Source organism: Luteibacter jiangsuensis, from assembly GCF_011742555.1.
GTDB classification, from domain to species: domain Bacteria; phylum Pseudomonadota; class Gammaproteobacteria; order Xanthomonadales; family Rhodanobacteraceae; genus Luteibacter; species Luteibacter jiangsuensis.
Genome location: NZ_JAAQQR010000004.1, coordinates 285,952 through 342,446, shown reverse-complemented (window position 1 = coordinate 342,446; position 56,495 = coordinate 285,952). Strand labels below are relative to the sequence as shown.

Sequence of the window (56,495 nt, the reverse complement as noted above, 5' to 3'; positions counted from 1 at the left end):
TGTGTAGGAGCCGCTATAGCGGCGAGAAGCCGACAGCGCCCTTGAAGCGGCGAGGCATGTTCCCCTCGCCGCCATGGCGGCTCCTACGGGTGCAGGCCCTCAGAGCAGTTCCGGCAGGGTCGCCACGCCTGCCTCTATCGCCGCCTTGTGCACGTGGATGCGCGGGAGGATGCGGGCGAAGTAAAAGGCGGCGGTGTCCCGCTTGGCCTGGCGGCGTTCGGCGGAGAGGCGGGCGCCTTCGGCGGCCAGCACGCTCCGGGCCCAGAAGTATGCGAGCGTGACGTAGCCGGAAAAGTAGAGGTAATCCACGGCGGCCGCACCGAGTTCTTCCGGATTCGCCTGGGCCGATTGCGCAATGGCCTGGGTAAGGTCGCCCCATGTCTTCGCGGCCACGGCCAGGGGGCCTACGAACGCCTTGACGGCATCGTTCGCCTGGTTCGCCTGGCAGAAGGCGGATATCTCGCCCAGGAAATGCTTCAGGCCGGCGCCCTGCAACTGCATGATCTTGCGTCCGAGCAGATCGAGCGCCTGGATCTGCGTGGTGCCCTCGTACAGCGTGATGATGCGGGCGTCGCGCACGAACTGTTCCATGCCGTGCTCGGCGATGTAACCGTGCCCGCCGAAAATCTGCAGGGCTTCCTTCGTGCATTCCTGCGCCGCCTCGGTCAGCAGGCCCTTGGCGATGGGAATGAGGAAGGAGAGCAGTTCACCGGCCGCCTTGCGCTCCTGCGCGTCCGCCGCGCGGGCCTCGATGTCGCCCTGCAGGGCCGCGTAGGCGGCCAGCACGCGGCCGCCTTCCACGAACGCGCGCTGGGTCAGGAGCATGCGGCGCACATCCGGATGGACCGTGAGCGGATCGGCCGGTTTGTCGGGGAGCTTCGGTCCGGAGAGCGCGCGCATCTGCAAGCGCTCGCGGGCGTAATGCAGGCTGTTCTGCAGTGCACGCTCCGACACCGCGAGCCCCTGGATGCCGACGGCAAGGCGTGCCGCGTTCATCATCGTGAACATCGCCATCAGGCCCTTGTGCGGCGGACCGATGAGCCAGCCTTCGGCCTCGTCGAAGTTCATGACGCACGTGGCCGAGCCCTTGATACCCATCTTGTGTTCGATGGCGCCCGCGGCGACGGCGTTGCGCTCGCCCATGGCGCCGTCCTTGTCCACCTTGAACTTGGGCACCACCAGCATGGAAATGCCGCGGCTGCCGGCGGGTGCGTCAGGGAGGCGGGCCAGCACGAGGTGCACGATGTTATCGGCGAAATCGTGTTCGCCCGCGCTGATGAAGATCTTGGTGCCGGTGACGCGGTAGCTGCCGTCGCCGTTCGGTTCCGCGCGTGTCTTCAACAGGCCCAGGTCGGAACCGGCCTGCGGTTCGGTAAGGCACATGGTGCCGGTCCAGCGGCCTTCCACCAGCGGCTTCAGGAAGACCTCCTTCTGCCAGTCGTCGCCGTGGTGTTCGAGCGCATCGGTGGCCCCGTGCGAGAGCAGGGGATAGATGCCCCAGGCCAGATTGGCCGAATCGATCATTTCCTTCGTGAGCGCCCCGACGACGGCGGGAAGGGCCTGCCCGCCGAACACCTCGCGCGCGGTGAGGCCCGCCCAGCCGCCTTCCGCGTACTGACGGTACGCCTCCTTGAAGCCCGCGGGCGTGGTCACCGTGGCGCTGCCCTTGTCGTAATGGCAACCCTCGGCGTCACCCGAGGCGTTCAATGGGGCCAGCACCTGCTCGTTGAAGCGGGCGGCTTCGTCGAGCACGGCGTCGATGAGGTCGCGCGTGTGTGCCTCGCCGCCCTCGAGGCGGCCGAGTACGGCTTCGGCGCCGAGCACGTCGTAAAGCGCGAAACGCATGTCATCGAGCGGAGCTTTGTAAAGCGTCATGGGGAATCCTGTACGGCGGTCGGTGGCGGGTCAGGGCGAACGGTAGGTGTCGGGGATGCCGGGCACCGGGGAGAGCCAGCTCTTGCCGCGCACGGGATAGGAATGCGATTCCTTCTCTTTCTCCGGCGTGGCGGTGATGCGCCCGTCGATGCTGTAGGGGAGGGCACCCGAGCTGCCCTTCCCGGCGAGCTCGGCAAGCGCCTTGGACATTTCCGGCGTCGGCAGCAGGTCGATCGTGGCGACGTCGGCGGCGAACGAGGGGATGTCCTGGTCGATCTTCGCGTCCAGCAGCACGCCGCCGAGATCGCCCACGCGCAGCGTGCCCTGGAACGTATCGAAGGACATGCCGCCATAGCTGTTGTTGCGGATGCGGAGGGTCACGTGCCACGGGCCGCCGGGCTTGGCGGCCACTTCCTGCAGGGTGACCGCGGGCGGAAACACGCTTTTCCTGGCGGGACCGCAAGCGGCAAGGAGAGCGACGGCCGCGAGCAGCGCGGCACGGAGGAACGGTTGGCGTACGATCGGAGTCATTCCCATGGCTTCCGGTTGAAGTGCCCTTGGAGGTCGAACGGTCGTTCGATGGTAGCGCCCGGCGAGGCGTGCGCGCGAGCCGGGCGTTTCAAACGCGGTTCCCAAGCGGCGAGCGAGCAGGCATCATCCGGGATTATTCCTCCGTATCGATTTCACAATGACCCGACGCATCGCCGCACGACGTTCGCCCATCCATGGAAATGGCGTTTTTGCCACCGCACCGATCAAGGCCGGTGAAGAGATCATCGAATACAAGGGCGATCGCATCACCCATGCGCAGGCGGACAAGCGCTACGGCGACGGTGGTGAGACCGGACACACGTTCCTCTTCACGCTCAACGAACGCTACATCGTCGACGGCAACAGCCACGGCAACGTGGCCCGCTGGATCAACCACGGGTGCGATCCCAATTGCCAGGCCCTGATCGAGGAAGCCGTGGAAGGAAAGCCGTCCAAGCACGATCGCGTGCTGATCGAGGCCATCCGCGACATCGCCCCCGGCGAGGAACTGGTCTACGACTACGGCATCACGCTCGACATGCCGCACACGGCCCGTCTCAAGAAGATCTGGGCCTGCCGCTGCGGCTCGCCGAAGTGCATCGGCACCATGTTGAAGCCGAAGCGCAAGAAGGCGGACTGATCCCGCCTTCACCTTTGCCCACGGGATGCCGACGACACCGCGACATCCTCCTGATGGGCCGTTCGCCACACTGCGCGGAACATTCCCCGAAGGAGTTCCCCATGGCGAACAAACGACTCGATGGCCGCCGCGTGGCGGTCGTCGCCACCGACGGATTCGAACAGTCCGAACTTACCGAGCCGAAGCGGCTTCTCGAGGAAGCCGGCGCCACGGTAGACGTGATAGCGCCCGGCGACGCCTCCAGCATCAAGGGCTGGGACAAGAAGGACTGGGGCAAGGACGTCGCGGTCGACGTGCAGCTCGAGAAGGCCGACGCCGGCCGTTACGACGCCGTCGTGTTGCCCGGTGGCGTCATCAATCCCGACAAGCTGCGCACTGACGAAAAGGTACTGGGCCTTGTGAAGCAGTTTGCCGAGGCCGGCAAGCCGGTGGCGGCGATCTGCCATGGGCCCTGGACTCTGATCAACGCGGGTCTGGTGAAGGACCGCAAGGTCACCTCGTGGCCGTCGGTGCGGAAGGACCTCGAGAACGCCGGTGCGAAGTGGGAGGACAGCGAGGTGGTGAAGGACGCGAACTTCATCACGAGCCGCAAACCCGACGACATCCCCGCTTTCGCGAACGCGGTGATCGAGGCCCTGGCGGCCGCCTGATCGCACCGCATCCTGTAGGAGCCGCCATGGCGGCGAGGCACGTTACCGACCGCTGGTACTTGCCCTCGCCGCCATGGCGGCTCCCACAGTCAGTCCTCCTCGGCCTTTGGCTTCCACGCCTCCGCCAATCGCTTCTGCACGCCAGGCGGCACCGGATCGTAGTGGCTGAACGCCATGGCATAGCGGCCCAGGCCGCCCGTCATCGCCTTGAGCTGCGTGGGGTAGTCGACGAGTTCGGCCAGCGGAACGCGGGCCTTGATCAGCGTTTCCCCGCCACGTAAAGAATCCGTACCCATGATCTGGGCGCGTCTCGACGCCAGGCCACCGGTGACGTCGCCCACGTAGTGATCGGGAATCGACACCTCCAGGTCCACCACCGGTTCCAGTACTTGCGGCCGTGCGCGCGACACGGCGTCGAGGAAGGCCTTGCGCCCGGCACTGATGAAAGCCACTTCCTTGGAATCCACCGGATGGTGCTTGCCGTCGTAGACGATCACGCGCACGTCCTGGATGGGATACCCCGCGATCGCACCCGCGTCGAGCGCCTGCCTCACGCCTTTCTCGATGGCCGGCATGAACTGTCCGGGGATCACGCCTCCTTTCGTTTCGTCGTCGAAGACGAAGCCGCTTCCACGGTCCAGCGGCTCGACGCGAAGGAACACTTCGCCAAACTGGCCCGCGCCGCCCGTCTGCTTCTTGTGCCGGTGATGGCCTTCCGCGCCCGCGGCGATCGTCTCGCGATAGGCGATGCGCGGAGGGCGCGTGACGACATCGACGTCGTAGCGCGACTTCATGCGCTCGAGCATCAGCTTCAGGTGCAGGTCCGACAGGCCGCGCACCACGGTCTCGTTCAACTCCTTGTGGTGCTCGACGCGGAAGCAGGGGTCTTCCTCCGCCAGCTTCGCCAGGGCCTGTGACAGCTTCTGTTCCTGACCCTTGTGTGCCGGTTCCACGGCGAGGCCATACATCGGTGTCGGAAAGGAAGCGGACTCCAGGCGGATGTGGCCTTCGTCCGCCGCATCGTGCAGCACGGCGTCGAAATGGATGTCCTCGATCTTCGCCACGGCGGCGATGTCACCCGGCAGCGCTTCGTCCACTTCCACATGGTCGCGTCCCTTCAGGCGAAACAGGTGCGCAACCTTGAACGGCTTGCGTCCGTCGTCGACCAGCAGTTGCGAGTCCTTGCGCACGGTGCCCTGCCATACGCGGAACACGCCGAGCTTGCCGACGAAAGGGTCGTTGACGATCTTGAAGACGTCCGCGACCACATGCTTTTCCGGGTCGGCCGTCACCGCGAACGGTGCGTCGTCGGCATCGCGGAACGGGGGCGGATTCGTTTCGCTCGGGCAGGGGAGGATGCGTTCCACGAGGTCGAGCAATTCGGCCACGCCGACGCCTTCGCGCGCACTGGCGAACACGATGGGCACCAGGTGGCCGTCGCGCAGGGAATGTTCGAGGGCGTCGCGCATTTCGGCAGCGGTAAGAGAGGACTCCCCCGCTTCCAGGTAGTGCTCCATCACCTCGTCGTCGATCTCCACGACCTGGTCGACGATGCGCTGGTGGGCTTCGCCAGGTGAGGAGAAGTCGGTGTCCCCGGCCGTCTGGAAGAAGGCGTCGCGAATCGAACGGCCTTTCGACGCGGGCAGGTTGAGCGGCATGCATTCGTTGCCGAATTCCTCGCGAAGCGCGTCCACGAGTGCCGGCAGGTCCACGCCATCGGCGTCGATGCGGTTGACGATGACGATGCGCGCGAGGCCCCGCTCCTTGGCGTGCGCCATCATGCTGCGGGTGCCGTGTTCGATACCGTTGGCGGCGTTGACCACGATGGCCACCGTATCCGCGGCATCCATCGCGGCGAGGGCGGGGCCGCGAAAATCGGCATAGCCGGGTGTGTCGATGAGGTGGATGCGGAAGCCGTTGCGCTCGATGGATGCCACCGACGCGTCGATGGAGTGGCCTCGGGCCTTTTCCATGGGATCGGTATCTGAAACGGTGGTGCCTCGCTCGATGCTGCCCATGCCGGTGAGTGCGCCGCCGGCGTGGAGCATGGCTTCGAACAACGTGGTCTTGCCTGCGCCGGCGTGGCCGGCGAGAGCCAGGCTGCGGATACATTCCGTGGATGGCGACACGATGCGACCCTCCTCTTGTGGAAGGGGTGGCGCGGGGGAACGCGGCGTCATGATCGGCGTCGCCTTCTCGCACACCCCCCGGGCGTGACGATGGCGGGCCGTCACGGTCGTCCGGAGGTCGGACGGTCATGGCGGTGGTTGGGCGTGGACCCGGGCCCAAGCGTTCTCCTTCCTGCCTCGGGAATCAAGTGGGCCGGGAATCTTCTGTGGCTGCCATGGTCTGAGCCCGAGGGCTTACGCTGGGTTTAGCGGACCGCCGCTATGCTGTTCGACTTTTCCAGTGCGGCTACAGGATCACCGCAGCGTGCAATATCCCGGCAAGGCGCCACCGCCGTTCGTCGAGCCCCACCGGCTGCAGCCGGGGGATTCGCCGCGCGCGCCCGGTCTTGCGCCGATCGACGCCGCCACGCTTGCCGCGCTGCACGACATCGGTCGCCGTCCGCCCCCGCGCGAGCGCGTGCTGCGGATCCTCGCGATGGTGGCCGCCATCGTCCTGCACATCGGTCTCGTGCTGCTGGTTCGCTACGAGATGGAGCCGAGGCTCCTGATCGGTTATGCGCCGGTGGCCGATCGCGAAGACGTGCTGGAAGTGCGTTTCATCGAACCGGCTCCCCGTCCTGCGCCCGCCGTGGAAACGCCGCCTCCGCCTCCGGAACCGCCGCCGAAGGTTCGTTCGCCGGAGGCGACCCGCCCCGAACCGCCGCGCCCGCGCCCCTCGACCCAGGCCACGCCGCAGCCCCCGGCGCCGGACGCCACGCCGGCACCCGACGCGCAGGCCAGGCGCCCCGTGTTGTTCGGGGCCGACGGAAGCATCGTCATGCCGAAGAAGGGCGCGGAAGGGACGACCCAGGCCGATTTCGTCGCGCGCAAGCCTACGGACGACAGCGGCATCATGTCCCACAAGACCACGGTGACCTACACGCAGACACGGTTCGAGAAGGATTGGGCGCCGCGGGACGAAAACGCGCTCAACAAGGGGCTTCGCCGTGCGATGGAAACCACGACGGTGAAGAAGACGATCGACCTCGGGCACGGCGTGCGCGTGAAGTGCGCCACGGTCTTCTTCGTGCTGCCCGTGGGCTGTGGCGGCGAAGACCCCTCGAAGGCTGCCGCGAAGGACGGAGACGTCCGCCTCAACATGGCGCCGGCGAACCCGCCGGTGAAAGACCTGCCCGGTCAGCCGGCGCCCCCCACGGAGGCGGAGTGCATCGCGGCCTTCCGGGCCGACAAGCCGTTGCCGCAGGGTTGTGCCTCCGACACTCCGCTGAAGGCGATGGACCAGGAGAACGCGGAACGCGAGCGGCGCACGGGCAAGTAGCGTCGCGACCCGCACAGCGATTGTGCGCACCGGCCGCAGCGTGGACACTAGCCGCCCATGCCCAAGACTTACCAACCGGACAGCGACCGCCCGATCGCCGAGAATTCGCTGCCGGTGTCGCCGCGCGAAGCTGCGATGCGTGCGCTGGTATATCGCCGTCGCTTGCGCGAGAGGCCGCGCGACCGCCTGCTGGGCGTGTTCGGCTGGGTGGGCACCATCGTCGTCCACCTGCTCTTCCTGTTCGGAATGATCCTGGGCCCCGCGTACGACGTGTTGCCGCCGCCCCCGGAGCAGCCGGACGAAAACGCATTGCTGGTGCGCCTCATCGACAAGCCGCCGCCGCCCGTGCCGCCGGTACGCGGCACGCCGTCGAGGGCGCCGGTCGCGAAGACGCGCTGGAATACCGCGCATTCGAAGGCCAGCCGCGCATCGAGCGGGTCCCGGGCTGCCGCCGTGGCTTCCGCCGCCAAGCCCCTTCCCGCCATCGCCGTGCCCGCCGCGCAACCTCCGCAGGTGAAGCCGGACGTGAAGCTGAGCGCGCCGCCGCCGAGCGTCGTTGCCGTCGCGGAGCGGCCGTTGAGCCAGCCGAAGGCGCCGCCGCCCCAACCGGAACTCGAGAAGGTGCCGGTGCCGACGCCTGCGCCGCCCGATCTGGCCGTGGACACGCCAAAGCCGACGGTAGTGCCGCCCCGCTTCCAGCCCGAGCCGGTGCGTCGGGCGCAGGCCGAAGGCACGGCGCCCATGCCGCCGCCCGCTTCGCTGGCGCTGCCCGAGACGCCCGCCGCGCAGATGGCCGTTACGCCCACGCCGCCGACGATCACGGCCGAGCGCACTGCGCCGGTGCCGACCACCGCGATGACGCTCGCGACGGTGCCGCGCCCCGAGGCGGAAACATCGTCCGCTCCCCCGACGCCGCAGGACGCCCCTTTGCCGGCGATCGCGTCCGAGCCCACGGCGCCGAAGCCCGACCTCGCCATCGATGCCCGGCCGGTGCCTCCGAAGGTGTCGGTCGAGCCCATCCACGCACCGGCCGTCGAGGCCACCGTGGACCTCGAAGCGGTGCCCCTTCCCGACGCCACGGCGAAACCCACGGTGTCCGCGCCTTTTGCGGACGACGTGCGCCCCGCCGTCCAGGCGCCGGCCGTGACGCCTGGCGACATGCAACGGCCGGTGGCCGGCGTCGACACCGCGCCGCAACCGCCGGGGCAGGCGCCCGGCGATGTGGCCGCGGGCGAATCCACGGCGCAGACCGCGGCGGAGCAGGGCAAGGCGGATGCGGCACGTGCCGCTGGCGAAGCCAAGGGGCCGCCGGCCCAGCCCCTCGTTCCGGGGCAGACCACGGCCGAAGCCTCGGGTTCGAACACGCCGGGCGCCACTGCCGCCACCGGCACGCCGGGCGCGGCCAACGGCGTGGAAGATAGTCAGCGCCTGACGGGCGCGAACGGCACTTCGCAGCGCGACGATGGCGTCGCGGGCGGGCAGGGCGACAAGACCGGCCAGGTGGCCGGCGCCTATGTAGAGCTGAAACCGCGCGGCAACCTCGTACCGCAGTCCGGCTCGCGCGTGCACATCGACTACAAGGCCACGCGCTTCGAGGGCGCCTGGACGCCCAAGGGCGAATCGTCCGTCGACACGGCCATTCGCCATGGCGTGGAAGCGGCCACGGTGCGCAAGACGATCTCGCTGCCTCGCGGCGTGAGGCTCAATTGCACGGCCGGTCCGGGCAATGCGGGCGGGGCGATGAAGGAAGCCATTTCCCTCCTGACTTTCGGTTGCTCGGAAGACGTGCAGGCGAAACCCGCCAGCCAGGAAGCGCTTGCGAAGGTGCAGACCATGGCGCCTGCCAAGCCGTTGGCCGACAACCTTCCGCCTGCCAACAGTGCGACGGTCGCCACCGCTCCGGTCGCGCTGGACAACACGGCGCTGTGCGCAACGGCGCGCGTCACCGGCGGCCCGCTGCCACCGGGGTGCGAGGCGTCGATCAAGATCAACGTGCCGGTGCCCTCCGCGAACTCCGGCTCATGGGTTCCAGCGAGCGACCAGTTCTCGCACTAGCTTCAGGGCAGGTGGCGGATCTCGGTACCGGCCGCCATGTCGTGGAGTCCGCGGCGGCGGCGGTCGATAAACGCCGGAAGGAGCAGCACGGCCCAGCCCACGACAGGCGCCCAGAGCGCGATCTTCAGCGACACGAGCGGGTAGAGCGTCAGCAGCCCGAGCGGCAGCGCCCCGGCCGCGAGGCGGACGGCGCCGCGCGCCCACGTCACCGGCATGCCGTCGGCATCCGTCACCCTGATCCGCCAAGGGCGCATGCCGAGCGTCTGTCCGCCGCGCACCCAGGAAACGAGGAAGTAGGTGCCCACGACCGCACCTTGCAGCGGCTGGTACCACCAGGCGAGCAGGTGGCCCTGGGTGTCGAACAGCGTGCCGCCCGTGGCGAACTGGGCCAGGAGCCCGACCACCATGACGATGGCGACCACGGCGAGAGCGTCGTAGACGACGGCGGCAAGGCGGCGCCACGCAGGCGCGGGCGATTTGGGGAGGTTCATGCGGGTCGTCGCGTACTGGCCATCGGACCATTATCTCCTGCGCACGGCGAATCTTCTTCCCGACGCCGCTTTGAGGGTCGCGGTGCGGACGTGAGACGATCGCCTCATGTCCGACATCGAATCCGCCGACGCCCGCCTCATCGAGCGTTTCATCGAGCGCATCTGGGCCGAGGACGGTCTGGCCGATCGCACCCTCGAAGCCTATCGCCGCGACCTGCAGCAGCTCGCGCGCTGGCTGTCCACGCGCGGGCGCACGCTGGCCACGGCCGGCCGCGACGACCTTTCCGCGTACCACGGCAGTCAGCCCGTGTCCGTGCGGAGCATGGCCCGGCGCCAGTCGGCGTTCCGGCGCTTCTATGCGCAACTCGCCCGCGACGAAGGCAAGCGTGAGGATCCCACCCTGCTGATGCAGCGTCCGCGCATGCCTCGCAGCCTTCCCAAGGCGCTGGCCGAGCGGGAGGTGGAGGCATTGATCGTCGCGCCCGATGTCGGCACGCCGCTGGGCATGCGCGACCGCGCGATGCTCGAATTGATGTACTCGTCCGGCTTGCGCGTTTCGGAACTGGTCGACCTTCCGCTGGCCGGCCTGAACACGCGGCAAGGGGTGCTTCGCATCACCGGCAAGGGCGGCAAGGACCGTCTGGTCCCGGTGGGCGAGGAGGCCCTGGCGCACGTGGAAACCTACCTGCGCGACGCGCGTCCGCAACTGGCCGCGGGACACGGGCAACCGTTGGCCCTGTTCCTTTCGCGGCGTGGCGACGCCATGAGCCGGCAGATGTTCTGGACCCTGGTGAAGCGCTACGCCGTGCAGGTGGGCATACCGGCGAGCCGGGTCTCTCCGCATGTCTTGAGACATTCCTTCGCCACCCACCTGCTCAACCACGGCGCCGACCTGCGTGCCTTGCAGATGCTCCTCGGGCACAGCGCCCTCAGTACCACCCAGATCTACACGCTCGTGGCCAAGGAGGGCCTGAAGCGCCTTCACGCCCAGCACCACCCGCGAGGCTGAGGCGTGCCACAATCGGGGAACCGAATGCGGTGATCGTGATCCAATCGATGCCGCGTTTCCCCCGGTGGCATATGGAGTGGTAGCGATGTTGAAGAAAATCCTGCCGGCGCTCTTCGCCGGCGCGTTCGCCATGACGGCCTGCGCGGCCGACAACGAAAAGGCTGTGCGCGACGCCGTCGAAGCCCTCGGGCCCGGTATCAAGGTCGACAGCATTGCGCCCGCGCCCATGGAGGGCTTCTATCAGGTGGTGGCCTCGGGTCGCATGGTCTACGTCAGCGCCGACGGGCGCTACATGCTCAACGGCAACCTGATCGACCTCAAGGCGAAAACCGACCTCAGCGCGGCCAGCTGGGCCGCCACGCGCAAGGCGGCACTGGCGAAGGTGCCTGCGTCGCAGCGCCTCATCTACGCGCCGGCCAACCCGAAGCACACCGTCACGGTCTTCACGGACGTCGACTGCGGGTTCTGCCGCCAGCTCCACGCGCACATCGACGAATTCAACAAGCAGGGCATCGCGGTCGAATACGTGTTCTGGCCGCGGGAAGGCATCAAGACCACGGCCGGCAATGACACCCCGTCCTACACCAAGGCCGTGTCGGTCTGGTGCAGTGCCGACCGCAAGAACGCCTTCAACGAGGCCATGAAGGGCGCCACGCCCAAGGCGGCCACCTGCGCCAATCCGGTGAAGGACGATTTCGAACTGGGCGAGCGCCTGGGCGTGAACGGCACCCCCACCATCGTCACCGAGAACGGCGACGTCGTGGGCGGCTACGTCACCCCGGCCCAGCTGCTGAAGGCCCTGGAGGCCCCGGCAGGCACGGTGGGCCGCGGCGGCTGATCCAACCCTGTGGGAGCCGGCCCCTGTGGGAGCCGGCTATGCCGGCGATCCCGCGGCAGCGGGCAGTCTGGCCGCGAGCATCCATCGCCGCTGAAGCGGCTCCCACAGGTATCCCGGGACCTTCCTTCGGTCGGTCCGATGCTGCCGCGCAACATCATGTAGAATAGGCGTTTTCCTTCTGCGCCTTTCCCCCCGCATGATCGCACTCGACGGGCAGAGCGCCCTCTCGCCTTTTCGCCTCGAACGACTGAACGCCCACCTGGATGCCTTGCATCACGGTACACGCGTACAGGCCGCCTGGTTCACCTACTTCGTCGACGCCGACCAGGCGCCCGAGGGCGACGCGCGTGCGCGCCTCCTCGCGGTGCTGGAAGCGAAAGCGGGCACCCCCGAGGACGCCACGTTCTGGATCGTGCCGCGTCTGGGCACCATCTCGCCGTGGTCCAGCAAGGCCACCGACATCCTTCATGGCGCGGGTTTCGACGTGCGCCGCGTGGAGCGCGGCACGGCATGGCGGGTCACCGGCATGCCTGCCGACGACCATCCGGCGTACGCCGCCGTGATGACCGCCTTCTGCGATCCCATGGTGCAGTCGCCGCTCCATGCGCTGGAACAGGCCGCCGGGCTTTTCCTTGCCGGTGAACCCGGTCCGCTCGGGCGCATCGAGCTGGGCGCCGATCCGCGCGCGGCATTGTCCGCCGCCAACGCCGAGCTCGGCCTTGCGCTGGCCGACGACGAGATCGACTACCTCGCCGCGCGCTACGCGGAGATGGGCCGCGCGCCTACCGATGCCGAGCTCATGATGTTCGCGCAGGCGAATTCCGAGCACTGCCGGCACAAGGTGTTCAACGCCACCTGGACGCTCGACGGCGCGGAGCAGGAGTCGTCGCTGTTCGGCATGATCAAGAACACGCACCAGAAGTCGCCGGCACATACGTTGTCGGCCTATCACGACAACGCGGCGGTCATCGAAGGCTACGAGGGCAACCGCCTGTTCGTGGATCCGGAAGACGGCGTGTTTCGCACCGTGGCCGAAGCGGCGCCGTACGCCATCAAGGTGGAAACGCACAACCATCCGACGGCGATCGCCCCGTGGCCGGGTGCCGCCACCGGTGCGGGCGGCGAAATCCGCGACGAGGGCGCGACCGGTCGCGGCGGCAAGCCGAAGGCCGGTCTTACGGGTTTCTCCGTGTCCCATCTGCGCATTCCCGGGTTGCCGCGTCCTTGGGAAAAGGAGCGTCCGCTTCCGCCGCGCATGGCGTCCGCGTTCGAGATCATGCGCGACGGCCCGCTCGGCGCCGCGGCCTTCAACAACGAATTCGGCCGTCCGGCCCTGGGCGGCTATTTCCGCACTTTCGAGCAGGAAACGGGCGACAAGGGCGTGCGGCGCGGTTACGACAAGCCGATCATGATCGCCGGTGGCCTGGCTGCCATCCGTCCCGAGCACGTGCAGAAGCGGAAGGTTCGTCCGGGCGACAAGGTGATCGTGCTCGGCGGTCCGGCCATGCTCATCGGGCTGGGCGGTGGCGCGGCGTCTTCCGTGGCGTCCGGCACGTCCAGCGCGGAACTCGACTTCGCCTCCGTGCAGCGCGACAACCCGGAAATGGAACGCCGCTGCCAGCAGGTGATCGACGCATGCTGGGCACGTGGCGACCGCAATCCCATCGTCAGCATCCACGACGTGGGCGCCGGTGGCGTGTCCAACGCCATTCCCGAGATCCTCAACGACGCGGGCGTCGGCGGTGTCATCGACCTGTCGAAGCTCCCCTCGGACGACCCGAACCTCTCGCCGATGCAGGTATGGAGCAACGAGTCGCAGGAACGCTACGTGCTCGCCATCGGCGGTGAGGACCTCGAACTTTTCGAATCCTTCTGCGCACGCGAGCGCTGCCCCTTCGCAGTGGTCGGCGAAGCCACCGAAGAACCGCGCCTCATCGTGCGCGATCCGCGCCGCGATCTCACCGTGATCGACCTGGGCATGGACGTGCTGTTCGGCAAGCCGCCGCGCATGCACCGCGATGCGAAGCGCGTGAAGCCGCGCGTCGACCTCGTCGCCGACCTTACCGGCATCGGCATGGACGAAGCGCTGATGCGCGTGCTGCGCCTGCCCGCGGTCGGCAGCAAGAACTTCCTCATCACCATCGGCGATCGTACGGTCGGCGGGCTCAACGCGCGCGATCCGATGGTGGGCCCTTGGCAGGTTCCCGTCGCCGACGTCGCGGTCACCATGACCGACTTCGACGGCTACACCGGCGAAGCCATGGCCATGGCGGAGCGCGCGCCCGTCGCGCTGCTTTCCAGTGCCGATGCCGCGCGCATGGCGGTGGGCGAAGCCATCACCAACCTCGCCGCCGCATCCATGAAGCTCGACGAGGTACGCCTGTCCGCGAACTGGATGGCCGCGGTGAACCACGCGGGCGAAGATGCCGCGCTGTTCGATGCCGTCAAGGCCGTCGGCATGGAACTATGCCCGTCGCTCGACATCTCCATTCCCGTCGGCAAGGACTCGCTGTCCATGCAGACGGTGTGGACCGACGAGAACGGCAAGGCGCAGAAGACGGTGTCGCCGGTGTCGCTGGTGATTACCGGTTTCGCGCGCGTCGACGACGTGCGCCGCACGCTCACCCCGCAGCTGAAGCTCGACCGCGGCGACACCGACCTGTGGCTGATCGACCTTGGCGCCGGCCGCGACCGTCTCGGCGGATCCGCGCTCACGCAGGTCTTCAACCGTGGCGGCGGCGTGCCGCCCGACCTCGACGATCCCAAGCGCCTGCGCGCGATGTTCGAACTGATCCAGGAAGCCAACCGCGCCGGGCTGCTCCTCGCGTACCACGACCGCTCCGACGGTGGCGTCATCGTCACGCTGCTGGAAATGGCGTTCGCGGGCCACTGCGGACTGGAACTTCGCCTCGACGGCTGGGCCGACGCGACGCTGCGCGCCTTGTTCAACGAGGAACTGGGCGCCGTCGTACAGGTGGCTTCGGCGAACCGCGAAGCCTTCGAACAACTGCTCGTCAAGCACAACCTCGCCGGTCTCACGCACAACGTCGGCCGTCCGAAGGAAAAGCTCGGCATCAAGCTTTATCTCGCCGGCGAGCCCGCGTTCAAGTGGAACTGGACGGAACTGTTCCGCGCCTGGAACGAAACCAGCTACGCCATGCAGCGCCTGCGCGACAACCCGCACAGCGCCGACCAGGAAAACGAGTGGCGCCTCGACGATGCCGACCCCGGCATCTCGCCGAAGCTCGTCTTCGACCCGGCGGAGGACATTGCCGCACCGTATATCGCCACAGGCGTGCGTCCCCGCGTGGCGATCCTGCGCGAGCAGGGTGTCAACGGTCAGGTCGAAATGGCGGCCGCCTTCCATCGGGCCGGCTTCGATGCCGTCGATGTGCACATGACCGACCTGGCCACCGGCCGGCACCACCTCAAGGACTTCATCGGCCTGGCCGCTTGCGGCGGGTTCTCGTACGGCGACGTGCTCGGCGCGGGACGTGGGTGGGCCACGTCCATCCTGTACAACGATGCGCTGCGCGAGCAGTTCGCCCGCTTCTTCGAGGACGGCACGCGCTTCGCCCTCGGCGTGTGCAACGGCTGCCAGATGATGTCCGGCCTGAAGGACATCATCCCCGACGCGAAGCACTGGCCGCAGTTCCTGCGCAACCAGTCGGAGCAGTACGAGGCGCGCGTGGCCACGCTCGAGATCCTGGATTCGGGCAGCATCTTCTTCCGCGGTATGGCCGGCTCGCGCATTCCCGTCGCGGTGGCGCACGGCGAAGGCCGGGTGCATTTCCCGATGGTGTGCAGCCCGTCGAAGAGCCACGCCGCGGCGCGCTTCGTCGACAACCGCGGCAAGCCGACGGAAAGCTATCCGCTGAACCCGAACGGTTCCCCGGGTGGCCTGGCCGCCTTCACCGCCGCCGACGGCCGCGTCACGATCATGATGCCGCACCCCGAGCGCGTGTTCCGCACGGCGCAGTTGAGCTGGCATCCGGAGCAGTGGGGTGAGGACTCCCCGTGGATGCGCATGTTCCGCAATGCGCGCGCGTGGGTCGGCTGATGCGATCCGCCGTGGCCCAAGCCGCCTGAGACCATGGAAGCCACGCCTCTCACCAGCGTCGTCATCGTGCTCGCGGACAGCGGGCCCTTCACGCGCGAATGTGTGGAGCACGTGCTCGCGAGCGACGTACCGGTCGAGGTGATCGTCGTCGACAACGGCTCCGCCGACGGCGTGCCCGAAGCGATCGACCGCGCTTATGCCGACGAAGATCGCGTGCGCGTGGTGTACAACCGGGCCAATCTCGGTTTCGGTCCCGCCGTGAACCGCGGCGCGGCCCAGGCGCGCGGGGACCGGCTGCTGGTGCTCAACCCGGATTGCCTCGTGGCGCCGGACACGATTCGCCGCATGGCGGCGCATATCGATGCGCACACCGGCATCGTGGGCGCCGTGGTCTGCGACGCCGACGGCAACCCCGATCCGGCGTCACGCCGACGCGATCCGCTGCTGCGCCGCTCGCTCGCGACCAAGCTCGGTCATGGGGGCGACGCCGGCATCGACATCCGCGGGCCGATGCCGGACGGCGCGGAAGCCGTGGAAATCGTTTCCGGTGCCATCGTGCTCATGCCGCGCAGCGTCTTCGAGCGCCTGCACGGTTTCGACGAAACCTTCTTCCTGCACTGCGAAGACATGGATCTGTGCCGCCGCGCGCGCGACGCGGGCTACAAGGTGCTGCTGGCCGGCGACGTGCGCGTGCTTCACGGCAAGGGCGGCTCGAGCCGGCACCGGCCCGTGTTCGTCAGCCGGCACAAGCACCGCAGCATGTACCTCTGGTTCCGCAGGCACGATCCGGCCGCACGCAATCCCCTGGTGCGCATCGCGGTGTGGCTCGGCATCTGGGCGCACTTCGTGGCGAAGATCCCGGGGCAGCTTCTGCGTAAACGCCGATGAGCGGGACAGCGCGCGGGGGTAGCCTCGCCACGCTTGGCCTGCTGGCCGTCACCGCCATCTGGGGCTCCACCTTCGCCCTCATCAAGGACGTGGTGGGCCGGATGCCGGTTGCCGACTTCCTCGCGGTGCGCTTCGTCATCGCCGCGTTGGCGATGCTCGTCCTCTTCGCGCTCCCGCTACTGCGGCTGCCGCGCTCGCAGTTGCTGCGAGGCCTGGGGCTGGGCGTGCTCTACGGCCTGGCGCAGTGGTTGCAGACGGAAGGCCTGGCCCGCACGTCGCCGAGCGTCAGCGGCTTCGTCACCGGCATGTATGTCGTTATTACGCCGATCCTCTCCCTGCTGCTGTTCCGCCAGCGCATGCCGTGGACTACCTGGCTCGCCGTCCTCGTCGCCACACTCGGCCTCGGGGTGCTCGCATTGAACGGCTTCGAGCTCGACGCCGGCGTCCTTCTGACACTCGGCTCGGCCGCCCTGTACGCGTTGCACATCGTGGGGCTCGGGCACTGGTCCAAACCCGGCGATACCTTCGGCATGTCGGCCATCCAGATGCTGGGCATCGCGGCGGTGTTCCTTGCGATCACCCTCCCGCATGGCGGCCCGTCCTTGCCACCGGACGGCAAGGCCTGGGTGGCCGTGCTTTACATGGCCCTCGTCGCCGGCGCGCTCGCCATGCTGGTGCAGACCTGGGCGCAGGCGCACATGCCCGCCACGCGCGCGGCCATCGTGATGACCACGGAGCCGGTGTTCGCGGCGGGTTTCGCCGTGCTGCTCGGTGTCGACGTGCTCACCGGACGCATGCTGGCCGGCGGCGCGCTCGTACTCGCCGCCATGTACATGGTGGAACTGGCGCCGCGCTTCCGCCGTGGAAAGCCGACGGAAGCGCTGCATCACGAGGTATGAAGGCCAGGCGCGTTCCTACCGTTCCTTGGTGGTCGTGAACTTGTAGACCATCGTGTTCCGGTAGGTCTGTCCCGGTGCGAGTCGCGCCGAACCGAAGGCCGGCTGGTTCGGTGTATCCGGGAAGAGCTGCGGTTCCAGCGCGAACGCATCACCCTGACGATAGACACCGCCGGACTTGCCCGACGTGGTGCCGTCGAGGAAGTTGCCGGAGTAGAACTGCAGGCCGGGTTGCGCCGACCACAGGGATAGCACGCGGCCGCTCTTCGGATCGCTCACGCGTGCCACTTCGCGCGGCTGCGCCGCTTCTTTCCGCGAAATGACCCAGTTGTGGTCGTACCCGCGACCGAAGACGAGTTGTTGCTCCTTCGCATCGCGGATGTCGCGGCCGATGGGCTTGGCCTTGCGGAAGTCGAAAACCGTGCCGGCCACGTTACGGATTTCGCCGGTGGGGATGGCCGTGGCGTCGGTCGGCAGATAGGCATCGCCGGCGATCGTCAGTCGCTGGTCCATCACGCTGCCCGAGCCTTCGCCCGCAAGGTTCCAGTACGTATGGTTGGTGATGTTGACGATGGTCGGTGCGTCCGTCGTGGCGGTGTACTCGATCGTCAGTTCGTTCTTGTCGTCGATGGCATAGGTGGCGGTGGCGGTGAGCTTGCCCGGATACCCCTGATCGCCGTCCGGGCTCACGTAGGTGAGGGTGACGCTCGGGCGCGGGCCGGATTCCACCTTGTCCACCGTCCATACGACCTTGTCGAACCCGACCTTGCCGCCGTGCAGCGAGTTCGGACCGTCGTTCACCGGAACCGAATATGCCTTGCCGTCGAGGGTGAAGCGACCCTTGGCGATGCGGTTGGCATAACGCCCCACCGTGTCGCCGAAATACTGCGGTTTGGCGAATGTGCCCTTCAGGTCCGGATATCCGAGCACGATGTCGCCGGGCTTGCCGTTGCGGTCGGGCACGTCGAGCGCATAGAGGGCGGCACCGAGGGAGAGGATCTTCGCCGACATCCCGTGGCCGTTCGTCAGCGTGACCACGGTCACTTCCTTGCCGTCGGGCGTCTGGCCAAACGACGCTTTCGTGGCCTCCCCGGCATGCGCGCCCGTGCCGGCGGCCAGCAGCATGGCGGCCGCGAGGCTCGTCCCGATCTTCATCATGGGTGTCTCCCTTCGAATGGACTTGGGGACCAGATCATATTTGTTGGACAATTGACAAGCTGCGCCGCGTCAATGCCCATCGCCGTGCTCCGGTAGGATGGGCGAGGAAGCCTTGAGGGGGAGGATGGGATGGCATCGAAGAAAGGGAGTAGCCGGAACCTGCACACGCAGGTGGTGGAGAGCCTGGGCGAGTCGATCGTGTGTGGCGTGTTCCAGCCCGGCGATGCGCTGCCTGGCGAGGCACAGCTCGCCAGCGAGATGGCGGTGAGCCGCACGGTGCTGCGCGAGGCCTTGAAAGTGCTGGCGGCCAAGGGGTTGATCGAGACGCGCCAGAAGACCGGCATGCGCGTGCGCGACTCGCGCTATTGGAACCACCTGGATGCGGACGTGCTCGGCTGGCGTTGCGCCTCGCTCCCCACGGACGACTTCGTGGAGAAGCTGGTGGAAATGCGCGAGATCGTCGAGCCCGCGGCGGTGATGACGGCCGCCAGGCGGCGCGATCCGGCACAACTGGAGGCGATCCGCGAGGCGCTGGCGGCCATGGAGGCCGCGGAAACGCTGGACGACTGGGCGGCCGCGGATCTGCGTTTCCACGAAACGGTGCTGCTGGCAACGAACAACGAGCTGCTCAGTGCGCTCTTTTCGGTGATCGAGGCCGCCCTCGGTACGTTCTTCGTGATGTCGGCGCGCACGGCCAAGAACTTCAAATACGCGCTTCCGCATCATCGCGCGGTATACGAAGCCATCCGCCGCCGCCGGCCGAACGAGGCCGCAGCAGCCATGTACACGATGATCGAGGACTCTCGCGCGAACATGCGCAAGCCGCGCCGTCGGAAGTAGCGGAGCGGATCGGACAACTCGCCGACGCGAGTTCATGCGCTTAGCGGCTTCGCCGCCGCGGTCGTGGTGCGTATTCGCTTCGTAGGTTTCGCTCGCCTTCGGCCTCGCTCGCGGCGCTTGCACCGTGGCTTGAAAGCCGGCATCGGACGGTGCGGTGGTGTGTTGTGTAGTGCGTGGCGTGCGTTGCTTTGTCGGTCTGTGGTGACCGTTCGCGCTTGAGTCGCTGGGTGCCTGCCTTCACAGGCACGACGGTGGCTGAGAGTTGCTCGCGCGTTGTGTAGGAGCTCTTCGCTCGAGATACGAATCGTGGTGCTCTCTGTGGGAGCCGGCTGCGCCGGCGATCCCGCGGCAGCGGGCACGCTTGCCGCGAGCACCCTTCGCCGCTGAAGCGGCTCCCACAAGAGCGCGACGCGAGGGCATCACAGCGTCCCCTCCTACCGTCGTGCCTGCGAAAGCAGGCACCCAGCGCCCCGTTCGGCAAGGGACGAAATCAACCCATCGGCTCGTGCTCCGGCTCTCCCCACAACAATCCGCACCGTCCGTACTGGCTCTCAAGCAACGGTACAGGCGCCGAGCGCGAAGCCGAACAGGCGGGCCAGCCCTACGAAGCGATTCCCGCAACACAATCAATGGCGGCACCCACATGCGCAGGCACCGCCTCGGGACCTCAGCAGCAGCGCCCGCCTGTGCCGCGATACCTGGCTTCCTGACGCTCGCGGAAGAACTCCCCGTAACTCGGTACGGGGCGTTCCGGATGGTGCTCGCGCAGGTGTCTCACGTAGACGTCGTAGTCGGGCACGCCGCAGCAGAGGCGGGCGGTTTGCACCGCCCATTGCCAGAGCGAGCGGGATCCGGATGCGTTCGCTTCCATGGGGGGGCCTCCTTACTGCGCCACGCTGGACAGCGCGACGTACGGTTCCTCGTGCGCGGTCGGGTGCGTGGCACGCCATGCGCGGACGATGGAGCGAAGCGAGAAGAACAGCATGGTCAGGACCAGCAGCATGAAGAGTGCCGTAAGGCCCATGTCCACGCGGTTGTTGGTGATGATCCGCTGCATCTCGTCCATCGACTTCGCCGGGGCGAGCAGCTTGCCCGACGCCATCGCATCCGCGTACTTCTGCGCCGCAGCGGTGAAGCTGATCTTCGCGTCGAAGATCTTCTGCCAGCCCGCGGTCAGCGTGCATATCACCAGCCAGGCGGCCGGGACGGCGGGCACGAGCACATAGCGCTGGCGCTTCAGTTTCACGGTCACCACCGTCGCCAGCATCAGTGCGATGGCGGCAAGCATCTGGTTGGCGATGCCGAACAGCGGCCACAAGGTGTTGATGCCGCCCAGCGGATCGACCGCGCCCTGGTACAGGAAATAACCCCACAGGCCGACGCAGATCACGGTGGCCACGATGTTGCCCACCCAGGATTCCGTCTGCTTCAACGGGGCCCAGGCCATGCCTGCCAGTTCCTGGATCATGAAGCGGCCCACGCGCGTGCCGGCGTCCACCGTGGTGAGGATGAACAGGGCTTCGAACAGAATGGCGTAGTGGTACCACAGCGCCATCATGCCTTCGCCCGGCATGATGCCGTGGAGCAGCTGGGCCATGCCCACCGCCAGGGTGGGGGCGCCGCCGGCGCGGCCGAGGATGGTGCTTTCGCCGATATTGCGCGCGGTGTCGGTCAACTCCGCCGGCGTGACGAGGAAGCCCCAGCTGCTGATCGTCTGGGCGGCCTGCTCGGCCGTGGTGCCGACCAGCGCGCCCGGTGAGTTCATGGCGAAGTACACGCCCGGGTGCAGCGAGGCCGCGGCGATCAGGGCCATGATCGCCACGAAGGCTTCCATCAGCATGCCGCCGTAACCGACCAGCCGCGCTTCGCCTTCATTGGCGAGGAGCTTCGGCGTGGTGCCCGAGGCGATGATGGAATGCCATCCGGAAACTGCGCCGCAGGCGATGGTGATGAAGAGGAACGGGAACAGGTTGCCGGCGAACACCGGCCCGGTGCCGTCGATGAACTTCGTGACCGCGGGCATTTGCAGGGTCGGGGCGGCGAGGAAGATGGCCAGCGCGAGCAGGGCGATGGTGCCGATCTTGAGGAAGGTGGACAGGTAATCGCGCGGCGCGAGCAGCAGCCACACGGGAAGCACGGAGGCGAAGAAGCCGTAGCCGATCAGCAGCCAGGCGAGGGCCTTGGCGTCGAAGTCGAAGAGGGCGGCCAGGGCTGGCGTGTCGTTGACCGTCTTTCCGTACCAGATGGAGGCCAGCAGCAGGATGAGGCCGATGATCGACACTTCGAGGATGCGCCCGGGGCGGACGAAGCGCAGGTACACGCCCATCAGCAGGGCGATGGGAATCGTGGCGGCGACGGTGAAGGTGCCCCAGGGGCTATGGGTGAGCGCCTTGACGACGACCAGTGCCAGCACGGCCAGCACGATCATCATGAGGACGAGGACGCCCACCATGGCGATGACGCCGGGCACTTCACCCAGTTCCTCGCGGAGCATGTGCCCGAGGGAGCGTCCGTCGCGGCGCAGGGAGAGACCGAGGATCATGAAATCCTGCACCGCGCCGGCGAATACCACGCCGACAAGGATCCAGAGGGTGCCCGGGAGGTAGCCCATCTGCGCGGCCAGCACGGGTCCGACGAGCGGGCCGGCGCCGGCGATGGCCGCGAAATGATGGCCGAACACCACCCAGCGGTCGGTGGGCACATAATCCAGGCCGTCGTTGCGAAGGACAGAAGGCGTGGCGCGCGAGGGGTCGAGCTGCAAGACCCGCGTGGCGATCATGCGGCTGTAGAAGCGGTAGCCGATGAGGAAAACGGCGATGGAAGCGGTGACCAGCCAGATGGCATTGATCGGTTCGCCCCGTCGCAGGGCGACGACGCCGAGGCACCAGGCTCCGACGATGGCGATGGCGGCCCAGAGGATCTTGCCGGCCGGGCTGGGTTTGGGAATGGCGCTTTGCATGTTGGAGCTCCCCTTGCGGATGCTCCAAGGGTCGTCCCCGTTGCCCTGGGGGTCAATGACCGCGAGGGTTCCGGGGCATTAGCCATTGGTCGAATGGCTAATGACTGAGACAAGTCTTCCGTTCCCGGTCCCGACTTGAGCCGGGGGCCGTCCGGCGCCATGCTGGGGGTATCCCCACTCCCCGGAAAACGCATGATTCGCGAGATCCTGAAGATGGGCGACGAGCGCCTGTTGCGCATCGCCCAGCCCGTGCCCGATGCGATGTTCGGCTCGGCCGAACTCGACGAGCTGATCGCGGACATGTTCGACACCATGGCCGACGCCGGCGGCGTCGGCCTGGCCGCGCCGCAGATCGGCGTGGACCTGCAACTGGTGATCTTCGGCTTCGACAGCAGCGAGCGGTATCCGGATGCACCGCCCGTACCGCGTACGATCCTGCTCAACCCCGACATTACGCCCCTCTCCCAGGATATGGAGGAAGGATGGGAGGGGTGCCTCTCCGTGCCGGGCCTGCGGGGTGTGGTGAACCGCTATTCGCTGATCCGCTATCGCGGCTTCGATCCGGAGGGCAACCTTATCGACCGGGAGGCCGAAGGCTTTCACGCTCGCGTTGTGCAGCACGAGTGCGACCACCTGATCGGGCGCCTGTACCCCTCGCGCATCACCGACTTCAGCCGGTTCGGCTTCACCGATGTGTTGTTCCCGGGGGAAGACATCGGCGACGACTGACCCGGGCCGGGGCGGTTATTCGGCGTCGGCCAGGGCTTCGATGATCACCAGGAGGGCCTTGCGGCGCTCCTTCGGCATGCGGCTCACGAGCCCGACAAGGCGCAGCTGCTCGCGGGAATCGGCACGGTAGAGGGCAGGGCTTTCGCGTACGCCGGTGGCGCCGCTAGGTGCGCCGCGGCCGGTGGCCAGCCATTCGAAATTGACGCCGAAACGGACCGCCATATCGATCTGGCGTTCCAGTTCCGGAAGGCCGAGATCGCTTAGCCACTTCCTTGCGGTTTCCCTGCTGACGTCGAAAAGGTCGGCCAGCTGCGTAATGCGGCCGCGGCCTTTCTTCACGCCGGCCATGTCCAGCGCGACATGAAGACGTTGGGAAAAACCTCGGTTGGTAGGGGACATGACAACTCCGATGGAACGCTTGGGCGCTACGGTCCGGGTATTGTTCATAGCGCGGAGCGGGAGCGTGACGCTTTTCCAGTTGCCAACTCGTCCAATTTGCGACTGCCTTTGATTTTGCTCATTAAAGGCGGAAGGAGTTGACGAATTTTCTCATCTCTTCGGCTGCGCGATGTGCGTGTTCGGCAAAGTTCACGCCCGAATCAGCGTAAAGGATCGCGCGCGAGGAGGAAATCATGAGGCCTGTGCCGTCGCGTGTTCGGCCGTTCGCCATGACTGCGGCGACGTCGCCGCCCTGGGCGCCGATCCCGGGAACCAGCAGCGGCATGTCGCCGACCACCCCACGCACGCGGCCGAGTTCTTCCGGCCAGGTGGCGCCGGTGACCAGGGCGCAGTTGCCGTTGCCGTTCCACTCGCGCGCGATGGTTTCCGCCACGCGCAAATAGAGTGGCTGGCCCCCGCAGTCGAGTGCTTGGAAATCCTTGCCGCCCGGGTTGGAGGTGCGGCACAGGAGGATCACACCCTTGTCGGCGCGATCGAGGAAGGGGGCGATGGAATCGTGCCCGAGGTAAGGATTCAGGGTGACGGCATCGGCACCGTAGCGATCGAAGGCTTCCGTGGCGTAATGCTTTGCCGTGGAACCGATGTCGCCGCGTTTCGCGTCGAGGATGACGGGGATGCCCGGGTGCGTCTCGTGGATGTATGCGATCAGCCGTTCCAGGACGTCTTCGGCCCGTTGCGCGGCGAAGTGCGCGATCTGCGGCTTGTAGGCGCAGACCTGGCCTGCCGTGGCGTCGACGATGTCGCGGCAGAAGGTGAAGATGCCCTCGGTGCCGGAGAGGCCCGCGGGTAACCGGCCGGGTTCCGGATCCAGGCCGACGCACACGAGCGAGTCGTTGCGGCGCCAGGCGTCCTTGAGGGCGGTCATGAAGTTCATGGGGGGCATTTCCTCGGCCGGGTTGTGAATGTGGGAGCCGCTTCAGCGGCGATGAGTGCTTGCGACCAACGTGCCCGCTGCCGCGGGATCGCCGCTGAAGCGGCTCCCACAATGGCGCACCTTCTGCAACCAGGCGGCTCCCACAGTTCCGGATCAGACCAGCTTCTTGTACTTCACACGCTTCGGGCCGGCGTCGTCGCCGAGGCGGCGCTTCTTGTCGGCTTCGTACTCGTTGTAGTTGCCCGGGAAGAACTCGACGTGCGAGTCGCCTTCGAACGCGATGATGTGCGTGGCGATGCGGTCGAGGAACCAGCGGTCATGCGAAATGACCACGGCGCAGCCGGGGAATTCCAGCAGGGCGTCTTCGAGCGCGCGCAGCGTTTCCACGTCGAGGTCGTTGGACGGTTCGTCGAGCAGGAGCACGTTGCCGCCCTGCAGCAGGGTCTTCGCCATATGCAGGCGGCCGCGTTCGCCGCCGGAGAGCTGGCCGACGATCTTCTGCTGGTCGGTGCCCTTGAAGTTGAAGCGGCCGATATAGGCGCGCGACTGGATCTCGAAGTTGCCGATCGTGAGGATGTCCGAACCGCCGGAAACCTCCTGCCAGACGTTGTTTTTCGCGTCCAGCGCGTCGCGCGACTGGTCGACGTAGGCGAGCTTGACCGTATGGCCGAGCTTCACCTCGCCGCTGTCCGGCTGCTCCTTGCCCATGATCATCTTCATGAGCGTGGACTTGCCGGCGCCGTTCGGGCCGATGACGCCGACGATCGCGCCCGCCGGAATCTTGAACGAGAGGTCTTCGATGAGCACGCGGTCGCCGAACGACTTCGTGACGTTCTTGAACTCGATGACTTCCTGGCCCAGGCGCTCGCCCGGCGGAATGAAGATCTCGTTCGTTTCGTTGCGGCGCTGGTACTCGACCGAGTTCAGTTCCTCGAAGCGGTTGAGACGGGCCTTGCCCTTCGACTGGCGACCCTTGGAGGCCGAGCGCACCCATTCCAGTTCCTTCTGGATGGCTTTCTGACGCGACTTCTCCTGCTGGGCTTCCTGCTTCAGGCGCTCGTCCTTCTGCACGAGCCACTCGGTGTAGTTGCCCTTCCAGGGAATGCCGCGGCCGCGGTCGAGTTCGAGGATCCACTCGGCGGCGTTGTCGAGGAAGTAGCGGTCATGGGTAACGGCCACCACGGTGCCGGGGTAGTCGTGCAGGAAGGTTTCCAGCCAGTCGACCGATTCGGCGTCGAGATGGTTGGTGGGCTCGTCGAGCAGGAGCATGTCGGGCTTGGACAGCAGCAGGCGGCACAGCGCCACGCGGCGCTTCTCGCCACCGGACAGCGGGCCGATCTTCGCGTCCCAGGGCGGCAGGCGCAGGGCGTCGGCGGCCACTTCCAACTGGCGCTCCAGGGCGTGGGCGTCGTTCGCGGCCAGGATGCCTTCCAGGCGTTCCTGCTCCTTGGCGAGGGCGTCGAAGTCGGCGCCTTCCTCGGCGTAGGCCGCGTAGACCTCCTCGAGCTTCTTCTGGGCGTCGAGCACTTCCGAGACGCCTTCCTCGACGGCTTCGCGAACGGTCTTCTCCGGATCGAGTTCCGGTTCCTGCGCGAGGTAGCCGACCTTGATGCCGGGCTGCGGGCGGGCTTCGCCCTGGAAGTCCTTGTCGACGCCGGCCATGATCCGCAGCACCGTCGACTTGCCGGCGCCGTTCAGGCCGAGCAGGCCGATCTTGGCGCCGGGGAAGAACGACAGCGAGATGTCCTTGATGATCTGGCGCTTCGGGGGGACGATCTTGCTCACCCCGTTCATGGTGTAGATGTACTGCATGGACGCTCCGTGGCATTGGGCGCCGCCGGCGCGCCGCGCGCCGATGGGCAAAAGCCAATTATAGCGGGTTCCCGGCGCTCCCATTGGCGCGGCCGCCCCCCCTCTGTCACGCGTCCCGCGGGGGAAGGCCGGCCTTCGGCCGGCTCAGCGCCGGGCCGCCGCGCGCACGTACTCACGGATATTCGCGTCGTTGGCCTTCGTGTAAACCTTGCACGGCAACTTGAGGGAGGTGACGTCCGGAACCATGTTCGTGTCGCAAAGGAAGCGGTATTCGGAATCCTCGTGGCGGGCGCCGAGCAGGTGGCCCATCTCGTGGGCCAGGACGAGGCGGGGCCCCTGGTTGCTGATCATGGCCGCGCCAATGTTCTGAGCGGCTATCCCTACGGCGTTGTGGCCCCAGTTCTCCGCCGGGTCGCCCACGAGCAGTACGAACTTGTGCAGCGATGTCACGGCCTCGCCCGAGGCGGTTGCGAACTCTTTCCCGCGGCGCCGCACGTCCCACAGGCGCATGTTGGCCATGCCGGCGTGATAGTCCAGATCGGTAATCCCGGGAGCGTTCTCCACCACCCAGATGCGGACGGGGACGTCGGGCATCACGGCGGTTTCCATGTCGTCCAGCCACCAGTTCGCGTACCAGCTCAGGACTTTGGCGCGGTCGTACTCATGAGCCTCCCTGTGCAGGAACAACCAAACCGTCATGCCCGCTTCGGGATCCGCGTCCGGCGCCTTGGGGACCATCGAGCGGCGGGCAGTGAAGGGGGGCAGGGCTTCGGTGGGGGCTGTCTCGTAGTCGATCGGGCCCGAACCAGGCGGCGTGGCGGGCGTCTCCTCGTCGAGGGTGATGTCGAGTGCCTCGCCATGGCGCACGATCGCCCCCGGGCGGCCGTCGATCTCGGCCTTGAACATCGCCGCCGGCTTGCCGTTCAGCCGGATGTCGCTGCGGAATCGCCGGATCAGGGCGACGCTGTGCTCCTCCCCATTGGGGTCCGGTAGCACGAAACGGGTGGGCAGCGGGCCCCCGGCGCGGGCATCGAAAATCTCGAGACGGCGATCGAGGGCGGTCGCGGAGGCGCACGTGAAGATCGACCATGCGAGCAGCATGGTCCGGTGCAAGGTATTCAAGGGGGAATTCCTTTTCGTTGAGTTGCAGGGCGCTGCGGAGGGGGGAAGCCCTGGCCGGAAGCATAGCGAGGGCGCGACCGACGGCCGGTCAGGGATTTCGGCTTCAAGCTGTCGGCGCCAGCGGAACTTCGGAGCCGTCATCGGCGCGCCCCGTGACCGCAACCCCCCATAGGCGCTACACTTTCCGTCTTTCCCCCGCCCATCGCACGAGGTCGAGATGTTTCCCAAGGACGCAACGATCGCCGGCTACGACGACGAACTCGCCAAGGCCATCGCCGACGAGTCCCGTCGCCAGGAAGATCACGTCGAGCTGATCGCCTCGGAGAACTACGCCAGCCCGCGCGTCATGGAGGCCCAGGGCTCGTCGCTTACGAACAAGTACGCCGAGGGCTATCCGGGCAAGCGCTACTACGGCGGCTGTGAGTTCGTTGACGTAGCCGAGCGGCTGGCGATCTCGCGACTGAAGCAGCTGTTCGGCGCGGACTACGCCAACGTGCAGCCGCATTCGGGGTCGCAGGCGAACCAGGCGGTGTACTTCGCCCTGCTGCAGCCGGGCGACACCATTCTCGGCATGAGCCTGGCCCACGGCGGCCACCTCACGCACGGTGCGAAGGTGAACCTCTCCGGCAAGATCTTCAACGCCGTGCAGTACGGTATCGATCCCGACACCGGCGTCGTGAACTACGACGAGATCGAGAAGCTGGCGCTGGAGCACAAGCCGAAGATGATCGTGGCCGGTTTCTCGGCCTACTCGCAGGTGCTGGACTGGGCCCGCTTCCGCGCCATCGCCGACAAGGTCGGTGCCTATCTCTTCGTCGACATGGCCCACATCGCGGGTCTCGTCGCGGCGGGTGTCTACCCGAGCCCCATCGACCACGCCCATGTCGTCACGTCCACCACGCACAAGACCCTTCGCGGTCCGCGCGGCGGCATCATCGTCGCGAAGGGCCTTGGCGAGGAACTGGAAAAGAAGCTCCAGTCGATCGTGTTCCCCGGCATCCAGGGCGGCCCCCTGATGCACGTCATCGCCGCCAAGGCGGTGGCCTTCAAGGAAGCCCTGGAGCCCGCGTTCACCGACTACCAGAAGCAGGTGGTGAAGAACGCCAAGGCGATGGCGAAGACCTTCATCGAGCGCGGCTACAAGATCGTTTCGGGCGGCACGGAGAACCACCTCATGCTCATCGATCTGATCGGCCGCGACGTCACCGGCAAGGACGCGGAAGCCGCGCTCGGCAAGGCGCACATCACGGTGAACAAGAACGCCGTGCCGAACGATCCGCGTTCGCCGTTCGTCACGTCCGGCCTGCGCGTCGGCACGCCCGCCATCACCACGCGCGGTTACACGGAGAAGGAAACGGTGGAACTCACGCAATGGATCTGCGACGTGCTGGACGCGCCGGCCGACGAAGCGGTCATCGCGGCGGTGCGCGAAAAGGTCACGGCGCAGTGCGCGAAGTTCCCGGTCTACGGTTGAGGGCCGGCGTCTAGATGCATTGCCCGTTCTGCCAGCACGAAGACACACGCGTCATCGACTCCCGTCTCACCGAGGACGGGAGCACGGTGCGCCGTCGTCGCGAATGCCCGCAGTGCGGCGAGCGCTTCAACACCTTTGAAACGGCGGAGCTCAAGCTGCCGTCGATCGTGAAGTCCGGCGACCGCCGCGAGCCTTTCGACGAGCACAAGCTGCGCGTGAGCTTCGAGCGCGCGCTGCAGAAGCGCCCTGTGGCCAGCGACGCTGTGGACACGGCGGTCCGTGCCGTCATCAACGACCTGCGCCGCAGCGGCGAGCGCGAGGTCCCCTCACGCCAGGTCGGCGAACTGGTAATGCGCGAACTGAAGAAGCTCGACCAGGTGGCGTACGTGCGCTTCGCGTCCGTCTACCGTCGCTTCGAGGACGTGCACGCGTTCCGTGAGGAAATCGAGAAGCTGGAGCGCGACCTTCCCTCGCTGGAAGGCCTCCAATTGCCCCTGCTCGAGGCGGCAAGGCGCGGCCGCAAGTCCTGATGTCGCGACCGTTCTTCCCGGCCATCGACCATGTCCACATGGCGCACGCCCTGCGCCTTGCGGAGAAGGGCCTTTACACCACGCAGCCAAATCCGCGCGTGGGCTGCGTCATCGCGCGCGGCGAGACGGTGCTCGGCACGGGCTGGCACCAGCAGGCCGGCGAGCCGCATGCCGAAGTGTTCGCGCTGCGCGAGGCGGGGGAGTCGGCGCGCGGGGCGACCGCCTATGTCACGCTGGAACCCTGCGCCCACTTCGGCCGCACGCCACCCTGCGCCGACGCGTTGATCGCCGCTGGCGTCGGGCGCGTCGTCATCGCGCACGAGGATCCTTTCGACAAGGTGTCCGGTGCGGGCATCGAGAAGCTGCGTGCCGCTGGCATCGGCGTGCAACTGGGTTTGCTGCGCGATGCCGCGCACGACCTCAACGTCGGGTTCTTCAGCCGCATCCAGCGCGGCCGGCCGTGGGTGCGGGCGAAGCTGGCCATGAGTCTCGACGGCCGGACGGCGCTCGCCGATGGTTCATCGAAGTGGATCACGGGCGAAGCCGCGCGCGCCGACGTGCAGCGCTGGCGCGCACGCGCGTCGGCCATCCTGTCGGCGAGCGGAACGGTCCTCGCCGACGATCCGCGGCTCACCGTGCGGCTGCCGGAACACGAGCGCTTCGTGCCGCCCCTGCGTGCGATCGTCGACACCGCTCTGCGCACGCCCGCCGGCGCCCATGTGCTCGACGCCGCGGCACCCACCGTCTTCTTCCATGCCCCCGATGCGCCGGTTCCCGGCCATCTGGCGAACGCGACGCGCGCCGCCATCCGCCGCGAAGACGGCGGCGGCATCGATCTGCACGCCGTGCTGCACTGGTTGGCCCTGCACGACGTGAACGAAGTGCACGTCGAAGCCGGGCCGGTGCTCTGTGGCGCCCTGCTCGCGGCCGGGCTGGTCGACGAACTGCTGGTGTACATCGCGCCGGTGCTGCTGGGGGACAGCGCGCGCCCCATGTTGCACCTGCCGCCGCTGGACGACATGGCCTCGCGCTGGAAACTCCGCACCGTCGATCGCCGCCAGATCGGCGACGACACCCGTCTGCAACTGCGTCCGACCGCCCCCACGGCCACTCACGTCGCCCCTGCGAAGGCGGGGGCCCAGTGACTCCGCGGCCACGTGGCGCCAGAGGCGCTGGGTTCCTGCCTGCGCAGGAACGACGAGCGCAGGCGTCGAGCTGATCATGAAGCCGCTCGCCCATGTTCGCTGGGGCATTGTCGGCTGCGGCGCCGTCACCGAGGTGAAGAGCGGGCCGGCCTTCGCGAAGGTCGCCGACTCGTCGCTCGTCGCCGTGATGCGCCGCGACGGCGAAAAGGCAAGGGATTACGCGGCACGCCATGGCGTACCGCGCTGGTACGACGATGCCGCCGCGCTGATTGCCGACCCCGGTGTCGACGCCGTTTACGTCGCCACGCCACCCGCCAGCCATCGCGAGTACGCGCTCATGGCCATCGCCGCCGGCAAGCCCGTTTACGTCGAGAAGCCCATGGCCCTCGACCACGACGAATGCCGCGACATCGTCGCCGCGGCGGAGGCGGCGAATGTGCCGGTATTCGTGGCGTATTACCGGCGCATGCTGCCTCGCTTCCGCCGGATAGCGACGCTGCTTGCCGAGGGAGCCATCGGCACGCCGCGCATCGTGAGCGTGCTGCTGCACCATCCGTTGGAGGATCGCTATCGCGATCCCGCCAACCTTCCCTGGACAGTGCGTCCGGAGTTGTCGGGTGGCGGCATCTTCGTCGATATCGGATGCCACACCCTCGACATCCTCGATTTCCTGCTCGGTCCCATCGCCGATGCGCGCGGCATGGTGGCGAATCAGATGGGGGCCTATCCCGCCGAGGACACCGTGGCGATGGCCTTCCGTTTCGAAAGCGGCGTGCTCGGCACGGGCCTCTGGAACTTCGGCGCGGACCGGCGCGAGGATCGCGTGGAGATCATCGGCGACCGCGGCCGCCTCGTGTTCGCCACCTTCGGCGACGGCCCGATCGTGCTCGAAGCCGGCGAACGCCCCGAGAGCATTCGCATCGCCAACCCGGAACACATCCAGCAACCCCTGATCGAGACCATCGTGGCCGAATTGACGGGCAGGGGCACGTGTCCATCCACGGCCCGCACCGGCGCCCGCACGAGTTGGGTGATGGATCGGGTGTTGAAACGGGAACGACATCATGCGCCCGCGTAATGGGGGCGCACTTTGTGGGAGCCGCTTCAGCGGCGATCCCGCGGTAGCGGGCACGCCCGCCGCGATCAGCCATCGCCGCTGAAGCGGCTCCCACAAGAGCCTCCCATGCGGTCGTGGTATTCTGCCTTGGCCCGCTCCCCTCGGAGCGGCCCTTCCAAAGCGTCTTCAGGGCGGGGCGAAACTCCCCACCGGCGGTAGGTTTCTTTCGAGGAACGAGCCCGCGAGCGCTCCCGGCCACGCCGGGAGGTCAGCAGATCCGGTCCGATGCCGGAGCCGACGGTCACAGTCCGGATGAAAGAAGACGGCATTCGTTCGCTCCCGACGGGACGCGGCGATGCCATGCCTTGGGGCGTTTTTCGCTCACCATTGCGGGAAACGACCATGAACAACACATTCCGGACGGCACCGGGCCAGGGAGGCCACTGACATGTTCACCGGCATCATCCAGTCGGTCGGCCGCATCGCGCGGCTCGAACCGCGCGGCGGCGACGTTCGCCTCACCGTCGACACCGCCGGCCTGGACATGGCCGATGTGGCGCTCGGCGACAGCATCGCGGTCTCCGGCGTCTGCCTCACCGTGATCGCCTTCGACAGCGCCAGCTTCGCCGCCGACGTGTCCAACGAAACGCTTTCCCACACGACGCTCGGCAAGCACAAGCCCGGCGACCCGGTGAACCTGGAGAAGGCACTTCGCCTTGCCGACCGCCTGGGCGGTCACCTTGTCTCCGGCCACGTCGACGGCACCGGCAAGGTGGTTTCCGTCGTGCCCGACGGCCGCTCGCTGCGCTGGACCTTCGAGGTTCCGGCCGGCCTGTCGCGATACATCGCGCACAAGGGCTCCGTCTGCATCGACGGCACCAGCCTCACGGTGAACGAGGTGGACGGCCATCGCTTCGGGGTGAACCTTATCCCCCATACGGTGGAACACACGGCATTCTCGGCGCGCCGCCCCGGCGACGCCGTGAACATCGAGGTGGACGTCGTGGCCCGCTACGTCGAACGCCTGCTCGCCAGCGGCGACGCCCCGCGCCTCGACGAGGCGTTCCTGAAGCAGCACGGTTTCGCCTGAGAGGACGAGGCAACATGGCATTCAACACGATCCCCGAGATCCTCGAGGAGTTGCGCAACGGCCGGATGGTCGTGATTCTCGACGACGAGGACCGCGAGAACGAAGGCGACATCGTCATGGCCGCCGAGAAGGTGCGCCCGGAAGATGTGAACTTCATGGTTCGCGAAGCGCGCGGACTGCTCTGCCTCACGCTGACCGAACAGCGCACGCGGCAGCTCGGCCTCAAGCCGATGGTCAGCGACAACAATTCGCCCTTCCATACCAATTTCACGGTGTCCATCGAGGCCGCCGAAGGCGTCACCACCGGTATTTCCGCGCACGACCGCGCACGCACCGTGCAGGTGGCGGTGGCGAAGAACGCGGCGCCGGCCGATATCACGATGCCGGGCCATGTCTTCCCGCTCACGGCCCAGCCGGGTGGCGTGCTCACCCGCGCCGGACACACGGAAGCCGGCTGCGACCTCGCGGCGCTGGCCGGCCTCGAGCCCGCATCGGTACTCATCGAGATCCTGCACGACGACGGCTCGATGGCCCGCAGGCCGGAACTCGAAGCCTTCGCCGCGAAACACGGGCTGAAGATCGGCACCATCGCCGACCTGATCCGCTATCGCCTCGAGACGGAAAAGACCGTCGAACGCGTGTACGAGGAAGACGTCGACACCGAATTCGGGAGCTTTCGCCTGGTGGCCTTCCGCGACGCGATCCGGCAGGGCCTGCATTTCGCGCTGGTGCGCGGCGACGTCGCCAACGGCGAGCCCGTGCTGACGCGCGTGCACGTGCGCAATACGCTCTCCGATGTGCTGCACCTGAAGCGCGACGACCTCGGGCAGACCGTGACCGATGCCTTGCGCCGCATCGACGCGGAGGGAAGGGGCATCTTCGTGGCGCTCTCCGGCGGCGACACGCCCGAAGCGCTGCTGGCCCGGCTCAAGCGCGACGCAGCCCCGATACCGGCACCCAAGGACGACCAGGAGTGGCGGCAGTTGGGGCTCGGCGCGCAGATCCTGGCCGACCTGGGCGTCACCCGGTTGCGCGTGATGGGCACGCCGCGCAAATTTGTCGGCATCGCGGGCTTCGGCCTCGAGGTAGTGGAGCAGGCGAACTAGTCGATCGATGCCCATGAACGACAATCCCCCGAACACCGGCATGCCCACCGGCTACGACATCCGCCTGATCGCCCCGTCCGGATATCCTCACGCTCCCGAAGCCATGCAGCGCGGCATCGCGCGGCTGGAGGCGGCGGGACATCGCGTGGATGGCAAGGAAGTCCTCGACCGCCGCGTCCTCCGCTTCGCCGGCACCGACGAGCAGCGCGCGGCCGACATCAACGGGCTGGCCGATCCGGCGCGCCCCTTGCCGGGCATCGCGCTCGCCGTGCGTGGGGGATACGGCGCGCATCCGCTCCTGCCGTTGCTCGACTACGAGCGGCTGGGAACGCGTTTGCGCGACGGCACGGTGGCCCTCGTCGGACATAGCGATTTCACGGCCGTGCAGTGCGCCCTGTTCGCGAAAGCGGGCATCGTCACGTACGGTGGCCCCATGCTTGGCGCCGACTTCGGGGCGCAGGAACTCGACTCGCTGACCTGGGATCACTTCTGGCGCACGATGGCCAGCGAGGACGGCGAAGCGGCCTGGGCGACGGACACCGCGGCGGATCTCGCTCTCGACGGTCCGCTCTGGGGCGGCAACCTGGCCATGCTCGCCAGCCTCGTCGGATCGCCGTATTTCCCCCGCATCGAAGGCGGGCTGCTTTTCGTGGAAGACGTGGCCGAGTCGCCCTACCGCGTCGAACGCATGCTCTACCACCTCCTCCATGCCGGCGTGCTGGGCGCCCAGCACGCCCTTCTGGTCGGCGACTTCACCGGTTACCGCACGGCCGCCTACGACAACGGTTACGACCTGGACACGGCGCTGGACCGTATCGCCGCGGCTGCCGGCATCCCGGTGATCCGCGGTCTGCCGTTCGGACACGGGCCGGCCAAGTTCACCCTGCCGTTCGGCGTGCCGGCCCGCCTCGTGGTCGCCGGTGGGAAAGCCACCCTCCGTTTCAGCGGCCACCCCCGACCCAAAACCCCGTAAAATGTCCGGTCGCGCGGCGGCCGATCGCCACAGGACTTTCCGAGCATGAAGATCATCGAAGGCGATTTCGCCACTCCCAAGGGCCGCTTCGCCATCGTCGCGGGCCGTTTCAATGCGTTCGTCGTCGAGCCGCTGGTCGAGGGCGCCCGCGACACGCTGCGCCGCCACGGCGTCGCGGACGATGCGATCGACCTCATCCGGGTGCCCGGTGCCTGGGAAATCGCGCAGGCGGCCCACAAGGTCGCGGGTTCCGGCGCCTATGCCGCCGTCATCGGCCTGGGTGCGGTCATCCGTGGCTCCACGCCGCACTTCGATTACGTCGCCGGCGAAGCCGCCAAGGGCCTCGGTCAGGCCGCCTACGCGACCGGCGTGCCGGTGTGCTTCGGCGTGCTGACCACCGATAGCATCGAGCAGGCCATCGAGCGTGCGGGCACCAAGGCCGGCAACAAGGGTGCCGACGCCGCCATGGTCGCCATCGAGATGGTCAACCTCTACGCGAAGCTCGACCGATGAACACCCCTCCGCACGGCATCGATCTGGCCGCGCGCTCGCGCGCACGCCGCCGCGCCCTGCAGGCGCTGTACGCATGGCAGGTGGGCGGCAGCAAGATGGGCAGCGTCATCGAGCAGTTCCGCCACGAGCAGGACATGGAAGTGGCCGACCTCGAGTATTTCGAGGACATCCTGCGAGGCGTGGAGCAGCACGTGAAGGAACTCGACGACGGCATCAAGCCTTTCGTCGATCGCGAAGTGGGACAGATCGACCCCATCGAGCGCGCGGCCCTGCGCATGGGAGCGTACGAACTGAAATACCGTCCCGACGTTCCCTACCGCGTGGTGATCAACGAAGCCGTGGAAGCCACGAAGCGCTTCGGTGCCGACCACGGGCACAGCTATGTGAACGGCGTTCTCGACAAACTCGCGACGCATTGGCGTACAGCCGAGAAGCGATCCTGACGACAGCGCCACCCATGGCTCTCCGTTGAAGGGAAACGCATGGAATTCGATCTGATCGAACGGATCCGCCGGCATACCGAAGTGAATCGCGACGATGTCGTGGAAGGCATCGGCGACGATGCCGCCGTCGTCGCCGTACCGGCCGGCAGGGAGCTGGCGATCGCCGTGGACACGCTGGTGGAAGGCGTGCATTTCCCGGTGGGAACCGCACCCGCCGACATCGGCTGGAAGGCGCTGGCCGTCAATCTTTCCGATCTTGCCGCCATGGGCGCCACCCCTGCCTGGGCCCTGCTCGCGCTTACCACGCCCGATGGCGACGAAACCTTCTTCGACGGGCTCGCGCGCGGTTTCGCCGAGCTTGCCACGCCCTACCGCCTCGCATTGATCGGTGGCGACACCACGCGTGGCCCGCTCACGGTCACCGTGGCGGTGCACGGCTTCTGCGCACCGGGAGAAGCATTGCGCCGCTCCGGTGCAAGGGTGGGCGATGTGGTGATGGTCACGGGCACGCTCGGCGATGCCGCGGCGGGCCTCCGCTGCCTGGCCGAGTCGGACCCGTCGCTTTACGGTGCGCTGGTGGATCGGCTCAACCGGCCCACTCCGCGCGTTTCCGCCGGACAGGCGCTGCGCGGCATGGCCACCGCCTGCATCGACGTATCCGATGGCCTCGTCGCCGATCTTGGCCACATCTGTGCGGCTAGCGGTGTGGGTGCCGACATCGAGGCCGCCATGCTGCCGCGTTCGTCTGCCTTGCTCACGCATTTCTCGGAGGCCGATGCGCTCGACTTCGCGCTTGGCGGTGGCGACGACTACGAGCTTTGCTTCACCGTTCCCGCCGACCGCGCGGGCGAAGTGGGTGCCACGCTGTCGCGCCTTGGCTGTGGTGCCACGCGCATCGGCCGCATCGTTGAAGGCGCGGGCGTGCGCGTGCTCGACGAGCATGGCCATGTGCACGAGCCGGCGCGATCCGGTTGGAACCATTTCGCCGCATGAGCACGAAATACGTACTCGACCCCGCGGACCGTCGTCGCCTGCTCGCTTCGCCCGCCGGCTGGCTGGCATGCGGTTTCGGGTCCGGCCTGACGCCCAAGGCGCAGGGTACGTTCGGGTCGCTGGCGGCGTTGTTGCCCTGGCTTTTGCTGCGCGACCTGCCGCTGCTCGCATGGCTGGCCATCATCGTCGTGGGCTTCGCCATCGGTGTGTGGGCTTGCGAGGTGTCCGGCCGCATCCTCGGCGTTGCCGACCACCGCAGCATCGTATGGGACGAGTTCGTGGGCCAGTGGATCGCCTTGCTGCCGGCGCTGGTCGCCCCATGGTGGGCTGTCGTCGCCGGCTTCCTTCTGTTCCGCCTGTTCGATGTCTGGAAGCCCTGGCCGATCGGCTGGTTCGACCGTCGCGTCAAAGGCGGCTTCGGCGTCATGCTCGACGACGTGATCGCCGGCCTTTTCGCCGGAGCGGTGCTCTTCCTGATCCTCCACGCCTTCCTCGGGTGATTGCCATGGAATATCGTCGACTCGGCTCGACCGGCCTCAAGGTTTCCGCGCTCTCCTACGGTGCATGGGTCACCTTCGGGCGCCAGGTGGGTCGCTCCGCGGCGCGCGAGCTCATCGCTTGCGCCTACGACAACGGCATCAACTTCTTCGACAACGCCGAGACGTACAACGCCGGCGACGCGGAACGCCTGATGGGCGACGTCATCGCCGATCTGCGCCTACCGCGCGACGCCTACTGCGTGTCCAGCAAGGTGTATTTCGGCGCCAGCGAACATCCGCGTCCCACGCAGCGGGGTCTGTCGCGCAAGCATGTGTTCGACGCCTGCCACCAGGCGCTCGACCGCCTGCGCGTCGATTACCTCGACATGTACTTCTGCCACCGGCCCGACCCGGACACGCCGGTGGAAGAGACGGTGCTGGCGATGGACACCTTGGTCCGCCAGGGCAAGGTGATGTACTGGGGCACCAGCGAGTGGCCCGCGGAGGCTATCGAGGAAGCACATCGCATCGCACGCGAGCGCCATCTCGTCGCGCCGTCCATGGAACAACCGCAGTACAACCTTCTGCACCGCGACCGGGTCGAACGCGAATACGCTCCGCTGTACCAGCGTTACGGCATGGGCACGACGATCTGGTCGCCGCTGGCTTCCGGCCTGCTCACCGGCAAGTACAACGACGGCGTACCGGACGATTCGCGCCTGGGTCACCCCGACTACGCGTGGCTGCGCGAGGCACTGCTCGAAAACGACGGTGCGCGTCTGAAGAGCGTCCGGGCGTTGGCCCCGATCGCCACCGACCTGGGCATGCCGATGTCGCGCCTCGCGCTGGCCTGGTGCCTGAAGAATCCGAACGTCTCGACGGTGATCCTCGGTGCGAGCAAGCTCGCGCAGCTGGAGGAAAACCTGAAGGCGCTCGACGCGGTGCCGTCGCTCGACGGCGAAGCGATGCGCCGGATCGCGGAAGCGCTGGGCTGAGGCCGTCCTTTGTAAGACCCCTGTGGGAGCCGGCTATGCCGGCGATCCCGCGTTAGCGGGCAAGCTCGCCGCGGGCACCCATCGCCGCTGAAGCGGCTCCCACAGAGGCAGGGTCTCTCTAGGGCATCTCAGGGCGTCATACGTCCCCGTACAGCGCCTGCAATGCCGCGATCGCAGCGAGCCCCGCCGTTTCGGTACGGAGGATGCGCGGCCCGAGCTTCAATCCGGTAAACCCCGAGGAAGCCAACGCCGCGCGATCGCGCTCGCCGAAACCGCCTTCGGGGCCGATGGCAAGGATGGCGGCGTCGCGGAGTGCGAGTTCGCCCGGGCGCTTCGTGCCTTCGGGCAGCAGCGCGAGGCGCACCGGGCCGCCTTCGCCCAGCGACGCCAGCCACGTGGCAAGCGGTACGGCCGGGTCGATGCGTGGCACGAGCGCTCGGCCGGATTGCTCGCAGGCGCTCGCAGCCACCGCGCGCCAATGCGCCAGGCGCTTTTCCGCCCGCGGGGCGTCGAGCTTCACTTCGGACCGCTCCGTTGTGATCGGTACGATGCGTGCGACGCCCAGTTCGGTGGCCTTCTGCACGATCAGGTCCATCTTCTCCCCACGCGCCACGCCCTGGGCGAGGGTAAGCGACAGCGGCGACTCGTTGCCTGGCGCGCGGCCCGCGCCCACCGAGGCCACCACTTCCCGCTTGCCCACACTGATCAGCGTGGCGTCGTATTCCAGCCCGTCGTCGCCGGAGAACAGCACCACGGGCGCGCCGACCTCGAGCCGCAGCACGCGCGCCACATGTTCGCCCGCCTGGGCCGGCAGCACGATGTCGCTGCCGCTGGCGAGGGGAGCGTCGACGTGGATGCGGATGCTGCGCATGGATGTGCCTCGTGTCACTTAAAGTCGCATTGTAGCCGGGGGCAGGGACCGCTATCGTCGTCGGACCGAGCGCAGGAGCCCCGTGCATGCCGATCGTCTGGTACTTCGATTTCGTTTCGATGTTTTCGTGGCTGCAATGGCCCGCCGTTCGCGAACTGGCCGCGCAGCGCGAGGTATCGCTCCGACCCATCCTCTTCGGGGCGTTGCTGACGGAGATGAATCATCGTGGGCCGGCCGAGATCCCGCGGAAGCGGGAATTCTCGTATCGCTACGCGCTGTGGCGCGCTCGCAGGCAGGGCATGCCGCTGCGTTTCCCCGCCGCGCACCCGTTCAACCCGTTGCCCGCGCTGCGTCTCTGCGTGGCGGCGGGCACCACGGTGGATGCCGTGGGTGCGATCTTCGAATGGATCTGGGCGCACGGCCGCGCCGCCGATACGCCGGAGGCCCTGGAGCCGCTGGCCGCCGCGCTCGGCATTGCCGACGTCCGCTCCGCGCTCGGTACACCGGAGGTGAAGGCCGGGCTGCAGGCCAACTTCGAACAGGCGGTGCGCCAGCAGGTGTTCGGCGTGCCGACCCTCGCGATCGGCGACGAACTGTTCTGGGGCGCCGACGCGCATGCGTTCGCCATGGATTACCTGGCCGATCCTGGCCTGTTCGCAGACGGCGAGATGGCCCGGCTGGGCGATCTGCCCGTGGGCATCTCGCGTTTCCGGTCCTAGGCGACGGCCTTTGCGATACCGGCGATGGCGGTGTCGACCATGAAGTCGATCTCCGCCTCCGTCACCACGTAGGGCGGCATGAAATACACGATGTTGCCCAGCGGCCGCAGCAGTGCGCCATGTTCGAGCCCATGTCGATAGACCCGCAGGCCGCGGCGGTCGGTGGCGGGGAAGGGCGCGCGACTGGACTTGTCGGCCACCAGTTCGATGGCGGCGATCATCCCGGTCTGGCGCACGTCGGCGACATGCGGATGATCCACGAGCGGCGCGATCCGTGCGGCCATATGGGCCGCCAGCGCGCGGTTGCGCTCGAGCACGGGGTCGTCGCGGAAGATCTTCAGCGTCGCGGTGGCCGCGCGGCAGGCGAGAGGGTTGCCGGTGTAGCTGTGCGAGTGGAGAAACGCCTTGCCGGAGGCGTATTCGGCATAGAACGCGGCATAGACGTCCTGCGTGGTGAGCACGGCCGAAAGCGGGAGGAAGCCGCCGGTCAGTCCTTTGGACAGACACATGAAGTCCGGCGCGATGCCTGCCTGCTCGCAGGCGAACAGCGTGCCGGTGCGGCCGAAGCCCACAGCGATCTCGTCGGCGATGAGGTGTACCTCGAACTCGTCGCACAGCGCGCGCAGGCCCGTGAGGTACGAGGGGTGGTACATGCGCATGCCCCCGGCGCACTGCACCAGCGGCTCCACGATCACGGCGCAGGTTTCGTGCGCGTGCCGCTCGAGGATGCCGCGCATCTCGACGAGCCGGCGCGCCGCAAGATCCTGCGGCGATTCGCCGGGCTCGCCCTCGTACGTGTCGGGGGACGGCGCGAGCTCGGGCGTGAGCAGCAGGGGCGCATAGGTCTTGCGATAGAGCGCCACGTCGCTGACCGAGAGCGCGCCCAGTGTTTCGCCGTGGTAGCTGCCGGTGAGGGCGATGAAGCGGGTTTTCTCGCCGTGGCCCCGGTTGAGCCAGTAGTGGAAGCTCATCTTCAGCGCCACCTCGATGGCCGCGGACCCGTTGTCGGCGAGGAACACCCGCTCGAGACCGGCCGGCGTGATCCGGACCAGTTCTTCCGCCAGTTCGAGGGCCGGGGCATGGGTGAACCCGGCGAAGATGACGTGTTCGAGCGTGTCGAGCTGGTCTTTCAGGGCCGCCCCGATGCGGGGTTCCGCGTGGCCGAAGAGGTTGGTCCACCAGGAGCTGACGGCGTCGAGGTAACGCCTGCCGTCGGCCCCCACCAGCCATGCCCCTTCGCCGCGGACGACGGGTACCATGGGCAGGGTCTCGTGGTCGTGCATCTGCGTGCACGGGTGCCAGAGAACGGAGAGGTCGCGGGCGACCAGCGTGTCGACTGCCGTCGAGGCAAAAAGGGCATCGGTCATCCGCCCATGATAATCCCCCCCAGGAACGAGGTGATGGCTTGAAGTGGTTCCGTTGGATCGTCCTGGCCGTGGCCTTGCTGGCCGTTGCGGGCGGCTTGTTCTACTGGTTCCTTCCTGCGTCCGTGGCCGTGCCGCTGCTGGCCCGGCGCGCGCATGGGCTGGGCTTCGAGGGGTTGTCCGGAACGCTGTGGAACGGCCGCGCCGACCGAGTGTTGCTGGCCGACGGTCGCGAACTCGGCGCCGCCACGTGGCGGCTGGGCCGGCAGGCGATCCTTGGCCGGACCGACCTGGACATGCACCTCGAAGGCCGTGCCGGGCGTTTCGACGGCCACATGGACAAGAGCGAGGCCGACCGCGTGACCCTGACGGGTGTGTCGTTCCGTCTCGACGCCGCGGCCCTTGCCGGCATGGGGTCCACCGACGACCTCGTGCCTTCGGGCGTCGTGGAAGGGCGCATCCCGCACGCGGAATTGCAAGGCAACTGGCCCATGACTCTGGAAGCGGCCATCGTCTGGAAGAAGGCCGCCCTGCGCACGCCCGAGGGCTACATTTCTCTTGGCGGCCTCCTTCTGGACGCCGCCAGTACGGGGGGCGTGCTGCGCGCCACCTTGCGTGACGATGGCGAGGGATCCCTCGCGGCGAACGCCGTGCTCGCCGCCTCGCCGCTCGGCTGGCGCATCGACGGGAAGCTTGCGCCTCGCCTTTCCGACAGCGCCGTGTCGCACCTCATCGCACGTTTCGGCCCCGTCGGCCGCGACGGCTCCGTCAACCTGCAACGAAAGGTGGGGCTCGCGCCCCGGACAGGACCATGACCGATATCCTCGACAAGGCGCTGGGCGCCGCGCGCGACGCCGCGGGCGCGGCGGCGGAGATCATCCTGCATTACTGGCGCGCGGGCGTGGATGTGATCGTGAAAGGCGACGACACGCCGGTGACCGTGGCGGACCGCGAAGCGGAACTGGCAATTCGCGGCATCCTCGCGCAGGCGCTGCCGGCAGCGGGCATCTACGGCGAGGAATACGGCGCCGACGACACGTCGCGCGAATACCTCTGGCTGGTGGATCCGTTGGACGGCACCAAGAGCTTCGTGCGGCGCACGCCTTTCTTCTCCACGCAGATCGCGCTCATGCATCGCGGCGAACTCGTGCTCGGCGTTTCATCCGCGCCCGTGTACGGCGAAAGGATGTGGGCCGTCCGTGGTCGCGGCGCGTTCCTCGACGGCGAACCCGTGCGCATCGCGGACACCACGGCGATGCGCGATGCGTCCATCTCCACGGGCAATGTGAAGAGCCTTACGACGGATGGACGCTGGGATGCGCTCGGCGGCATGATCCGCGACAGCAACCGCATACGCGGCTACGGCGACTTCTGTCATTACCACCTGCTGGCGCGGGGCGGCATCGACCTCGTGGTCGAGTCGGACGTGAATATCCTGGACGTGGCCGCGCTCGCGGTCATCGTGCGCGAGGCGGGCGGCGTGTTCACGGATCTGGACGGCCGGGAGCCCGGTCTGGACTTGCGCAGCGTGCTGGCCGGCACCCCCGCCATTCACGCCGAGGCGCTGGCCCGGCTGGCCCCTGGCGCTACAATCGGGCGATGAACAAACGTCCCACGATCCTCGCGACGCGCGATGCGCCCGACAGCCCCCTCCGCCGCGCGGAGGAAGTGGACCTCGAATTCTCGAACGGCGAACGGCGCACCTACCAGCGCCTGAAGGGCAGCGGCTTCGGTGCCGTGCTCATCGTGGCCATGCGCGATCCGGACACCGTGCTTCTCGTGCGGGAATACGGCGTAGGCGTCGATCGCTATGAGCTGGGCGTGCCCAAGGGGCGCCTCGACCGCGACGAAACGACGGAGCAGGGCGCGAACCGCGAACTGAAGGAAGAGGTGGGATACGGCGCCCGCAAGCTGAAGATCCTCGGCACGCTGTCGCTCTCGCCGTCGTATATGACCCATCTTGCGCACGTGGTGCTGGCCGAGGATCTCTATCCGGAACGCCTCGAGGGCGACGAACCCGAGGAACTGGAAGTGGTGCCCTGGCGCATGGACATGCTGCACGAACTGCTGGCCCGCGACGACGTCACCGAGGGGCGTTCGATCGCAGCGCTCTTCATGGCCCGCGAGTACCTCGCCGGCCGTTACCAGCCGGCGTGACGATGTCGCCCGTGCACTTGCTCGACCCCGTCTGCGCCATCGCGCGGCGCGCGGCCGACGCCATCCTGGCGATCTACGCGCGGGATTTCGAAGTGGTCTGCAAGGACGACGACTCCCCGGTCACCGCGGCGGACCTCGCGGCCGAACGCGTGATCCAGGAGGGCCTGCACGCGCTGGCGCCGGGCATTCCCGTGATCTCGGAGGAAGCCGCAGCCGCACCGTGGTCCGAAAGACGCACCTGGCGCCGCTACTGGCTGGTCGACCCGCTGGACGGCACGCGCGAATTCGTGAAGCGTAACGGCGAGTTCACGGTGAACATCTCGCTGGTGGAGGATCACCGCAGCGTGCTGGGCGTCGTGCTGGCGCCGGTCACCGGCGACCTCTACGCGGCCGCCGCCGGGGCGGGCGCGTGGCGGCAACGGGCGCCGGAGGCCGCGCGCGAGCGCCTCTCCACGCGCCGCGCCAATGGCCTGCTGATGGTCACGGGCAGCCGTTCCCACGGCACGGGGCGCAGCATGGCCTTGCTCGATCGGCTGGGCGAGCACGAAACATTCGCCCTGGGCTCGTCGCTCAAGTTCTGTGTCATTGCTCGTGGCGACGCCGATATCTACCTTCGCCTCGGCGCCACGTCGGAGTGGGATACGGCAGCGGCGCAATGTGTACTGGAAGAGGCCGGCGGCGCCGTACTCGACCTTGCCGGCCGCCCGTTCCGTTACAACACGCGCGATTCGCTCATCAATCCCGAATTCATCGCCTGCGGCGATCCCGGCATCGACTGGGCCGCGCGGCTCATCGATCCCGAGGAAAACGCATGACGCGGCACGTGGAGGAGCTGATAGCCATCATGGCCCGGCTCCGCGATCCGGAAAACGGATGCCCGTGGGATGTGAGGCAGAACTTCGCCACCATCGCGCCCTATACGATCGAGGAAGCCTACGAGGTCGCCGACGCCATCGATCGCGGGGACATGCACGACCTTCGCGACGAGTTGGGCGATCTGCTCCTGCAGGTGGTGTTCCATGCGAGCATGGCCGAAGAAGCCGGGCACTTCGCGTTCGGCGATGTGGTGGCCTCCATCTGCGACAAGATGCTGCGCCGGCATCCTCATGTGTTCGCGGATGCCACGCACGCCAACGATGCGGAACGATCGCGCGACTGGGACCGCCTGAAGGCGGACGAACGCGCTGCGAAAGGCTCGGCCGACGACAGCGCGCTCGCGGGTATCTCGCGCGGCCTGCCCGAATGGCAGCGGGCGGTGAAGCTGCAGAAGCGCGCCGCGAACGTCGGATTCGACTGGCCCGACCACCGGCCGGTGCTGGACAAGCTGGCCGAAGAGCTCGAGGAAGTGCGACACGAGTTCGAACACGGTGCCGACGAGGAACGCCTGGCCGACGAGATCGGTGACGTGCTTTTCGTTGCCGCTAACCTGGCGCGGCATGCGAAGGTCGACGTGTCGCGCGCGCTGCGCGGCGCGAACGCGAAATTCGAGCGGCGCTTTCGCGCCATGGAAGCGATAGCGGCCAGTGAAGGACGCGACCTGTCATCGTATCCGCTGGAAGAACAGGAAGCGCTCTGGACGCGCGTTAAGCGCGACGGCGCCTGATCGCCTCAAAGCGCGTAAGCGCTTGATGTGGGAGCCGCTTCAGCGGCGATGGGTGCTTGCGACAAACTTGCCCGCTGCCGCGGGATCGCCGGCAAAGCCGGCTCCACATAAGATTGCTGCCAGTTCACAGCTTAAAAGGGCGGGGCCTTACGGCCCCGCCCGGTTCATCAGCTCTTCGTCGCCGCGCGCTGCTGCATCCGCTGCTTGAAGGCTTCCATTTCCTGGTGGCGCTTCTGGTCCTGGGCCAGGCTCTCGTCGAGACTCTTGCGCATGGTGGCGATGGCGGCGTCGACGTTCTGCGGCTGCATCTGCGCACGTGCGAGGTGGCGATACGCGTAGTCGCGCACCATCGGGTTCTGCGACTTGGCCAGCACGTCGTTGTACAGCGCCGGCAGTTCCTTCGCACGGCCGCTCATCACGTAGAGGCGCTCGAGTGAGCGAAGGTCGCCGATCACGCCGGCGTCCTTGCGCATGCCGCCGCGGCCATGGTGGCCCCAGTTGCCATGCTCACCGCGTTCGCCGCGGTTCCACTTCATGCCCTGGTGGTCCGGGCTCTGAGCGGACTGGGCCGGCGCGGCGGGGGCCTTGGGCGCGGCATCCTGCGCGAACGCGAAGGCGGCCGAGCCGGCAAGGAGGAGGGAGGCGGCACTGGCGACGAGGGTCTTGCGTTGCATAGGGTAGGCTCCGGTTGGGTGTTGCAGGGGGAAAAACGTGCTGCCGCCGGACCGGTTGACGGGTCCGTTGCCGTGCGGTCAGCTTCGCGTGAAGGCGCCGCTGCAACCTTTTGCCCCCGGCGCGCATCCATGGCCGGTCTACCGCCGACTCACGAAGGGACATCCCATGCGCAAACTGATCCTCGCCTCGCTGCTCCTGCTGCCCGCCGCGGCCATGGCCGACGACGCCCAATGCAAATTCCATGCGGACCGCAACCTCGACCTCGACTTCAAGGGCGTGCGCGACATCCGCTTCGTCACGAATTCGTACGACCTGCTCGTTACCGGCGGCGCTTCCGCCGGCAAGGGCACGGTGCGCGGCAAGGCTTGCGCGTCCGACCAGGAGACCCTCGACAACCTCGTGGTTACCCAGACGCGCGTGGGCGACACCCTCCTCGTGGAGCTGAAGGACGCGCGCTCGCATGGCTTCTTCGGCGGGTGGGGCAACCGTTACGCCGACCTGAAGGTGGAGGCGAACATTCCCTCCGACATTCCGGTGAAGCTCAGCGTGGGCTCCGGCGACGCCAAGGCACGCAACCTCGCCTCGCTCGACGCCCAGGTCGGCTCGGGCGATCTGGAAGCGCGCAACATCAAGGGCAAGGTGCGCGGCACGGTCGGGTCCGGCGACCTGAAGCTGGAAGACACCGGCGAGGTGGACATCGATTCCATCGGTTCCGGCGACTTCGGCGCGAAGCGTGCCGCCGGGGTGCGCATCGGCACCGTCGGCTCGGGCGACGCCAAGATCGAAGGCGCCCAGGGCAATGTGCAGGTGGGCACCATCGGGTCCGGCGACCTCGACGTCAGCGACGTTCATGGCGACCTGACCGTGCGCTCGATCGGCAGCGGCGACATCGATCATCGCGGCGTCACCGGCAAGGTGGACATCCCGCGCGACAAGAACTGACATCACGCCAAGAGGGCGGTCCGTACCGGTATGATCCCGCCTTCGCCGGCGGGATTTCCTTGATGACGTGGTTGCCCGACTTGCTGCGCCAATTGCGCCGCGACATGCTTTTCCTCGTGCTGCTCGTGGTGGCGATCGCCTTCGCGGCCGCCAATCCGTCACGCCTGCCGCAGTGGCCCGGGCTGGTCGACTGGCCCACCATCGCCGCGCTCGCGGGCTTGCTCCTGCTCACCAAGGCCGTGGAGTCCAGCGGCGCACTCGACGTGGCGGGGCGCTGGCTCATAGACCGCACCGCCACGCGACGTGTGGCGGCACTCGGCCTGGTGGCCGCGGCCGCCGTGCTTTCGATGCTACTCACCAACGACGTGGCGTTGTTCGTGGTGGTGCCGCTGACCCTGCGCATGTGCCGCATCGCACGCATGCCGGCGACGCGCATCGTGGTGTTCGAGGCGCTGGCGGTCAACGCCGGGTCCATGCTCACGCCGATCGGCAACCCGCAGAACCTGTTCCTCTGGCAGCAGTGGAACAACGGTTTTGGCGGCTTCGTGTGGGCCATGCTGCCGCTGTCGGGCGCTGCCCTGGTGCTGCTTCTCGTGGTGGCGGCCCTGGCTTTCCCTGCCGACACGCTGGAGGTACACGAGCAGGCCGACGAGCGCGTGGATCGCACGATGCTCGTCGTCGCCGCAGTGCTCTACATCCCGTTCATCCTCGCCGCCGATCTAGGCCATGCGGCGTGGGGGCTGCTCGGGGTGGCCCTGATCTTTCTGGCGTTCCGCCGCCGCGTGGTGGCACGCATCGACTATGGGCTGCTGCTCACCTTCGTACTGATGTTCGTTGACCTGCGTCTCCTGGCAGGCACCGGCACGGTGAAGGGATTCATCGGCGGACTGGGCCTGAACGAGCCGACGCACCTGTACGCCACCGGCGCGCTCGCGTCGCAGGCGGTGAGCAACGTGCCTGCGGCGATCCTCCTCGCGGAGTACTCGCACGACTGGCGCACCATCGCCTATGGCGTGAATGTGGGTGGGTTCGGGTTCGTGCTGGGTTCGCTCGCCAACCTCATTGCGTTGCGGCTGCTGGGCGAGCGCAAGGCGTGGGGCACGTTCCACCTGTGGTCCATACCGTTCTTCGCGGCGGTTGGCCTGATCGGCTGGTTGCTGCTCTGAACGACGGCACTCCAGGCGTGGCGGCCGTTTTGTGGGAGCCGCTTCAGCGGCGATGAGGGCGCGGCAAGATGGCCCGCTGCTGCGGGATCGCCGGCAAAGCCGGCTCCCACAGGACGCGCTAAGCCTTGCGGTTCCCGGTGGCGCCCGTATTGCTGTTGCCCTTGTCGAACGCCTTGATGAAGTCGCGCACCTCGGGATAGACGGTGTCGCGCCAGCGGCGGCCGCTGAAGATGCCGTAGTGGCCGGCGCCCTCCACCGTGATGTGCTTGCGGCGTTTCTTTGCGATGCCCGTGCACAGGCCATGCGCCGCTTCGGTCTGGCCGGGGCCGGAGATGTCGTCCAGTTCGCCTTCGATGGTGAGCAGGGCCGTGGACTTGATCTTCGCCGGGCGCACGAGTTCGCCGTGCACTTCCCAGGTGCCCTTGGGCAGGCGATGTTCCTGGAACACCGTTTCGATGGTGTCGAGGTAGTACTCCGCGGGCATGTCGAGCACCGCGTTGTATTCGTCGTAGAACTTGCGGTGCGCCTCGGCGTCGTCGAGGTCGCCCTTGCGCAGGTTCTCGTAGAAGTCCCAGTGCGACATGACATGGCGGCTGGGATTCATGGCGATGAACCCGGCATGTTGCAGAAAGCCGGGATAGACGTCCCGGCCGGCGCCTGGATATTGGTAGGGCACCTTGTGGATCAGCTGGTTGCGGAACCACGACAACGGCCGCGTGGTGGCGAGGTTGTCGACGCTGGTCGGGCTTTTCCGGGTGTCGATCGGCCCGCCCATCAGCGTGAGCGTGGCGGGCGTGGCTTCGCCGCGCGCCGCCATGAGCGACACCGCCGCCAGCACCGGCACGGTCGGCTGGCACACGGACACCACGTGCGCACGATGCACGCCGACGTGGCGGATGAATTCCTCGATGTAGGACACAAAGTCCGCCAGCGAGAAGGAACCTTCCTCCAGCGGGATCATGCGCGCATCGACCCAGTCGGTGATGTACACCTTGTGGTCGCGCAGCAGGGTGCGCACCGTATCGCGGAGCAGGGTGGAATGGTGCCCGGACAGGGGCGCGACCACGAGCACGGCGGGATCGTGCTTCATGCGGTCCACGGTGGCCTGGTCGTCGGAGAACCGCTTGAAGCGCTTCAGTGTGCAGAACGGCTTGGCCATGGACACCTGCTCGACGATGGCCACGTCGTGCCCGTGGGCGTGCACGCTATGGATGTCGAACTCGGGTTTCTCGTAGGCCTTGCCCAGGCGGTACATCAGCTCGCAGCCCGCGGCCGCGCGGTCGGCACCGGGCATGCGGGCGAACGGACTGGCGATGTCGCCGAACATCTTCGCCCCCGCCTCGGCCCAATACGAAAGTGGGCTGAGCATCGAGCGTTGCCATTCGTGCATGAGGTAGAGCATGCCGCTGTGTCCCGACCTGAAGGTGGCGCATCATAACCAGTTGCGCCGCGCCATGTGTAAAGCCCCTGTTTTTGCTCGATTTAGACGGTGGCTTTGCGGCAGACCAGCAGGACCTCGTCGACGCCCGGCGCCGGATCGAAGCCTTCCGTGAACGCCAGCGGCTTCTGGAAACGCACGCCCAGGGGCATGAAGACCCGGTTGTACCACCACATGGCGCGCGCCCTATGGTGGGTGAGGAAATACTGGCCGAGGTCGAGCAGCTTCGACGATTTGGGCTGCATGCCATAGACGGCGCTGCGCTCGATGGCGAAGCCGTGGCGGGACAGCAGGTCGCGGATGGCCTCCGGCTCGTAGCGGCGGTAATGGCCCACGAAGTCGTCGAAGGGGGTCCAGGCCTCGGGATGCAGGGGCACCGACAGCAGCAGGCGAGCGCCCGGTTCCGCCACGCGGGCCAGTTCCCCCAGGGCGCCCTCGTCGTCCACCACGTGTTCGAGGATGTCGAACGCGCACACGAAGTCGAAACTGGCGTCGCGGAACGGCAGCGCGCCGATCATGGCGTTCGCCACGCGGGCGCCGCTGCGGCCAAGCTCGGCGAGCGCCGGGCGGCTGAGGTCGACGAACTGGGTATCCGCCAAAGGCAGCCGGGGGCGCAGCCCCGGGGCCACTTCCAGGCGGCGGGAGGTCTGGGCGGCCAGTTCCGATACCAGGGGCCACGTGTTGAAGCGCTCCGGCGCGAAGAGCTTGGCCTCCGCCCACAAGGCGTCGTAGAAGCGCTTGTTGTTGCCGATCAGTTCGGCGTCCGTGCGCGCCGCCGATGGGCCCGAGGTGAACGATGCGGTGGTCATGCGGTACCTCGGGAGCGGGAAGGGATCAGCGCAGTCGCGCCAGTTCGCGCAGCAGCGGCAGGCGCCGCACGCGAACCGCCGTGGCGCGGAACACGGCATTGGCGAGCGCCGGCGCCGCCGAAGGCACGGCGACCACGCTCGCGCCCGCGGGCTCTGCGGTAGACGGCACGATCACCGTTTCCACCTCGTAGGGCATGGGCTGGGTCGCGGCGATCGGATAGTCGCGGAAGCCGGTCTGCTGCACCTTACCGTCTTTCACTGTGATGGCAAGGTTGAGCGCGGTGGAAAGGGCATCCATCGTGGCGCCTTGCAACTGCGCCTCGAGCCCCAGCGGATTCACGGCGCGGCCGACGTCCGCGACGCAGACCACGCGGTGGATGTCGATGCCGTCATTCGTGGGCGCCACTTCGACCGCATGCGCCACATACGCGCCGAATACATAGGCACAGGCGATGCCCAGACCGTTCTCGCTGCGCAGCCAGCGGCTCCAGTCGAGCTTCTCCGCGGCGAGCTTCAGGACGTTCGCCATGCGCCCGGTGTCGATGGGGCCGCCGCGTCCGCCGTAGGGCAACTGGCGTGCATCGCCGAGCAAGGCCAGGCGGAAATCGAGCGGGTTGGTGTTCGTGGCATGTGCCAGTTCGTCGATGAAGCTTTCGCTGGCGAAGGTCGGCGTGACGTGCGGCGAACCGCGCCACTCGCCGCGGGCGAGCCGCGACGGCAGCGGATACCAGTCGCTGCGGAAGTTCGGCACGAGGCCCGCCGGCAGGGCGTCGGGCACGAGCTCCGACTGCCACAGGCGATTGTCGGGGACGCCGCGCCCGGCGAGCGCGGACGGGCTGGCCATCCGCTGGTGCCAGCCGACGATCTTCTTCTTGCGGTCCAGCGACGCATTGAGCCGGTGCACGGCCAGCGGGCGGTAGAAATCGCGGGAGAGGTCGTCGTCGCGCGTCCAGAGCACCTTCACTGGCCGGTTGCGGATGTCGTCGGGTTTCTTTGCCAGCGCGATCGACATGGCTTCCGCGATGTAGTCGGCTTCGAGGCGGCGCCCGAAGCCGCCGCCGCCACGCGGCACCTGGATGTCGATCTGGTCGGGACGGAAGCCGGTCATCCGCTGCACCACGGCGTACGCCTGGCGGGGCGATTGCGTGGCCGCGATGACGGTCACGCTGGTTCCCGGGTCCAGGCGAACGACGCAGTTGGGGGTTTCGGCGGTGGCGTGCGCTACCCACGGCTGGAAATAGGTGGCCTCGAGCGCGCGCGCCGCCTTCTTGCGCGCCGCGGCGGTGTCGCCGTCGTTGCGCACGGTGGAAGGCGCGATCGTCTCGTCGTCGAACGCCTGCAACGCCTGCTGCTCGAGCGCGGAGGCCGCCGGTTCCGGAGACCCGTCGGCTTTCCACGTGGCCTTGAGCGCGGCGCGCCCGCGCAGTGCGGACCAGGTGTCGCGGGCAAGCACGGCGAGGGCAGGCGCCTGTGCGGCCATGCCCGGCGGCTGGTTTGCATCCGGGGCGATGTCGAGGACGGCGTAGACACCCTCGATCTTCTGTGCGGCTTCACGGTCTGCGTTGTCCAGCGTACCGCCCGGGTAAGGGCAGCGCGCGAGGACGGCGACGACCGGATCGCCGATGTTCTCGTCGAAGGCGTAGCGAAGCGTGCCGGTAACGACGGCGCGTGCGTCCACGTCGCCGGCAGGCTGGCCGATGAGGCGGTAGCGATCCGGCGACTTGAGCGGCGGAGGGCTGGCGGGCGCGTCGATGCCGGCGGCCGTGGACGCGAGATCGGCGTAGGACACGCGCCGGTTGTCGCTGGCCAGAACCATGCCGTTCTCGGTGCGCAGGCGCTCCGCGGGCACGCCGAGGCGGCGCGCCGCCGCCTGCAGGAGCAGCCAGCGCCCGAGCGCGCCGGCCTGGCGCAGATCGGCCCACGCCGCGGGGATGCTGGTAGCGTCGCCGCTGCGCTGGTGCCCGTAGGTGAATTTCGCCTCGCCGTTGCCCATGGTCACGCCAAGGCCGAGCGGCTCGACGACGACGCGGGTCCAGTCGGCGTCCAACTCGTCGGCGATGATGCGGGCCAGCGAGGTGGAAGTGCCTTCGCCGTTGTCGGGATCGCGCACGCCGATGAAGATGCGACCGTCCGCCGCGATGCGGAGATACGGGCCCACTTGCGTCCAGGCGTCGCCGAGCAGGCCGAGCGGTGGCGGACGATCGACCGCGCCGACGGTGCCGATGCCGATGACAAGGCCGCCCGCGGTGCCGGCGGCGAACTTGAGGAAGCGGCGACGGGAAAGGCGGACCTCGCCGCTCATGCCTTGCCGTCCTTCATGGCGCCCGCGGCGCGTTTGATCGCCTTGCGAATGCGGCCGTAGCTGCCGCATCGGCACAGGTTGCCGATCTTGTCGATATCGGCGTCGGAGGGGTTCTTCTGCCGGGAGAGCAGATCGACCGCGGCCATGATCTGGCCGGGCTGGCAGTAGCCGCACATGATGGCGTCCTCGTCGATCCATGCCTGCTGCACCGGATGCAGCGTGCCGTCGGCCGCGGCGAGGCCCTCCACTGTGGTGACGCGCTTGCCGCGCATCTTTTCCATCTTCGTGCCGCACGAGGCCACGGCCTTGCCGTCGACGATCACCGTGCAGAAGCCGCAATCGCCCTGGTCGCACCCGTACTTGGCGCCCGTGAGGCGCAGCACGTCGCGCAGGTACCACAGCAGCGGCATCGCGGGGTCGCCCGTGTGCTTGTACCGCTTGCCATTGACGATGACGTCGATGCCTTCACGCACCGGCTTGGACGCGGTCTGGCCGGCCTCTTGCCGGGGCGGTACGGGAACGGGCGACGTCGGGCCTTGCTGTGCCATCTGCTTTCTCAGAGTGTCCCTGGATATCCGGGCCATTGTGGCATCCGGGCCGGGGATCAGCGAGCGTCAGGGTATCCCTAGCCTGAACAGCCGTCGCCACACCGCGTAGACGGGCAGGCCGGCAAGCACCACGAGGCAGACCACGCCGGCGCTGAGCGGCTTGTCCCATGCATAGGCCACGACCACGGCGATCACCGCGAGAAGGAATGCCAGCGGCAGCAGCGGATACGCGGGCGTGACGAAGGCCGGGCGGCCCGTGGCGTGGCGGCGGTACCAGAAGAGCGTGGCAATGGTGACGGCGTAGGCGGCCCAGTCGCCGAAGGTGGCGAAATCGAGCAACTGGCCGTAATTTGCGGCGAGCACGAGCACGATGGCCCAGCCGGACAGCGCCATGAGGGCGATGTTCGGCGTGCGGTAGCGCGGGTGCAGCCTGGCCACACTGGCGAAGAACAGGCCGTCCTCGCCCATGACCTGGAGCACGCGCGCCCCCGCGACGAGGGTGATGTTGCAGAAGCCGAGCGTGGACACGGCGATGCCGATGGCGATGATCTTCGCGCCGGTGTCGCCGAACACCCGGCTCATGACGTCGGCGGCCGGCGCCTGGCTGGATGCGAGACCGTCGTGTCCGAGAACGGCGAGGTACGCGTAGTTGGTGAGCACGTAGGCGGCGATGACCACGAGCATGCCGAGCACGAGCGCGCGCGGCAGCGTGCGCTGGGGATCGCGCACCTCGCCGGCGAGGTTGTTGAGGTAGCTGAAGCCGGAGAAGGCGAACAGCACGGGCAGCAGCGCTCCGGCGAGGCCGCCGGCGACATGGGTGGGACTGGGCGTGAGCGCCTGTGTGGTGCCGGCGCCGGCGAAGGCGAGGCCGGTGACCACAAGCACGGCGATGGCGGCGAGCTTCAGGATGGCGAAGACGTTCTGCACCTGCGCGCCGAAGCGGATGCCGAACAGGTTGAGGCCGGTGACGAACACGATGGCACCCACGGCGAGGGGCTTCACCAGGGTGGGCGAAAGGCCGAACACCGACGTGGCGTAGCTGCCGAAGATGGTGGCGACGGCGGCGCTGCTGCCGCTGTAGATCACGAGCAGCATGGTCCATCCGAAAAGGAAGCCCGCGAGCCGACCGAAGGCTTCGCGCAGGTAGACGTAGCTGCCGCCGGCCTCGGGCCGCCGCGCGCCGAGCTCGGCGTAGCAGAGACACCCGATGAGGGTGAGCAGGCCGCCGCCGACCCAGAGGGAGAGCAGCACCAGGCTGGAATCGGTGCGCTGCGCGGCGATGCCGGGGTTGAGGAAGATGCCGCCGCCGATGATGCCGCCGACCACGATGAGCGCGGCGTCCATGAGGGTGAGGCGTCGGGCGTAGCCGGGGTTTTCCATTGGGGGTCGCGTCAGTGGATGGTGCGTGAGGATCGCCCGCGGAGGCGGGGGATGGGAAGTGGGAGCGCACGTTTGCCTTTTTCCCCTTGCAGCGCAACACTTTCGTCAATTTGCCGGAATCTCCGGCCTTTCTCGCTTTCCCCACCCAACCCAAAGAGTCCCGTGAGCGAAATCGCAAACGCGCCGTTGCCCGTCAACGCGCCCTGGATCGTCATGAAGTTCGGCGGCACCTCCGTGGCCACCGCCGCACGCTGGCGCAATATCCTCGAGCTGGCCGCCAGCCGCCGCGCCGAAGGCGCACGCGTGCTGATCGTGGTCTCGGCCCTGTCCGGCATCACCGACGGCCTGAAACAGCTTTGCACGCACACGGAATCGAAACGCCGCTCGGAAGCGGCCTCCGCACTGGCCGATCGCCACCATGCCCTGCTCGCCGAGATGTCGCTGGCGATGCCGGACACCCTGGGTGCCCGTCTGGCCGACATGGCGGCGCTGGCCGAAGCCGGCGCGGCGGAGCTGGGCGACCTGGCCTGGCAGGCCCGCGTGCAGGCGCACGGTGAGCTGATGTCGAGCGCGCTGGGCGCGGCGTTCCTGTCGGCCAACGGTCTGCCCACCACATGGGTCGACGCGCGCGAGTGCCTGCGGTCCATCGCGCTGCCGAACCAGAACGAGCGCACGCGCCTGCTTTCGGCGATGGTGGAGCCTCGCCACGACGCGGCGCTTTCCGCCGCCCTGGCGGAACGTGGCGAGGTCTTCATCACGCAAGGCTTCATCGCGCAGGACGATGCGGGACGCACCGTGCTGCTCGGCCGCGGCGGATCGGATACGTCGGCAGCGTATTTCGGCGCCTTGCTCGCCGCGTCGCGCGTGGAGATCTGGACCGACGTGGCCGGCATGTTCAGCGCCAACCCCCGGCAGGTGGCGGGCGCGCGGCTGCTCCAGCGTCTCGATTACGAAGAAGCCCAGGAAATTGCCTCCACGGGCGCGAAGGTGCTGCACCCGCGCTGCCTTTCGCCGTTGCGCGAGCCGCGGGTGCCCTTGCTGATCAAGGACACGAACCGGCCGGAACTGGAAGGCACCGCCATCGGCCCGGAAGTGCGCGAGCATGCGCCGAGCATCAAGGCGATCAGCGCGCGCAAGGGCATCACCCTCGTTTCCATGGAATCGGTGGGCATGTGGCAGCAGGTGGGCTTTCTCGCCGACGTGTTCGACGCGTTCAAGCGGCACGGCCTGTCGGTAGACCTGATCGGCTCGGCGGAAACGAACGTCACGGTGTCGCTGGACCCGACGGAAAACCTGCTCGATTCCGACGCCATCGCCGCGCTAGCCGCGGATCTGGCACGCGTGTGCCGGGTCAAGGTGATCGCGCCGTGCGCGGCCATCACGCTCGTCGGGCGCGGCATGCGTTCGATGTTGCACAAGCTGTCGGGCGTGCTGGCGGAATTCGGCCAGCTGCGCGTGCACCTGATCTCGCAATCGTCGAACAACCTCAACCTGACCTTCGTGGTCGACGAAGACGTGGTGGACGATATGTTGCCTCGGCTGCATGAACTCCTGATCGGCGCCGGTGCCCTGCGCACCGACGACAGCATGGTGTTCGGATCATCCTGGCAATCGCTCTACGGCAGCGGCGAGCAGACCGCGTCGGCGGCTGCCTGGTGGCACGGCGAGCGCCCGACGCTGCTGCGCCTCGCGGAAGAACGCACGCCGCGTTACGTGTACCACCTGCCCACCGTGCGCGCGCAGGCGCGCCGGGTAAAGTCGTTGAAAGCCGTGGACCGCGCGCATTACGCGGTGAAGGCGAACACGCATCCGGGCATCCTCAAGGTGCTCGCGGAAGAAGGGTTCGCGTTCGAATGCGTCTCGCCGGGTGAACTGGCCGCGGTTTCCGCGGCGGTGCCGGCCGACGTGCCGCTGCTGTTCACTCCCAATTTCGCCTCTCGCCGCGACTTCGCCACCGCCTTGCAGACCCGCGCCACGATCACGATCGACGCCCTGCATCCCATGGAACACTGGGGCGACATGTTCGCTGGGCGCGATATCGTGCTCCGGGTGGACCTCGGCCGCGGCCTGGGCCATCACGAGAAAGTCAAAACGGGCGGCACGGGCAGCAAGTTCGGTGTGCCGATCGAACATATCGACCGCTTCCTGCGCCTTGCCGACGCGGCCGGCGCGCGGGTGATCGGCCTGCATGCGCACCTTGGTTCGGGCATCCTCGATGCCGCGCACTGGGGCGAGGTCTATTCGCAGCTGGCCGCGCTGGCGGAGCGTATCGGCACCATCACGGTGCTGAACATCGGCGGCGGGCTGGGCGTGCCGTCGCATCCCGGCGAGACGGCGCTCGACGTGGCCGCGCTCGATCGCGTGCTGACCTCGGTGCGCCAGGCGTATCC

General features: G+C 67.7%; 51 protein-coding genes and 1 riboswitch (1 of these 52 running past the window's edge). Of the genes, 32 read left to right on the top strand and 19 right to left on the bottom strand.

Annotated features, from left to right (window positions below; translation table 11 throughout):
- Positions 1-99 precede the first annotated feature (99 nt).
- Together HBF26_RS11440 and HBF26_RS11435 are read right to left on the bottom strand one after the other, a co-directional pair.
- Positions 100-1,875 (bottom strand): acyl-CoA dehydrogenase C-terminal domain-containing protein, encoded by a 1,776-nt coding sequence (locus HBF26_RS11440; protein ID WP_167126172.1) that lies wholly within the window; start codon positions 1,873-1,875, stop codon positions 100-102.
- Positions 1,876-1,905: 30 nt separating this feature from the next.
- A complete protein-coding gene (locus HBF26_RS11435) occupies positions 1,906-2,406 on the bottom strand; it encodes a hypothetical protein (RefSeq protein WP_167126169.1) in 501 nt (166 codons plus the stop codon).
- 157 nt (positions 2,407-2,563) lie between these two features.
- Here HBF26_RS11435 and HBF26_RS11430 point away from each other — a divergent pair, with 157 nt between their 5' ends.
- Positions 2,564-3,046: an SET domain-containing protein gene (locus HBF26_RS11430; RefSeq protein ID WP_167021922.1), complete on the top strand. Its 483-nt coding sequence runs from the start codon at positions 2,564-2,566 to the stop codon at positions 3,044-3,046.
- Between the two features lie 101 nt (positions 3,047-3,147).
- On the top strand, positions 3,148-3,696 hold the full coding sequence (locus HBF26_RS11425) for a type 1 glutamine amidotransferase domain-containing protein (RefSeq protein WP_167126166.1): 549 nt from the start codon (positions 3,148-3,150) through the stop codon (positions 3,694-3,696).
- Positions 3,697-3,785: 89 nt separating this feature from the next.
- Here HBF26_RS11425 and fusA read toward each other — a convergent pair whose 3' ends face one another.
- On the bottom strand, positions 3,786-5,825 hold the full coding sequence (gene fusA / locus HBF26_RS11420) for an elongation factor G (protein ID WP_167126163.1): 2,040 nt from the start codon (positions 5,823-5,825) through the stop codon (positions 3,786-3,788).
- A 304-nt stretch (positions 5,826-6,129) separates the two neighbouring features.
- Between fusA and HBF26_RS11415 the strand changes: the two genes are divergently transcribed.
- Both HBF26_RS11415 and HBF26_RS11410 read left to right on the top strand, forming a co-directional pair.
- Positions 6,130-7,143 (top strand): hypothetical protein, encoded by a 1,014-nt coding sequence (locus tag HBF26_RS11415; RefSeq protein ID WP_167126160.1) that lies wholly within the window; start codon positions 6,130-6,132, stop codon positions 7,141-7,143.
- Positions 7,144-7,200: 57 nt separating this feature from the next.
- Positions 7,201-9,198: a hypothetical protein gene (locus HBF26_RS11410; RefSeq protein ID WP_167126157.1), complete on the top strand. Its 1,998-nt coding sequence runs from the start codon at positions 7,201-7,203 to the stop codon at positions 9,196-9,198.
- 2 nt (positions 9,199-9,200) lie between these two features.
- On the opposite strand, the gene HBF26_RS11405 is transcribed toward HBF26_RS11410, so the two are convergent.
- A complete protein-coding gene (locus HBF26_RS11405) occupies positions 9,201-9,689 on the bottom strand; it encodes an RDD family protein (protein ID WP_167126154.1) in 489 nt (162 codons plus the stop codon).
- A 106-nt stretch (positions 9,690-9,795) separates the two neighbouring features.
- Here HBF26_RS11405 and xerD point away from each other — a divergent pair, with 106 nt between their 5' ends.
- The 5 genes from xerD to HBF26_RS11380 all read left to right on the top strand — a co-directional run bounded on the left by xerD (position 9,796) and on the right by HBF26_RS11380 (position 17,383).
- The gene (gene xerD / locus HBF26_RS11400) at positions 9,796-10,698 is read left to right on the top strand and encodes a site-specific tyrosine recombinase XerD (RefSeq protein WP_167126151.1); all 903 of its coding nucleotides are present in this window, start codon (positions 9,796-9,798) and stop codon (positions 10,696-10,698) included.
- Positions 10,699-10,783: 85 nt separating this feature from the next.
- On the top strand, positions 10,784-11,536 hold the full coding sequence (locus HBF26_RS11395; protein WP_167126148.1) for a DsbC family protein: 753 nt from the start codon (positions 10,784-10,786) through the stop codon (positions 11,534-11,536).
- A gap of 196 nt (positions 11,537-11,732) precedes the next feature.
- The gene (gene purL / locus HBF26_RS11390; RefSeq protein ID WP_167126145.1) at positions 11,733-15,596 is read left to right on the top strand and encodes a phosphoribosylformylglycinamidine synthase; all 3,864 of its coding nucleotides are present in this window, start codon (positions 11,733-11,735) and stop codon (positions 15,594-15,596) included.
- 33 nt (positions 15,597-15,629) lie between these two features.
- Positions 15,630-16,484, top strand: a complete 855-nt coding sequence (locus HBF26_RS11385) for a glycosyltransferase family 2 protein (RefSeq protein WP_167126141.1) — start codon at positions 15,630-15,632, stop codon at positions 16,482-16,484.
- Complete coding sequence (locus tag HBF26_RS11380; RefSeq protein ID WP_167126139.1) at positions 16,481-17,383, top strand: DMT family transporter; 903 nt, start codon at positions 16,481-16,483, stop codon at positions 17,381-17,383. Before HBF26_RS11385 ends, HBF26_RS11380 begins: the two co-directional genes overlap by 4 nt.
- A gap of 15 nt (positions 17,384-17,398) precedes the next feature.
- On the opposite strand, the gene HBF26_RS11375 is transcribed toward HBF26_RS11380, so the two are convergent.
- Positions 17,399-18,538, bottom strand: coding sequence for an aldose epimerase family protein (locus HBF26_RS11375; protein WP_205287623.1), 1,140 nt, complete (start codon positions 18,536-18,538; stop codon positions 17,399-17,401).
- A 129-nt stretch (positions 18,539-18,667) separates the two neighbouring features.
- On the opposite strand from HBF26_RS11375, the gene HBF26_RS11370 reads away from it, so the two are divergent.
- Positions 18,668-19,378 carry a FadR/GntR family transcriptional regulator gene (locus tag HBF26_RS11370; protein WP_167126136.1) on the top strand — a complete coding sequence of 237 codons (711 nt, stop codon included), beginning with the start codon at positions 18,668-18,670 and terminating at the stop codon, positions 19,376-19,378.
- A 667-nt stretch (positions 19,379-20,045) separates the two neighbouring features.
- Here the strand turns inward: HBF26_RS11370 and HBF26_RS11365 are convergent.
- Positions 20,046-20,249, bottom strand: coding sequence for a YbdD/YjiX family protein (locus tag HBF26_RS11365; RefSeq protein ID WP_167126133.1), 204 nt, complete (start codon positions 20,247-20,249; stop codon positions 20,046-20,048).
- A gap of 12 nt (positions 20,250-20,261) precedes the next feature.
- Entirely contained in the window at positions 20,262-22,337 is a 2,076-nt protein-coding gene (locus tag HBF26_RS11360; protein ID WP_167126130.1) for a carbon starvation CstA family protein, read from the bottom strand.
- A 192-nt stretch (positions 22,338-22,529) separates the two neighbouring features.
- Between HBF26_RS11360 and def the strand changes: the two genes are divergently transcribed.
- Positions 22,530-23,066 carry a peptide deformylase gene (def, locus tag HBF26_RS11355; protein WP_167126127.1) on the top strand — a complete coding sequence of 179 codons (537 nt, stop codon included), beginning with the start codon at positions 22,530-22,532 and terminating at the stop codon, positions 23,064-23,066.
- A gap of 15 nt (positions 23,067-23,081) precedes the next feature.
- Here def and HBF26_RS11350 read toward each other — a convergent pair whose 3' ends face one another.
- The 4 genes from HBF26_RS11350 to HBF26_RS11335 all read right to left on the bottom strand — a co-directional run bounded on the left by HBF26_RS11350 (position 23,082) and on the right by HBF26_RS11335 (position 27,333).
- A complete protein-coding gene (locus tag HBF26_RS11350; RefSeq protein ID WP_167021949.1) occupies positions 23,082-23,465 on the bottom strand; it encodes a DNA-binding protein in 384 nt (127 codons plus the stop codon).
- Positions 23,466-23,586: 121 nt separating this feature from the next.
- Entirely contained in the window at positions 23,587-24,399 is an 813-nt protein-coding gene (gene pyrF / locus HBF26_RS11345) for an orotidine-5'-phosphate decarboxylase (RefSeq protein ID WP_167126124.1), read from the bottom strand.
- A 153-nt stretch (positions 24,400-24,552) separates the two neighbouring features.
- Entirely contained in the window at positions 24,553-26,211 is a 1,659-nt protein-coding gene (gene ettA / locus HBF26_RS11340) for an energy-dependent translational throttle protein EttA (protein ID WP_167126121.1), read from the bottom strand.
- 144 nt (positions 26,212-26,355) lie between these two features.
- Positions 26,356-27,333, bottom strand: coding sequence for a hypothetical protein (locus HBF26_RS11335; RefSeq protein ID WP_167126118.1), 978 nt, complete (start codon positions 27,331-27,333; stop codon positions 26,356-26,358).
- Between the two features lie 217 nt (positions 27,334-27,550).
- Here HBF26_RS11335 and glyA point away from each other — a divergent pair, with 217 nt between their 5' ends.
- The 12 genes from glyA (at position 27,551) to HBF26_RS11275 (ending at position 38,131) form a co-directional block, all read left to right on the top strand.
- Positions 27,551-28,807, top strand: coding sequence for a serine hydroxymethyltransferase (gene glyA, locus HBF26_RS11330; RefSeq protein ID WP_167126115.1), 1,257 nt, complete (start codon positions 27,551-27,553; stop codon positions 28,805-28,807).
- Positions 28,808-28,821: 14 nt separating this feature from the next.
- Entirely contained in the window at positions 28,822-29,337 is a 516-nt protein-coding gene (gene nrdR, locus HBF26_RS11325) for a transcriptional regulator NrdR (RefSeq protein ID WP_167126112.1), read from the top strand.
- 38 nt (positions 29,338-29,375) lie between these two features.
- Positions 29,376-30,482, top strand: a complete 1,107-nt coding sequence (ribD, locus tag HBF26_RS11320; protein ID WP_167126558.1) for a bifunctional diaminohydroxyphosphoribosylaminopyrimidine deaminase/5-amino-6-(5-phosphoribosylamino)uracil reductase RibD — start codon at positions 29,376-29,378, stop codon at positions 30,480-30,482.
- Between the two features lie 76 nt (positions 30,483-30,558).
- Entirely contained in the window at positions 30,559-31,560 is a 1,002-nt protein-coding gene (locus HBF26_RS11315) for a Gfo/Idh/MocA family protein (protein WP_167126109.1), read from the top strand.
- Positions 31,561-31,717: 157 nt separating this feature from the next.
- Positions 31,718-31,867, top strand: a riboswitch (FMN riboswitch).
- A gap of 120 nt (positions 31,868-31,987) precedes the next feature.
- On the top strand, positions 31,988-32,629 hold the full coding sequence (locus HBF26_RS11310) for a riboflavin synthase (protein ID WP_167126106.1): 642 nt from the start codon (positions 31,988-31,990) through the stop codon (positions 32,627-32,629).
- Between the two features lie 14 nt (positions 32,630-32,643).
- Positions 32,644-33,735: a 3,4-dihydroxy-2-butanone-4-phosphate synthase gene (gene ribB / locus HBF26_RS11305; RefSeq protein ID WP_167126103.1), complete on the top strand. Its 1,092-nt coding sequence runs from the start codon at positions 32,644-32,646 to the stop codon at positions 33,733-33,735.
- 13 nt (positions 33,736-33,748) lie between these two features.
- A complete protein-coding gene (gene ldcA / locus HBF26_RS11300; RefSeq protein WP_240151300.1) occupies positions 33,749-34,708 on the top strand; it encodes a muramoyltetrapeptide carboxypeptidase in 960 nt (319 codons plus the stop codon).
- A 45-nt stretch (positions 34,709-34,753) separates the two neighbouring features.
- Positions 34,754-35,221, top strand: coding sequence for a 6,7-dimethyl-8-ribityllumazine synthase (ribH, locus tag HBF26_RS11295; RefSeq protein WP_167126100.1), 468 nt, complete (start codon positions 34,754-34,756; stop codon positions 35,219-35,221).
- Positions 35,218-35,664 (top strand): transcription antitermination factor NusB, encoded by a 447-nt coding sequence (gene nusB, locus HBF26_RS11290; RefSeq protein ID WP_167126097.1) that lies wholly within the window; start codon positions 35,218-35,220, stop codon positions 35,662-35,664. Before ribH ends, nusB begins: the two co-directional genes overlap by 4 nt.
- Before the next feature lie 39 nt (positions 35,665-35,703).
- Positions 35,704-36,657: a thiamine-phosphate kinase gene (gene thiL / locus HBF26_RS11285; RefSeq protein WP_167126094.1), complete on the top strand. Its 954-nt coding sequence runs from the start codon at positions 35,704-35,706 to the stop codon at positions 36,655-36,657.
- Positions 36,654-37,157, top strand: a complete 504-nt coding sequence (locus HBF26_RS11280) for a phosphatidylglycerophosphatase A family protein (RefSeq protein WP_167126091.1) — start codon at positions 36,654-36,656, stop codon at positions 37,155-37,157. The genes thiL and HBF26_RS11280 overlap by 4 nt, the downstream gene beginning before the upstream one ends.
- Positions 37,158-37,162: 5 nt before the next feature.
- Complete coding sequence (locus HBF26_RS11275) at positions 37,163-38,131, top strand: potassium channel beta subunit family protein (RefSeq protein WP_167126088.1); 969 nt, start codon at positions 37,163-37,165, stop codon at positions 38,129-38,131.
- 136 nt (positions 38,132-38,267) lie between these two features.
- Here the strand turns inward: HBF26_RS11275 and HBF26_RS11270 are convergent, their stop codons facing one another.
- The gene (locus HBF26_RS11270) at positions 38,268-39,002 is read right to left on the bottom strand and encodes a 16S rRNA (uracil(1498)-N(3))-methyltransferase (protein ID WP_167126087.1); all 735 of its coding nucleotides are present in this window, start codon (positions 39,000-39,002) and stop codon (positions 38,268-38,270) included.
- A gap of 86 nt (positions 39,003-39,088) precedes the next feature.
- Here HBF26_RS11270 and HBF26_RS11265 point away from each other — a divergent pair, with 86 nt between their 5' ends.
- The gene (locus tag HBF26_RS11265; RefSeq protein ID WP_167126086.1) at positions 39,089-39,721 is read left to right on the top strand and encodes a 2-hydroxychromene-2-carboxylate isomerase; all 633 of its coding nucleotides are present in this window, start codon (positions 39,089-39,091) and stop codon (positions 39,719-39,721) included.
- On the opposite strand, the gene HBF26_RS11260 is transcribed toward HBF26_RS11265, so the two are convergent.
- On the bottom strand, positions 39,718-41,088 hold the full coding sequence (locus HBF26_RS11260; protein ID WP_167126083.1) for an adenosylmethionine--8-amino-7-oxononanoate transaminase: 1,371 nt from the start codon (positions 41,086-41,088) through the stop codon (positions 39,718-39,720). The genes HBF26_RS11265 and HBF26_RS11260 overlap by 4 nt on opposite strands.
- A gap of 38 nt (positions 41,089-41,126) precedes the next feature.
- Here HBF26_RS11260 and gspN point away from each other — a divergent pair, with 38 nt between their 5' ends.
- The 5 genes from gspN to mazG are packed head-to-tail and all read left to right on the top strand — an operon-like array spanning position 41,127 to position 44,845.
- Complete coding sequence (gene gspN / locus HBF26_RS11255; protein WP_167126080.1) at positions 41,127-41,900, top strand: type II secretion system protein N; 774 nt, start codon at positions 41,127-41,129, stop codon at positions 41,898-41,900.
- Positions 41,897-42,688: an inositol monophosphatase family protein gene (locus tag HBF26_RS11250; RefSeq protein WP_167126077.1), complete on the top strand. Its 792-nt coding sequence runs from the start codon at positions 41,897-41,899 to the stop codon at positions 42,686-42,688. The genes gspN and HBF26_RS11250 overlap by 4 nt, the downstream gene beginning before the upstream one ends.
- On the top strand, positions 42,685-43,242 hold the full coding sequence (gene nudE / locus HBF26_RS11245; protein ID WP_167126074.1) for an ADP compounds hydrolase NudE: 558 nt from the start codon (positions 42,685-42,687) through the stop codon (positions 43,240-43,242). The genes HBF26_RS11250 and nudE overlap by 4 nt, the downstream gene beginning before the upstream one ends.
- 2 nt (positions 43,243-43,244) lie before the next feature.
- Positions 43,245-44,057, top strand: a complete 813-nt coding sequence (gene cysQ, locus HBF26_RS11240) for a 3'(2'),5'-bisphosphate nucleotidase CysQ (protein WP_167126071.1) — start codon at positions 43,245-43,247, stop codon at positions 44,055-44,057.
- Positions 44,054-44,845, top strand: coding sequence for a nucleoside triphosphate pyrophosphohydrolase (gene mazG / locus HBF26_RS11235; RefSeq protein ID WP_167126068.1), 792 nt, complete (start codon positions 44,054-44,056; stop codon positions 44,843-44,845). The genes cysQ and mazG overlap by 4 nt, the downstream gene beginning before the upstream one ends.
- A 167-nt stretch (positions 44,846-45,012) precedes the next feature.
- Here mazG and HBF26_RS11230 read toward each other — a convergent pair whose 3' ends face one another.
- Positions 45,013-45,519, bottom strand: coding sequence for a hypothetical protein (locus HBF26_RS11230; protein WP_167126065.1), 507 nt, complete (start codon positions 45,517-45,519; stop codon positions 45,013-45,015).
- Between the two features lie 166 nt (positions 45,520-45,685).
- Here HBF26_RS11230 and HBF26_RS11225 point away from each other — a divergent pair, with 166 nt between their 5' ends.
- Together HBF26_RS11225 and HBF26_RS11220 are read left to right on the top strand one after the other, a co-directional pair.
- A complete protein-coding gene (locus tag HBF26_RS11225) occupies positions 45,686-46,462 on the top strand; it encodes a DUF4097 family beta strand repeat-containing protein (protein ID WP_167126062.1) in 777 nt (258 codons plus the stop codon).
- Between the two features lie 62 nt (positions 46,463-46,524).
- The gene (locus HBF26_RS11220; protein ID WP_167126059.1) at positions 46,525-47,628 is read left to right on the top strand and encodes an SLC13 family permease; all 1,104 of its coding nucleotides are present in this window, start codon (positions 46,525-46,527) and stop codon (positions 47,626-47,628) included.
- A 118-nt stretch (positions 47,629-47,746) separates the two neighbouring features.
- Here the strand turns inward: HBF26_RS11220 and HBF26_RS11215 are convergent, their stop codons facing one another.
- From HBF26_RS11215 to HBF26_RS11195, 5 genes are all read right to left on the bottom strand, one after another.
- The gene (locus tag HBF26_RS11215; RefSeq protein WP_167126056.1) at positions 47,747-49,030 is read right to left on the bottom strand and encodes a polyhydroxyalkanoate depolymerase; all 1,284 of its coding nucleotides are present in this window, start codon (positions 49,028-49,030) and stop codon (positions 47,747-47,749) included.
- Between the two features lie 80 nt (positions 49,031-49,110).
- Positions 49,111-49,875, bottom strand: a complete 765-nt coding sequence (locus HBF26_RS11210; RefSeq protein ID WP_167126053.1) for a class I SAM-dependent methyltransferase — start codon at positions 49,873-49,875, stop codon at positions 49,111-49,113.
- 25 nt (positions 49,876-49,900) lie between these two features.
- Positions 49,901-52,177, bottom strand: a complete 2,277-nt coding sequence (locus HBF26_RS11205; protein WP_167126050.1) for a xanthine dehydrogenase family protein molybdopterin-binding subunit — start codon at positions 52,175-52,177, stop codon at positions 49,901-49,903.
- Positions 52,174-52,725: a (2Fe-2S)-binding protein gene (locus tag HBF26_RS11200; RefSeq protein WP_167126046.1), complete on the bottom strand. Its 552-nt coding sequence runs from the start codon at positions 52,723-52,725 to the stop codon at positions 52,174-52,176. Before HBF26_RS11200 ends, HBF26_RS11205 begins: the two co-directional genes overlap by 4 nt.
- 66 nt (positions 52,726-52,791) lie before the next feature.
- A complete protein-coding gene (locus tag HBF26_RS11195) occupies positions 52,792-54,105 on the bottom strand; it encodes an APC family permease (RefSeq protein WP_167126042.1) in 1,314 nt (437 codons plus the stop codon).
- 213 nt (positions 54,106-54,318) lie between these two features.
- Here HBF26_RS11195 and HBF26_RS11190 point away from each other — a divergent pair, with 213 nt between their 5' ends.
- A protein-coding gene (locus HBF26_RS11190) for a bifunctional aspartate kinase/diaminopimelate decarboxylase (protein WP_167126551.1) crosses the window boundary here: on the top strand, positions 54,319-56,495 show its 5' portion. 385 nt of this gene lie beyond the right edge of the window; 2,177 of the gene's 2,562 nt are visible here — the first part of the coding sequence; its start codon is at positions 54,319-54,321; the stop codon falls past the right edge of the window.

Bases quoted from the DNA above. Each gene is read 5' to 3' on its own strand.
- HBF26_RS11440 (WP_167126172.1), bottom strand. From the start codon at position 1,875: ATGACGCTTTACAAAGCTCCGCTCGATGACATGCGTTTCGCGCTTTAC.
- HBF26_RS11435 (WP_167126169.1), bottom strand. From the start codon at position 2,406: ATGACTCCGATCGTACGCCAACCGTTCCTCCGTGCCGCGCTGCTCGCG.
- HBF26_RS11430 (WP_167021922.1), top strand. From the start codon at position 2,564: ATGACCCGACGCATCGCCGCACGACGTTCGCCCATCCATGGAAATGGC.
- HBF26_RS11425 (WP_167126166.1), top strand. From the start codon at position 3,148: ATGGCGAACAAACGACTCGATGGCCGCCGCGTGGCGGTCGTCGCCACC.
- HBF26_RS11410 (WP_167126157.1), top strand. From the start codon at position 7,201: ATGCCCAAGACTTACCAACCGGACAGCGACCGCCCGATCGCCGAGAAT.
- HBF26_RS11405 (WP_167126154.1), bottom strand. From the start codon at position 9,689: ATGAACCTCCCCAAATCGCCCGCGCCTGCGTGGCGCCGCCTTGCCGCC.
- xerD (WP_167126151.1), top strand. From the start codon at position 9,796: ATGTCCGACATCGAATCCGCCGACGCCCGCCTCATCGAGCGTTTCATC.
- HBF26_RS11395 (WP_167126148.1), top strand. From the start codon at position 10,784: ATGTTGAAGAAAATCCTGCCGGCGCTCTTCGCCGGCGCGTTCGCCATG.
- purL (WP_167126145.1), top strand. From the start codon at position 11,733: ATGATCGCACTCGACGGGCAGAGCGCCCTCTCGCCTTTTCGCCTCGAA.
- HBF26_RS11385 (WP_167126141.1), top strand. From the start codon at position 15,630: ATGGAAGCCACGCCTCTCACCAGCGTCGTCATCGTGCTCGCGGACAGC.
- HBF26_RS11380 (WP_167126139.1), top strand. From the start codon at position 16,481: ATGAGCGGGACAGCGCGCGGGGGTAGCCTCGCCACGCTTGGCCTGCTG.
- HBF26_RS11375 (WP_205287623.1), bottom strand. From the start codon at position 18,538: ATGATGAAGATCGGGACGAGCCTCGCGGCCGCCATGCTGCTGGCCGCC.
- HBF26_RS11370 (WP_167126136.1), top strand. From the start codon at position 18,668: ATGGCATCGAAGAAAGGGAGTAGCCGGAACCTGCACACGCAGGTGGTG.
- HBF26_RS11365 (WP_167126133.1), bottom strand. From the start codon at position 20,249: ATGGAAGCGAACGCATCCGGATCCCGCTCGCTCTGGCAATGGGCGGTG.
- HBF26_RS11360 (WP_167126130.1), bottom strand. From the start codon at position 22,337: ATGCAAAGCGCCATTCCCAAACCCAGCCCGGCCGGCAAGATCCTCTGG.
- def (WP_167126127.1), top strand. From the start codon at position 22,530: ATGATTCGCGAGATCCTGAAGATGGGCGACGAGCGCCTGTTGCGCATC.
- HBF26_RS11350 (WP_167021949.1), bottom strand. From the start codon at position 23,465: ATGTCCCCTACCAACCGAGGTTTTTCCCAACGTCTTCATGTCGCGCTG.
- pyrF (WP_167126124.1), bottom strand. From the start codon at position 24,399: ATGAACTTCATGACCGCCCTCAAGGACGCCTGGCGCCGCAACGACTCG.
- ettA (WP_167126121.1), bottom strand. From the start codon at position 26,211: ATGCAGTACATCTACACCATGAACGGGGTGAGCAAGATCGTCCCCCCG.
- glyA (WP_167126115.1), top strand. From the start codon at position 27,551: ATGTTTCCCAAGGACGCAACGATCGCCGGCTACGACGACGAACTCGCC.
- nrdR (WP_167126112.1), top strand. From the start codon at position 28,822: ATGCATTGCCCGTTCTGCCAGCACGAAGACACACGCGTCATCGACTCC.
- ribD (WP_167126558.1), top strand. From the start codon at position 29,376: ATGGCGCACGCCCTGCGCCTTGCGGAGAAGGGCCTTTACACCACGCAG.
- HBF26_RS11315 (WP_167126109.1), top strand. From the start codon at position 30,559: ATGAAGCCGCTCGCCCATGTTCGCTGGGGCATTGTCGGCTGCGGCGCC.
- HBF26_RS11310 (WP_167126106.1), top strand. From the start codon at position 31,988: ATGTTCACCGGCATCATCCAGTCGGTCGGCCGCATCGCGCGGCTCGAA.
- ribB (WP_167126103.1), top strand. From the start codon at position 32,644: ATGGCATTCAACACGATCCCCGAGATCCTCGAGGAGTTGCGCAACGGC.
- ldcA (WP_240151300.1), top strand. From the start codon at position 33,749: ATGAACGACAATCCCCCGAACACCGGCATGCCCACCGGCTACGACATC.
- ribH (WP_167126100.1), top strand. From the start codon at position 34,754: ATGAAGATCATCGAAGGCGATTTCGCCACTCCCAAGGGCCGCTTCGCC.
- nusB (WP_167126097.1), top strand. From the start codon at position 35,218: ATGAACACCCCTCCGCACGGCATCGATCTGGCCGCGCGCTCGCGCGCA.
- thiL (WP_167126094.1), top strand. From the start codon at position 35,704: ATGGAATTCGATCTGATCGAACGGATCCGCCGGCATACCGAAGTGAAT.
- HBF26_RS11280 (WP_167126091.1), top strand. From the start codon at position 36,654: ATGAGCACGAAATACGTACTCGACCCCGCGGACCGTCGTCGCCTGCTC.
- HBF26_RS11275 (WP_167126088.1), top strand. From the start codon at position 37,163: ATGGAATATCGTCGACTCGGCTCGACCGGCCTCAAGGTTTCCGCGCTC.
- HBF26_RS11270 (WP_167126087.1), bottom strand. From the start codon at position 39,002: ATGCGCAGCATCCGCATCCACGTCGACGCTCCCCTCGCCAGCGGCAGC.
- HBF26_RS11265 (WP_167126086.1), top strand. From the start codon at position 39,089: ATGCCGATCGTCTGGTACTTCGATTTCGTTTCGATGTTTTCGTGGCTG.
- HBF26_RS11260 (WP_167126083.1), bottom strand. From the start codon at position 41,088: ATGACCGATGCCCTTTTTGCCTCGACGGCAGTCGACACGCTGGTCGCC.
- HBF26_RS11250 (WP_167126077.1), top strand. From the start codon at position 41,897: ATGACCGATATCCTCGACAAGGCGCTGGGCGCCGCGCGCGACGCCGCG.
- nudE (WP_167126074.1), top strand. From the start codon at position 42,685: ATGAACAAACGTCCCACGATCCTCGCGACGCGCGATGCGCCCGACAGC.
- cysQ (WP_167126071.1), top strand. From the start codon at position 43,245: ATGTCGCCCGTGCACTTGCTCGACCCCGTCTGCGCCATCGCGCGGCGC.
- mazG (WP_167126068.1), top strand. From the start codon at position 44,054: ATGACGCGGCACGTGGAGGAGCTGATAGCCATCATGGCCCGGCTCCGC.
- HBF26_RS11230 (WP_167126065.1), bottom strand. From the start codon at position 45,519: ATGCAACGCAAGACCCTCGTCGCCAGTGCCGCCTCCCTCCTCCTTGCC.
- HBF26_RS11225 (WP_167126062.1), top strand. From the start codon at position 45,686: ATGCGCAAACTGATCCTCGCCTCGCTGCTCCTGCTGCCCGCCGCGGCC.
- HBF26_RS11220 (WP_167126059.1), top strand. From the start codon at position 46,525: ATGACGTGGTTGCCCGACTTGCTGCGCCAATTGCGCCGCGACATGCTT.
- HBF26_RS11215 (WP_167126056.1), bottom strand. From the start codon at position 49,030: ATGCTCTACCTCATGCACGAATGGCAACGCTCGATGCTCAGCCCACTT.
- HBF26_RS11210 (WP_167126053.1), bottom strand. From the start codon at position 49,875: ATGACCACCGCATCGTTCACCTCGGGCCCATCGGCGGCGCGCACGGAC.
- HBF26_RS11205 (WP_167126050.1), bottom strand. From the start codon at position 52,177: ATGAGCGGCGAGGTCCGCCTTTCCCGTCGCCGCTTCCTCAAGTTCGCC.
- HBF26_RS11200 (WP_167126046.1), bottom strand. From the start codon at position 52,725: ATGGCACAGCAAGGCCCGACGTCGCCCGTTCCCGTACCGCCCCGGCAA.
- HBF26_RS11195 (WP_167126042.1), bottom strand. From the start codon at position 54,105: ATGGAAAACCCCGGCTACGCCCGACGCCTCACCCTCATGGACGCCGCG.